General features: G+C 40.4%; 44 protein-coding genes and 2 tRNA genes (1 of these 46 cut by a window edge). 19 read left to right on the top strand and 27 right to left on the bottom strand.

Features of this window, described 5'->3' with window-relative positions:
• Together uvrY and C2M25_RS16665 are read right to left on the bottom strand one after the other, a co-directional pair.
• Positions 1-91, bottom strand: partial view of a UvrY/SirA/GacA family response regulator transcription factor gene (gene uvrY, locus C2M25_RS16670; RefSeq protein ID WP_054553647.1) — the start only. The gene continues 560 nt to the left of window position 1, outside the view; only the first 91 of its 651 coding nucleotides appear in the window; the start codon lies at positions 89-91; its stop codon lies beyond the left edge, outside the window.
• A 108-nt stretch (positions 92-199) separates the two neighbouring features.
• Positions 200-1,351, bottom strand: coding sequence for a dicarboxylate/amino acid:cation symporter (locus tag C2M25_RS16665; protein WP_105175327.1), 1,152 nt, complete (start codon positions 1,349-1,351; stop codon positions 200-202).
• A 215-nt stretch (positions 1,352-1,566) separates the two neighbouring features.
• Between C2M25_RS16665 and C2M25_RS16660 the strand changes: the two genes are divergently transcribed.
• The 4 genes from C2M25_RS16660 to C2M25_RS16650 all read left to right on the top strand — a co-directional run bounded on the left by C2M25_RS16660 (position 1,567) and on the right by C2M25_RS16650 (position 5,650).
• Positions 1,567-3,099 carry a carbohydrate binding family 9 domain-containing protein gene (locus C2M25_RS16660; RefSeq protein ID WP_234003597.1) on the top strand — a complete coding sequence of 511 codons (1,533 nt, stop codon included), beginning with the start codon at positions 1,567-1,569 and terminating at the stop codon, positions 3,097-3,099.
• The gene (locus C2M25_RS22055; RefSeq protein ID WP_234003596.1) at positions 3,096-3,899 is read left to right on the top strand and encodes a hypothetical protein; all 804 of its coding nucleotides are present in this window, start codon (positions 3,096-3,098) and stop codon (positions 3,897-3,899) included. Before C2M25_RS16660 ends, C2M25_RS22055 begins: the two co-directional genes overlap by 4 nt.
• A gap of 193 nt (positions 3,900-4,092) precedes the next feature.
• The gene (gene cysK, locus C2M25_RS16655; protein WP_063707165.1) at positions 4,093-5,061 is read left to right on the top strand and encodes a cysteine synthase A; all 969 of its coding nucleotides are present in this window, start codon (positions 4,093-4,095) and stop codon (positions 5,059-5,061) included.
• A 148-nt stretch (positions 5,062-5,209) separates the two neighbouring features.
• Positions 5,210-5,650, top strand: coding sequence for a hypothetical protein (locus C2M25_RS16650; protein ID WP_063707163.1), 441 nt, complete (start codon positions 5,210-5,212; stop codon positions 5,648-5,650).
• A gap of 73 nt (positions 5,651-5,723) precedes the next feature.
• On the opposite strand, the gene C2M25_RS16645 is transcribed toward C2M25_RS16650, so the two are convergent.
• Entirely contained in the window at positions 5,724-6,023 is a 300-nt protein-coding gene (locus C2M25_RS16645) for a DUF6172 family protein (protein ID WP_063707161.1), read from the bottom strand.
• 161 nt (positions 6,024-6,184) lie between these two features.
• Positions 6,185-6,700 (bottom strand): VC2046/SO_2500 family protein, encoded by a 516-nt coding sequence (locus C2M25_RS16640; protein WP_063707128.1) that lies wholly within the window; start codon positions 6,698-6,700, stop codon positions 6,185-6,187.
• Positions 6,701-6,812: 112 nt separating this feature from the next.
• On the opposite strand from C2M25_RS16640, the gene C2M25_RS16635 reads away from it, so the two are divergent.
• Both C2M25_RS16635 and C2M25_RS16630 read left to right on the top strand, forming a co-directional pair.
• A tRNA-Tyr gene (locus C2M25_RS16635) sits at positions 6,813-6,897 on the top strand.
• Positions 6,898-6,946: 49 nt separating this feature from the next.
• Positions 6,947-7,031, top strand: a tRNA-Tyr gene (locus tag C2M25_RS16630).
• A gap of 158 nt (positions 7,032-7,189) precedes the next feature.
• Here the strand turns inward: C2M25_RS16630 and C2M25_RS16625 are convergent.
• Positions 7,190-7,870, bottom strand: coding sequence for a M48 family metallopeptidase (locus C2M25_RS16625; protein ID WP_105175108.1), 681 nt, complete (start codon positions 7,868-7,870; stop codon positions 7,190-7,192).
• Between the two features lie 102 nt (positions 7,871-7,972).
• Between C2M25_RS16625 and C2M25_RS16620 the strand changes: the two genes are divergently transcribed.
• The gene (locus C2M25_RS16620; protein ID WP_105181608.1) at positions 7,973-8,953 is read left to right on the top strand and encodes an ion channel; all 981 of its coding nucleotides are present in this window, start codon (positions 7,973-7,975) and stop codon (positions 8,951-8,953) included.
• On the opposite strand, the gene C2M25_RS16615 is transcribed toward C2M25_RS16620, so the two are convergent.
• Positions 8,950-10,020 (bottom strand): GGDEF domain-containing protein, encoded by a 1,071-nt coding sequence (locus tag C2M25_RS16615; RefSeq protein WP_063707124.1) that lies wholly within the window; start codon positions 10,018-10,020, stop codon positions 8,950-8,952. The genes C2M25_RS16620 and C2M25_RS16615 overlap by 4 nt on opposite strands.
• Before the next feature lie 137 nt (positions 10,021-10,157).
• On the opposite strand from C2M25_RS16615, the gene C2M25_RS16610 reads away from it, so the two are divergent.
• Together C2M25_RS16610 and C2M25_RS16605 are read left to right on the top strand one after the other, a co-directional pair.
• Positions 10,158-13,487, top strand: coding sequence for a PAS domain S-box protein (locus tag C2M25_RS16610; RefSeq protein ID WP_105175328.1), 3,330 nt, complete (start codon positions 10,158-10,160; stop codon positions 13,485-13,487).
• The gene (locus C2M25_RS16605; protein WP_105181607.1) at positions 13,484-14,473 is read left to right on the top strand and encodes a response regulator; all 990 of its coding nucleotides are present in this window, start codon (positions 13,484-13,486) and stop codon (positions 14,471-14,473) included. The genes C2M25_RS16610 and C2M25_RS16605 overlap by 4 nt, the downstream gene beginning before the upstream one ends.
• 16 nt (positions 14,474-14,489) lie before the next feature.
• Here the strand turns inward: C2M25_RS16605 and C2M25_RS16600 are convergent, their stop codons facing one another.
• Positions 14,490-14,891, bottom strand: a complete 402-nt coding sequence (locus tag C2M25_RS16600) for a VOC family protein (RefSeq protein WP_171038313.1) — start codon at positions 14,889-14,891, stop codon at positions 14,490-14,492.
• The gene (locus C2M25_RS16595) at positions 14,884-15,531 is read right to left on the bottom strand and encodes an HD domain-containing protein (protein WP_063707118.1); all 648 of its coding nucleotides are present in this window, start codon (positions 15,529-15,531) and stop codon (positions 14,884-14,886) included. The genes C2M25_RS16600 and C2M25_RS16595 overlap by 8 nt, the downstream gene beginning before the upstream one ends.
• A gap of 135 nt (positions 15,532-15,666) precedes the next feature.
• On the opposite strand from C2M25_RS16595, the gene C2M25_RS16590 reads away from it, so the two are divergent.
• A complete protein-coding gene (locus C2M25_RS16590) occupies positions 15,667-16,857 on the top strand; it encodes a class I SAM-dependent methyltransferase (RefSeq protein ID WP_063707115.1) in 1,191 nt (396 codons plus the stop codon).
• Here the strand turns inward: C2M25_RS16590 and C2M25_RS16585 are convergent.
• The 6 genes from C2M25_RS16585 to C2M25_RS16560 all read right to left on the bottom strand — a co-directional run bounded on the left by C2M25_RS16585 (position 16,854) and on the right by C2M25_RS16560 (position 27,983).
• Positions 16,854-17,150 carry a PilZ domain-containing protein gene (locus C2M25_RS16585; protein WP_063707113.1) on the bottom strand — a complete coding sequence of 99 codons (297 nt, stop codon included), beginning with the start codon at positions 17,148-17,150 and terminating at the stop codon, positions 16,854-16,856. The genes C2M25_RS16590 and C2M25_RS16585 overlap by 4 nt on opposite strands.
• A gap of 8 nt (positions 17,151-17,158) precedes the next feature.
• A complete protein-coding gene (locus C2M25_RS16580) occupies positions 17,159-17,572 on the bottom strand; it encodes a response regulator (protein ID WP_267894693.1) in 414 nt (137 codons plus the stop codon).
• A gap of 73 nt (positions 17,573-17,645) precedes the next feature.
• Positions 17,646-21,536 carry an ATP-dependent RNA helicase HrpA gene (hrpA, locus tag C2M25_RS16575; RefSeq protein ID WP_105181606.1) on the bottom strand — a complete coding sequence of 1,297 codons (3,891 nt, stop codon included), beginning with the start codon at positions 21,534-21,536 and terminating at the stop codon, positions 17,646-17,648.
• A 69-nt stretch (positions 21,537-21,605) separates the two neighbouring features.
• The gene (locus tag C2M25_RS16570; protein WP_105181605.1) at positions 21,606-22,478 is read right to left on the bottom strand and encodes a peptidylprolyl isomerase; all 873 of its coding nucleotides are present in this window, start codon (positions 22,476-22,478) and stop codon (positions 21,606-21,608) included.
• 91 nt (positions 22,479-22,569) lie between these two features.
• Complete coding sequence (tamB, locus tag C2M25_RS16565) at positions 22,570-26,256, bottom strand: autotransporter assembly complex protein TamB (protein WP_105181604.1); 3,687 nt, start codon at positions 26,254-26,256, stop codon at positions 22,570-22,572.
• The gene (locus C2M25_RS16560; protein ID WP_234003595.1) at positions 26,256-27,983 is read right to left on the bottom strand and encodes an autotransporter assembly complex protein TamA; all 1,728 of its coding nucleotides are present in this window, start codon (positions 27,981-27,983) and stop codon (positions 26,256-26,258) included. The genes tamB and C2M25_RS16560 overlap by 1 nt, the downstream gene beginning before the upstream one ends.
• A 171-nt stretch (positions 27,984-28,154) precedes the next feature.
• Between C2M25_RS16560 and C2M25_RS16555 the strand changes: the two genes are divergently transcribed.
• Positions 28,155-28,487, top strand: a complete 333-nt coding sequence (locus tag C2M25_RS16555; protein WP_105181603.1) for a ribonuclease E inhibitor RraB — start codon at positions 28,155-28,157, stop codon at positions 28,485-28,487.
• Positions 28,488-28,513: 26 nt separating this feature from the next.
• Here the strand turns inward: C2M25_RS16555 and C2M25_RS16550 are convergent, their stop codons facing one another.
• The 8 genes from C2M25_RS16550 to C2M25_RS16515 form a co-directional block, all read right to left on the bottom strand.
• On the bottom strand, positions 28,514-30,259 hold the full coding sequence (locus C2M25_RS16550; protein ID WP_105181602.1) for a DEAD/DEAH box helicase: 1,746 nt from the start codon (positions 30,257-30,259) through the stop codon (positions 28,514-28,516).
• Positions 30,260-30,327: 68 nt separating this feature from the next.
• The gene (locus tag C2M25_RS16545) at positions 30,328-30,633 is read right to left on the bottom strand and encodes an H-NS histone family protein (RefSeq protein WP_063707100.1); all 306 of its coding nucleotides are present in this window, start codon (positions 30,631-30,633) and stop codon (positions 30,328-30,330) included.
• 110 nt (positions 30,634-30,743) lie between these two features.
• Entirely contained in the window at positions 30,744-34,943 is a 4,200-nt protein-coding gene (locus tag C2M25_RS16540; protein ID WP_105181601.1) for an ATP-binding protein, read from the bottom strand.
• A 98-nt stretch (positions 34,944-35,041) separates the two neighbouring features.
• Positions 35,042-35,845 carry a class I SAM-dependent methyltransferase gene (locus C2M25_RS16535; RefSeq protein ID WP_105181600.1) on the bottom strand — a complete coding sequence of 268 codons (804 nt, stop codon included), beginning with the start codon at positions 35,843-35,845 and terminating at the stop codon, positions 35,042-35,044.
• A gap of 155 nt (positions 35,846-36,000) precedes the next feature.
• On the bottom strand, positions 36,001-38,643 hold the full coding sequence (locus C2M25_RS16530) for a TonB-dependent receptor domain-containing protein (protein ID WP_105181599.1): 2,643 nt from the start codon (positions 38,641-38,643) through the stop codon (positions 36,001-36,003).
• A 387-nt stretch (positions 38,644-39,030) separates the two neighbouring features.
• On the bottom strand, positions 39,031-39,912 hold the full coding sequence (locus C2M25_RS16525; protein WP_105181598.1) for a class I SAM-dependent methyltransferase: 882 nt from the start codon (positions 39,910-39,912) through the stop codon (positions 39,031-39,033).
• A 62-nt stretch (positions 39,913-39,974) separates the two neighbouring features.
• Positions 39,975-42,596: a TonB-dependent receptor domain-containing protein gene (locus tag C2M25_RS16520; protein ID WP_105181597.1), complete on the bottom strand. Its 2,622-nt coding sequence runs from the start codon at positions 42,594-42,596 to the stop codon at positions 39,975-39,977.
• A gap of 255 nt (positions 42,597-42,851) precedes the next feature.
• Positions 42,852-45,200: a DNA polymerase II gene (locus C2M25_RS16515; protein ID WP_105181596.1), complete on the bottom strand. Its 2,349-nt coding sequence runs from the start codon at positions 45,198-45,200 to the stop codon at positions 42,852-42,854.
• A 150-nt stretch (positions 45,201-45,350) separates the two neighbouring features.
• On the opposite strand from C2M25_RS16515, the gene dinG reads away from it, so the two are divergent.
• The 8 genes from dinG to C2M25_RS16475 all read left to right on the top strand — a co-directional run bounded on the left by dinG (position 45,351) and on the right by C2M25_RS16475 (position 51,609).
• Positions 45,351-47,426: an ATP-dependent DNA helicase DinG gene (gene dinG, locus C2M25_RS16510; RefSeq protein ID WP_063707072.1), complete on the top strand. Its 2,076-nt coding sequence runs from the start codon at positions 45,351-45,353 to the stop codon at positions 47,424-47,426.
• Positions 47,426-48,202, top strand: a complete 777-nt coding sequence (locus C2M25_RS16505) for a TSUP family transporter (RefSeq protein ID WP_105175119.1) — start codon at positions 47,426-47,428, stop codon at positions 48,200-48,202. Before dinG ends, C2M25_RS16505 begins: the two co-directional genes overlap by 1 nt.
• Positions 48,203-48,811: a primosomal replication protein gene (locus C2M25_RS16500; RefSeq protein WP_105181595.1), complete on the top strand. Its 609-nt coding sequence runs from the start codon at positions 48,203-48,205 to the stop codon at positions 48,809-48,811. It abuts the gene before it with no gap.
• Positions 48,808-49,701, top strand: coding sequence for a histone deacetylase family protein (locus C2M25_RS16495; protein WP_171038314.1), 894 nt, complete (start codon positions 48,808-48,810; stop codon positions 49,699-49,701). The genes C2M25_RS16500 and C2M25_RS16495 overlap by 4 nt, the downstream gene beginning before the upstream one ends.
• A 46-nt stretch (positions 49,702-49,747) precedes the next feature.
• Complete coding sequence (locus C2M25_RS16490) at positions 49,748-50,020, top strand: late competence development ComFB family protein (protein ID WP_063707060.1); 273 nt, start codon at positions 49,748-49,750, stop codon at positions 50,018-50,020.
• The gene (locus C2M25_RS16485) at positions 50,017-50,175 is read left to right on the top strand and encodes a YbaM family protein (protein WP_082874113.1); all 159 of its coding nucleotides are present in this window, start codon (positions 50,017-50,019) and stop codon (positions 50,173-50,175) included. Before C2M25_RS16490 ends, C2M25_RS16485 begins: the two co-directional genes overlap by 4 nt.
• A 72-nt stretch (positions 50,176-50,247) precedes the next feature.
• The gene (locus C2M25_RS16480) at positions 50,248-51,135 is read left to right on the top strand and encodes a DMT family transporter (RefSeq protein WP_105181593.1); all 888 of its coding nucleotides are present in this window, start codon (positions 50,248-50,250) and stop codon (positions 51,133-51,135) included.
• Between the two features lie 231 nt (positions 51,136-51,366).
• Positions 51,367-51,609 (top strand): hypothetical protein, encoded by a 243-nt coding sequence (locus C2M25_RS16475; protein ID WP_058583760.1) that lies wholly within the window; start codon positions 51,367-51,369, stop codon positions 51,607-51,609.
• Between the two features lie 25 nt (positions 51,610-51,634).
• Here C2M25_RS16475 and C2M25_RS16470 read toward each other — a convergent pair whose 3' ends face one another.
• The 5 genes from C2M25_RS16470 to C2M25_RS22050 all read right to left on the bottom strand — a co-directional run.
• Positions 51,635-52,291, bottom strand: coding sequence for a tRNA (adenine(22)-N(1))-methyltransferase (locus C2M25_RS16470; protein ID WP_105181592.1), 657 nt, complete (start codon positions 52,289-52,291; stop codon positions 51,635-51,637).
• Positions 52,291-53,220, bottom strand: a complete 930-nt coding sequence (locus C2M25_RS16465) for a class I SAM-dependent methyltransferase (RefSeq protein ID WP_105181591.1) — start codon at positions 53,218-53,220, stop codon at positions 52,291-52,293. The genes C2M25_RS16470 and C2M25_RS16465 overlap by 1 nt, the downstream gene beginning before the upstream one ends.
• Before the next feature lie 5 nt (positions 53,221-53,225).
• On the bottom strand, positions 53,226-55,220 hold the full coding sequence (gene uvrB / locus C2M25_RS16460; protein ID WP_063707054.1) for an excinuclease ABC subunit UvrB: 1,995 nt from the start codon (positions 55,218-55,220) through the stop codon (positions 53,226-53,228).
• Positions 55,217-56,596: an MATE family efflux transporter gene (locus tag C2M25_RS16455; protein WP_105175128.1), complete on the bottom strand. Its 1,380-nt coding sequence runs from the start codon at positions 56,594-56,596 to the stop codon at positions 55,217-55,219. Before C2M25_RS16455 ends, uvrB begins: the two co-directional genes overlap by 4 nt.
• 747 nt (positions 56,597-57,343) lie before the next feature.
• On the bottom strand, positions 57,344-57,671 hold a 328-nt coding region (locus tag C2M25_RS22050), incomplete at its 5' end, for a hypothetical protein (RefSeq protein ID WP_234003594.1).

Raw genomic sequence — 57,671 nt, 5'->3', positions numbered from 1 at the left:
CCACCACTTTAAAACCACGAACATCATCAAGTATACGTCTGATCCCTGTCCGTACAAGCTCATGGTCATCAACTAAAAGTACATTAATCAATGGAACACCCTCAAAAAACCCAAATAGCTGCTTTCGCACAATTTAATGTGCCACATTAGCACAGAAAAAGTGAAACGATAAATCAAAATATCGTTTCACTAATTAATTTTATGCCGAGGCTTTCTCGCTAAAACGATCAACCCATAAAGCAATAATACCATCACCCGTTACATTACACGCGGTACCAAAGCTATCTTGTGCTAAATAAAGTGCAATCATCAGTGCAACAGCACCTTCATTAAAGCCAAGCATACTTGTTAGTAGGCCCAGTGCTGACATAACAGCGCCGCCTGGTGCACCAGGTGCAGCAATCATTACAACACCTAACATCATAATAAACGGCAACATACCAAATAGTGATGGTACATCCATATTCGGTGATAAGAACATCACAGCCATTGCACATGTCACAATCGTGATTGTTGAACCAGACAAGTGAATGGTTGCACATAAAGGCACGGTAAAGTTAGCAACGTCTTCTTTTACGTTATTTGCTTTGCTTGAACGAAGTGAAACAGGAATTGTTGCAGCACTCGACATTGTACCTAAAGCAGTAAAATAAGCTGGCAGCATGTTTTTTACAAGCTCTAATGGATTACGCTTTAGTAGTAGTCCCGTTGAAACGTATAAAAATGTTAACCACAACCAATGCATAATTAATGCAGCTAATAAAACAATGCCAAAGGTTTGTAAGGTATCAACCACTGTGCCTGCGACTGTCATTTCAGCAAATACACCGGCGATGTAAAAAGGTAACGCTGGGATAATCACTTTTGCTAATAAAGCATCGATAACATCACGGCCTTGATCAGACACTTTTTTCAGTGTTTCAAGTTGTAATTGACTCATGCCAATGCCAAACACAAATGCGGTCACTAATGCCGTCATCACACTCATTAAAGGCGGGATTTCTAAATCAATAAAGCTGCCTACTTCTGTTGCTACTTCGGCTTCAAACGTTAAACCCCCATCAAATAATGGGATCATGGCACTTACCAGTAGAAACGCTAAAGTACCCGCGATTATTGTTGACCCATAAGCAAACCCAACTGTTTTGCCTAACAAGTGGCCTGAACCTTTTGGTAAGCCAGCAATACCTGATGCAATAAAAAATAAAATAATCAGGGGAATGGTAAAGGTGATCAACTGACCTATTATTTCTTTTACTGTGTAAAGGAGTTCAACACCTGTTAGTGGCACATATAAGCCCACTAAGATACCAGCAACAATACCGGCAATTAATTTTAGAATTAACTTCATAACGATCACTTCAATTTTTAGGTGGTAATCTTTTACCACGTTTTAGTTTACTTTTGTTATAAAACAGCCAAATTAACGTTTAACTGCGCAAATTACCACCACAGCTTGTCGGAATCTAATTTGAACGTAAATATATGCGCCCTGTCGCGTTGCATTTGTTAACAATGTTGCAAATTAATAACATGCTCGCAGTTTTGAATACCCGTATAGTGCTTATGTATAAATCAATATTAAGTGCCGCTCTATTGAGTGTGCCTTTTACTACCTTGGCCACCAGCCAACCTGTCACCCTCCCTTTTATTGCAGAGCAAGCAACAATTGATGGCAAGCTAAATGAGCCAAGTTGGCAACGTGCAAAAAAAATCACCATAGACAACGTCACTTGGCCTTATGAGAACAGTAAAAGCCCAGTCACCACCCACGCCTATGTTTATGAAGATGGCGAAACACTTTTTATTGGCTTTGAAGCAAACGACCCTAACCCGGAACTTATTCGTGCTTTTTACCGTGACCGAGATGCGGCATGGGATGATGACTTAGTTGGTCTAAAAATTGATTCATACAATAATTCTCAATTAGCGTATCAATTTTTTATCAATCCACTTGGTGTACAGCAAGATTCAATAGAAAACGAACTGACTAAACATGAGAGCTCATCATGGGATGGTATTTGGGATAGTGTGGGTGTTATTCACGAAAACGGATACACCGTTGAAGTTGCAATCCCCTTACGCGTACTAAATTTTGACGACAGCGTGGCAAGTAAAACCATGGCAATGGAGTTTTTACGTTTTTTACCGCGCAGTGAACGTTTACGTATCTCAAGTATGCAGATTGACCATGGTAACAACTGTTGGATTTGCCAAATGCCAAGTTACCAAGGCTTTGAACAAGCGAAGCAAGGCAACAACGTGGCAATTATTCCATCTGTGGTGCTTGGCAAAAATGAGACCCGTGATATTGATGGCTCAGAAGTGGCAGATTGGCAGTCAGAAAACAATACTGAAGCCAGTCTCGATGTAAAATGGGGGATCACCCCAGACATTACTTTAAATGCGACCATTAATCCTGATTTTTCTCAGGTCGAAGCGGATGTCGCACAATTGAGCGTGAACAATAATTTCAGTTTGTTCTTCCCTGAAAAGCGCGCCTTCTTTTTAGATAACGCTGACTACTTTGCCTCAACACTTAACCTTATTCATACCCGTAATATTGCCCAACCAGATTACGGCACGAAAATCACCGGCAGCAAAAATGGCCATACATTTGCCGGTTTCATTGCCAATGACACACGAACAAATGTGTTGATCCCGGGCAATTTAGGTTCATCGCTTGTCGCCCTCGACGAAAAAGGTGAAAACGGTGCCCTGCGTTATCGATACGATTTTGAATCAGGGTTATCACTTGGCTCAACGGCAACACACAGACAAAGTGATGACTACAAGAACACGGTTTACAGTATTGATAGTAAATACAAACCAACAGTCAACGATGTTTTTTTAGTGCAAGTATTAAAGTCACAAACGCAATACAGCCAAGACTTCATAGATGAGTTATGTGATGGAGATAACTGCTCACAGCCAGAGCAAGTAAGCTGTGAATTAAATAGTGACTGCGACTACAACGAAGGCGTACTGCGTGTTTTAAGTAAAGAACAGCAATCAGGCACTGGTTACTATGTAAAGTATCAGCACGACGAGAAATATTGGCGCGCATTTGCCGATTATAATTATGCGATGCCGATTTGAGAGCAGACTTAGGTTTTATCTCACAAGTTGATTTTAAGAAGTTTACGACTGGGGGTGAATACCGTTGGTATGGTGATAAAGGTAATTGGTGGAATCGCGCAAACCTTTATGCCGATTGGGATATTACTCATAACGAAAATAACGAACTTCTTGAAAAAGAAGCACAGACTAGCTTTTCTGTGAGTGGTCCATTACAAAGCTTTTTTGAGCTGTCTGTTGAACACAGAAACCGAACCGGCCTTCGTCATGATAAATCACGTTTAGATATTGATGGCAACACAGATATGTTTAGCGAAAATGGCGTTGGCTTTTATAGTGACTTTAAGCCAACCGCTGGGGTATTTGCTTCTTTATTTATGTATACAGGTAATGCTGTCGACTTAGCGAATAACCGCGTTGGTGATAAATTCCATATTCGCCCAGTACTGAATATGAATCTTGGTAAACATTTTGAAGTACGTTTACGTCATACTTATGAGCAGCTTGAGGCTGATGGCAGTGAAGTATTTACCGCTAATTTAAGTGATGTGCGTTTAACTTATCAATTCAACGTAAATAGCTTTGTACGCCTTGCAGTCATTTATACTGACTTAGAGCGTAATCAAGCTAATTACATAGATGATGTAGATAGCCAATATAAAAACCTCGCCACTCAACTATTGTATTCTTACAAGTTGAATCCGCAAACGGTATTCTTTGCTGGCTACTCTGATAATGGCTACCAAGATGATGAGCTTTCATCCATCACCAAAGAGCAGCGCACCTTATTTGCTAAATTTAGCTACGCTTGGTTACTCTAACCTGACTTTGCGCACCTTTGGGTGCGCGCCCTTCTTTTCCCACCTTATTACTAAATGCTATAAGCCTATTCGCTATATGTTATAGCCAAACTTTACTTTCGTTTTTTATTCACCACAGTAAAGTGTGACTATTACAGATCGGTAGCCTAAGCTATTTGGTCACGATTGAATAAATTGCTTCCAAGGGAACACTATGTCTAACATTTTTGAAGATAATTCATTAACGATTGGTAATACACCAATTGTAAAGCTTAACCGCGTAACCTCAGGTAATGTTTTTGCTAAAGTAGAATCACGTAACCCAAGCTTTAGTGTTAAATGCCGTATTGGCGCTTCAATGATCTGGGAAGCAGAAAAGTCAGGCGTATTAACCAAAGACAAAGAGCTAATCGAGCCTACATCTGGTAACACAGGTATTGCGCTTGCATTCGTTGCTGCATCACGTGGTTATAAATTAACACTGACTATGCCTAATACAATGAGCTTAGAGCGTCGTAAACTATTAAAAGCGTTAGGTGCCAACCTAGTATTGACTGATGGCGCTAAAGGCATGAATGGCGCAATCGAAAAAGCAAAAGAAATTCAAGCAAGTGAGCCTGAAAAGTACATTCTTTTACAGCAATTCGAAAACCCAGCAAACCCGAAAATTCACTTCGAAACAACGGGTCCTGAAATCTATGAAGCAATGGACGGTAAAATCGACATCTTCGTAGCAGGTGTTGGTACAGGTGGTACTATTACAGGTGTTAGCCGTTACCTTAAACTAGAAAAAGGCCTAAACGTGCAATCTGTTGCTGTTGAGCCAACTAACTCACCTGTTATTAGCCAAACTTTAGCTGGCGAAGAAATTAAACCGGGTCCTCATAAAATTCAAGGTATCGGTGCAGGCTTCATCCCTGGCAACCTTGATTTAGAAGTGATTGATGCCGCAGAGCAAGTATCAAATGAAGATGCTATTGCAATGGCTCACGAACTGATGAAAAACGAAGGTATTTTAGTGGGTATTTCATCGGGTGCTGCAGTCGTTGCTGCAAAACGCCTTGCTGAAAAACCTGAAAACGCAGACAAAAATATCGTGGTAATTTTACCAAGTGCAACTGAGCGTTACTTATCTAGTCCATTATTTGCTGAAGAATTCAGCGACAAAGAGCTTGTTCAGTAATAACAACTAAGTTGTCAAAAAAGGATGCAGAGATGCATCCTTTTTTATTACCCAAAATAAATAAAACCAATAATTTTACCGAGTTAACTTTACATCAAGCTGATTTAGTCACACACTTAATCTCAAGTTAACTCGTAAAACAACAACAATGAAAAATATACTCTTAATTTTTGTTCTATTAAGTAGCTGCTTTCTTTTCGGTTGCGGTTCTGAAGATGCGCCTAAAGGCGAAAAAAACACCCCTGGTAATGTGGCGACTCTGTATTTCGATGCCTTATATAACCAAAACGATTTGAACCTTGCTATGGAATACGCCACCCCAAAAATGGCGCGTATTATGAAATCTTACGGTACCGCTGGGCAGTTCGCTCGCAACCTAGTCAATATGCAATACGACGAGGTGGTAATTGAAGTCGATATGACCAATATGAGTCTACGCGAACAATACGGTGATAAAGCCAATATCAATTTAATCTTCACAGGCTACTTTAACGGTAAAAAAGTTGATGATATGCGCAGTGTGAAAATGATGCGTAAAAAAGGCAATTGGTACATAGAAAAAATCAATGCCGATCCATTTGCACGTTGATTAATTACTAAAACTAAAAAAGGGCCTGAAGGCCCTTTTTTGGTAAGAGTATAACTGCAGAACAGTATGGATATTACTCTTCGTCAAACTCTTGCTGTTGACGCTGTGCAGGACGCGCTAAGATCTCAACGTAGAACGATGTAAGCCCTTTAGCTTCAATATCGCTGATACATTTATTAATCTCTGCCACGTGAACGACATTGGCCTCATCCGCTGATTCACCAAACTTACAGTCAAACGCCCAATAATCGGCATCTGCTGGGAGTGTTTTATTACGCTCACGTTTTAAGTATTTTTTTACTTCGTGCTTGGCTGCATCAACCATACGAGGGTATTTAATTTTCTCGTGGTTTAGCGTGAATGTTTTCTTCATTATAGTCCTAGTAACTTGGTTCAATGACAATGGCAAAAGCCATAGACTGCTATTATAACAAGCACATCTTAATTTAGCTGTACTTTTTGCAGTTTTACTTAAATATAAGTGTATTCTTAGTTTATTCGTAGTCTATGACAGTTCGATTAAGCCACTTATACTTAAGCTGTAGCTAAATGTAGGGGTTGATGTATCGCCTCGTCGGTAAGGCTATCATAAAATGCAGCAGCGTCGATTTGTGGGCGCTCCACAGGTTTATTTTTTTCATAAAAACGTTTTCTAACTGCTGGCTCACAGTTATCAATCACTTCAAGTGGCACATGCAGCTTGTCATCACGGACATTCAGCGGTTCTGGGTTTAAGCAATGATGTAACCTAATATCCGACAAACCACCTTGCAGTAATTTAAATGCATTGTCTTGGCCTATCAACATATCGAATTGTTCAGGAGCTAATGGTTGTGATGGACCAGCACCGAGTTCTTTACGCAGAACCGATTCAGATACATCAGGACTGGTTAATTCTGTTTTTGGCAGGTGAAACTGGCTAAAATCGAGCGCATCATGAGAAAGCATTGCTAGTAATAAAGCAAACTCTCCAGAGCGGTGCTCGTGTACACTTTTATTTAGACGATTATCGAGTTGACTCTCAGTGAGCAACAAACCATCAATCTGCATAGTCTTTAGCCAAATAGTTTCTTGATTAACCAGTTATCGGCATTTATGCATTTTTCTTTAGTTTTTTTCTTTACTTAAATAATCAGTTTGCTATTATCAGCGCCGTTGCATTGGAGGGGTTCCCGAGCGGCCAAAGGGATCAGACTGTAAATCTGACGGCTCAGCCTTCGCTGGTTCGAATCCAGCTCCCTCCACCACTTTCCTTCTTAGAAAAGTGGGGCCAAATGCAATAGTAAAAATCTGTGTGGAGGGGTTCCCGAGCGGCCAAAGGGATCAGACTGTAAATCTGACGGCTCAGCCTTCGCTGGTTCGAATCCAGCTCCCTCCACCACTCTTTACTCTTTCTACCTTTACTCTTTCTACCTTTGCTCTTTCTACCTTTGCTCTTTCTAACTTTACTCTTTCTAACTTTACTCTTTCTAACTTTACTCTTTCTAACTTTACTCTTTCTAACTTTACTCTTTCTAACTTTACTCTCGCTAACTTAAGCTACCAACTCAAACTACTTCCATTTGCTTTAAGCCATTGCTCTGCTTTTTTATAATTTGGATAAAACTGGCTCACACGTTGCCAAAACTTAGCGCTATGGTTCATATGCAAAAGATGCGCAAGTTCGTGTACAACCACATAATCAATCACCCAGGTTGGCGCACTTGCTAAATGTAGATTAAAAGTCAGCTCGCGGCGCTTATTACAACTGCCCCAACGACGTTTATAATGTTGAATTTTAAGCTTTGTAGGGAGTGCTTCAGACATCTGTACACAATAATCATGAACACGCATTTCAATATAGCTCTCAAGCTTTTCATGTAAAAACTGCTCAAGCAATGCTAGGTAGTTAGCTTCTTGATGTTTGACGCGCGATGAAATAGATAAGGTAAGCCTAGCGTGTGCATCTTGTTGCCACATGCTTTTAGTGCCTTTTGCAAATACTATCGGAACATCTTGCCCAAACAACTTAATTGTCGCGTTTGCAAGAGGAAGTTGACGGCGTTCAGCATGAATGGATTGTTTGGCAATTTGTTCAGCGACCCAATCTTGCTTGGTCTTAAGCCAGGCATCAATCTCAGTTTGTGGAACATAAAAAGGTGCATAAACAGTGAGTTTCTGCTGGGCAACTTTAATTGCCACTGTGGTTCTGCGTTTACTGCGCTTTAAGGTGTAATCCAACAAAGATAAGCCAATTCAATTAATAAATATGAGAGATTCCATTTTACCCTGTCAAATAGCTGCTAATCTATAAAGATGACTCACAAATAAGTTTTCATCTTTATGCCTGACAAACCATGTTGTAGTTATATTTCCCCAACAGGTAACAAGTGCCAAGAAACAGATATGGGCTCTGGATTTTGCTTTTGGCATGATAGTAAATTTGATAAATCAGGGCTAGATCTAACCCAAAAATTAGAGCGCTATGCAAAAAAAGGTGGCTTATTAGAAGGCCTGCAATTGCAAAGAGCGAACCTTTCAGGGTTAGACCTGATCAAGCAGGATGACGAAGAAGGTTATGATCTCTCCTATTGTAATTTTTATCGTGCGAATTTAACGGGCGCTCATTTATTTAATAATAAAATAGCCAACGCTTCATTAATGAAAGCCAATTTACATAGTGCGAGTTTACATTACTGTGATTTAAAAAATACCAACTTATTGGGCATCAAACTCAACGACAGCAGAATTGATAATATCGAGTTGGGTAACCAATTATTACAAGAAGCGGCTGCATTTAAAGCACGTAAAAATAAACAGCATGATGAAGCACGAGACTTATTTGAGCAATCTGAAGAAATATATCGCAATTTAAGAAAAGCCTCTGAACATCAAGGGCTTTTTGAGCTCGCCGGTAACTTCACCTACAAAGAATTAAGAATGCGTCATGCGCAATACCGAAAAGGCTCAACCAAGCAAATTACTTCCAGCTTTATAGATATGCTCTGTGGTTATGGCGAAAAGCCCGAAAATGTCATTCGCTTTAGTCTGTCACTCATTATTTGCTGTGCATTTTGTTATTTCCTATTTGGGGTAAGTTACCAAGATTCTGTCATGCAACTGAGCTTTGAAAATTCATTTCAAAGCAATTTGTCGGCATTGTTGAATAGTTTTTACTTCAGCGTGGTGACTTTTACAACCCTTGGCTATGGTGACATTACGCCAATAGGTTTTTCGAGGTTAATCGCAGCCATAGAAGCATTTTGTGGTAGCTTTTCGCTTGCTTTATTCGTCGTTGTTTTTGTAAAGCGTATGACTCGCTAACGCATAATGTATGAACCCTTATGCTCTTTTGCCTGATACATTTTTTTGTCGGCTCGATTAATTAACTCTTCAGCATCTACCGTGCTATCAAGTGGCGCTGCAATAAGACCAAAACTTAGATGAAGCTCAGGGTATTGTTGTTCAAATGCGGCTATAAGTTTTTCACAAATAGTAAAGGCGCTATCTAACTCGCAATCGGGTAAGATGATGCAAAATTCATCGCCGCCATAACGGCACGGTATATCAATCTCGCGAATATTATCAAGTAAGTATTGGCCTATATATTTAAGGACTTCGTCGCCTTTTAAATGCCCTTGTGTATCATTTACTGACTTAAAGTCATCGAGATCAAAATAAACAACCGTTAATGGCGATTTGTGACGTCTGGCTCTGGCAAGGTCGCGTTGTAATAGCTCTTGCATGACACGCCGGTTGTAGAGGTTAGTAAGTGGGTCAAGCTTAGCTAGCTTCTCAAGTTCTTGAGTACGCTGAGCGACTTTTTCTTCAAGGCCTTTCGCATAGACTTCGGTGCGGCGTTTCGCATTTTCAATTTCGCCCACTAAGCTGTCGATATAAGTATCAAAGACCAAAGTCGTATCAAAGTAAATCAATTTATCAATGATGTTAAGGGTATGATTTAACTCATCTTGATTGCTTATTGTGGTGCGAAGCACATTAAAAATGAGTTCTTTTAAAGTACACACCGCCGATAAGTAAAGCTTAGGTTCAACACCAATACGCTTATGCACCATACCAATACGTAGACGGTTGTTAACATATTCATGCTCGTAACGACCACAAAATAAATCGATTATATACTGCCTTTGTGCATCTCTGAGCCGTGTTAAAGTATCCGCATCACCAATTAATAACGAAATTTCATCTACTTCGGTTTGCTTTTTATAAAACTCATTAACCACATTTTCAATGGCTGATTCTATAATGGGCTTGTAGTTTAATAATGATGAGAGACTGTTTGAAGTCAGCCCTAATAAACTCATTCTGTGCTGAATTTCTACATCATTAATTTGCATTTGTTCAACTAAAGTTTGCTCGGTTCTTCTCATCTACCCACCTCGAACTACTCCTTTTTAATTAAATATAGCCAAGGTTTTGAATCCTACGTACTTAAGTGATAGGTTTTTCTCTAAATTCAGAACAATTTGTATTAGACTGCTATTACAAGCCGTTTCAAAAAAATATTATGCTCGCGAAATTTTTTATAACCGATCAAGACCCCAGCTTCATAGTAAGTGGTGTCTATGATTCAAGCTTAGTTGCTCTTTCTATTGCTACGGCTATTTTTGCTGCTTATTTTTCACTCCATATCATTGATTTAGCAAATAGAACTCAATTTGATTCGTACCGTAAATTAGGCAGTGCAACAGGTGCCTTGGTGATGTCAGGTGGGATTTGGAGTATGCACTTTATCGGCATGCTGGCTTTTTCATTGTGCACCACCGTGGAGTACGACCCTACACTGACATTTTTTTCATTTATTCCTGCATTTTTAGCCTGCTATACCGCATTTTCATTTTTGAAACGCAAAGATTTAAAGCAAATACCAACAACAATAAAGCTACTCATTGGCTCTGTATTACTTGGCTCTGGCATTGGTGCGATGCACTACTCGGGCATGGCCGCCATGCAAATGAGTCCGCTGCTTCGCTACGACCCGGCTTGGTTTGCAGCATCAATTGTGGTGGCAGTTGCATTATCTTTTGTCGGCTTATATGCGCGATTTCACTTAGGCGAGCACTTTAAAAAACTCACTGTGTTACAAACCCGAATCATTTGCGCCATTATATTTGGCTTTGCTGTAGCGGGTATGCACTATATGGGAATGGCCGCCACCCGCTTTGTTGCAACCTCACCTTTGTTATCTGAAAACGTTCAAACGTCGCAACTTACTTTTATCGCCATTAGCGTTTCATTTGCTACCGTATTATTGACTGCTCTGGTTGGGATTATTAACGGCATGGTGCGTTTTCGCTTATTACTTGCTGAAAAATCGGCAGAAGAGTCGCGCTTAGATGCCATTTTAGGCACCGCAATAGATGGTATCGTAACAATTAATATTCATGGCATTATTTTAAGCTTTAATAAATCAGCAGAAACTATTTTTGGTTGGCGCCAAGACGAAGTACTGGGCAAAAACGTAAAACTATTAATGAACGACGATATAGCCGCGCAACATGATGGTTACTTAGCTGATAGTAGCAGGCATGAAGTTAAAAAAGTGATTGGCGTTAACCGTAATGTGTTTGCGAAGCACAAAGATGGTCATTTATTTCCTATTCGACTTGGCCTTGGTGAAGTAAAACAGCCTAACGCAGAAACACTGTTTGTTGGCTTTATAACCGATTTAACAGAGCAACGTGCACTACAGCAAAGTCTCGAAGAAAAAGAGAAACAATATCGTACCTTAATGAACAATACCCCAGGCGCTGTATTTCGTTGTTTGTTAGATGAACACTGGACGATGAAGTTTATAAGCCCCAGTGTTTCTGACTTAACAGGTTACAGCCCTCAAGAATTTACTGATGGTAAAATTACATTTGCTCAAATCATTAATAACGATGATGTAGCGCATATTGATGAAGTTATGGAAAAAGCCATAGCTGAAAGAAACCAATATGCGGTTGAGTACCGCATTCGCCATCGAAATGGCAAAGTTGTGTGGGTTTTAGACCAAGGAACAATTAACGAAAATAGTGATTCTAAACAAAAGTGGATCGATGGTGTACTGATTGATATCACCGCTCGTCACGAATATGAAGAATCACTCAAAAAGGCTAAGCAAGAAGCTGAAGCCGCAGCACAAGCAAAACAATCATTTATGGCAAATATGAGCCATGAAATTCGCACGCCAATGAATGCGATAATCGGCTTTAGCGACATATTAATGGATAGTCCTCTTAGTAAAGAGCAACAAAAACATATTATTACCGTCAATAAATCAGCTCGCTCACTGCTGCATTTGCTCAATGAAGTACTAGATTCTGCAAAGTTAGAAAAAGGCAAACTCGATATTCATGCTGAGCACTTTAACTTACAAGCCTTGCTCGACAATATCGTCTCGACTTTTTGGCTTGAGGCGAAGCGTAAAGATATTCTGCTTGATTTGATTATCGCTGATAATGTTGCGCCTATTTATATTGGCGATGAATCCCGTATTCGCCAAGTGATGAATAACCTCATCGGTAATGCGATTAAATTTACAGAGCAAGGGTCTGTCACAATTACGGTGAGTCAAACTCAAAATAAACAATTGTTTTTCGAAGTACAAGACAGCGGGATAGGCATAGCCAAGCACCGCTTAGACGCTATTTTCCAGCCATTTGAACAAGCCGATGGTACCATGACACGCCGATTTGGTGGCACAGGCCTTGGTACGACTATCAGTAAGCAGCTTGTTGAATTAATGGGTGGTTCAATTGGTGCTATTAGTGAAGAAGGTAAAGGCAGCTGCTTCTACTTTAGCCTTCCTTTACAAGAAGGTGATATCAGCCAAGTCGATACCCTAACTTGTAATCAATTAAACTTACCAAAACTTCGCATATTAGTGGTTGATGACATTGAGCAAAATGTTGAGCTACTGAACATTTTATTATCGCAAGCTGGGCACACCATCAGTACGGCTCACAATGGTCTTGAAGCCATTGCAGCATTTGAACAGCAAAGCTTTGATGTGATTTTGATGGATATACATATGCCGGAATGTGACGGCATTACGGCCTGTAAAGAAATCCGCGAAATAGAGAAAATCAGATGCTTAAAAATTACACCTATCATCGCGTTGACGGCGAGTGTTTTACAACAAGATAAAATTACTACAAAGCAGGCCGGTATGAATGGCTTTGCGAATAAACCCGTTGATATTAACCAGCTGAACCATGAAATTGCGAAAGTGCTTGGTTTAGAAGTAAATAAAATCACTAACAATAAAGTCGGTGATGAGAAAAAGCACATCAACTACGACAAAGGTGTTTTGATGTGGGGAAGCAAAGAGAAATTAAATACGGAAATTGGCTTATTCCTAAGCAATCATCAACAGAGTATTCTACGACTGACGGAACCAATGCTCAGTGAAGAAGAACAAAAAGCAATTTTGCATACTCTTAAAGGAGTCGCGGGTAATTTAGCCCTCGCAAAATTATTATACTTGTTATCAAACGCTGAGAAAGAACGTGAAAAGGAAAGCTTCCCTACACTCATTGCAGAGTGCGAACAGGAATGGCAAACGCTGATTGCATTGCTTGCAGATCAGCCGCAGTCTAGTTCACAACAGCAACCCATACACGAAACGTCGTTGGGCGCATTTATTAGCCAAATTGAGGCACTGCAAGCGCAAGCTGAGCATGCAGAAATAGACGATGATTTATTAAGCCTGGTGCAATCCCAAGCACCGGCAACCTACCAAGATCAGGTTGTTGAAATTTGTGCGCATTTTGAAAACTTTGACTTTGATGCAGCAAGCACTGCTTTATCAGCTTTAAAGCATACTCTCCAAGCTGCTAAGGAACACGTATGACGCAAATCTCAGAACGTGCAAGAATTTTGGTCGTCGATGATGAACCAGCCAATTTAAAAGTGATCCGTGAAGTACTCGCTAAAGATTATCGCTTATCGTTTGCAAAATCTGGCGAGCTTGCTCTTCAGCTTATTGAGAATGAACCTCCTAAATTGATTTTGCTCGATATAATGATGCCCGACATGAGCGGCTTTGAAGTTTGTAAAGTATTGAAAGCAAATCCTAAAACTGCTCATATCCCTGTTATCTTTGTTACCGCACTTTCTCATGAGCAGGATGAGTCTGAAGGCTTTGCTCTAGGTGCAGTCGATTATATTACCAAACCAATTAGCCCTGCGATTGTCAGGGCGCGTGTTAAAAATCATTTATCTTTAGTGCAAGCTGAACAACTACAATTAGCCCACATTGATTTGATCCAACGTTTAGGCCGCGCTGCAGAATATAAAGACACCGACACCGGTGAGCACATTGCAAGAATGAGCCGCTACAGTAAAGTACTCGCCCTTGCCTATGGCATGAGCGAGTACGAGGCAGAGCAGCTTAAACAGGCAGCGCCTATGCATGATGTCGGTAAGATAGGCATTCCTGATTCAGTGCTATTAAAACCTGGACGCTTGAACGAAAACGAATACGAACACATGAAACAACATGCCTTAATCGGTGCGAAAATTTTAGAGAACTCAACTTCGCCGTTATTGCAACTTGCTCATAAGCTTGCCCTTGAACACCATGAAAAATGGGATGGTACGGGTTATCCGTATGGCCTGAAAGGCGAAGAAATTAGTATTGAAGGCCGTATTGTCACCATTGCAGATGTGTTTGATGCTTTAACCTCAAAACGCCCTTATAAAAAAGCCTGGTCGGTTGAAGAAGCGCTCGACTTATTGAAAGACGAAGCTGGTAAGCATTTTGACCCGCAACTAGTTGATTTATTTATCGGCCAAATAGATAGCATCATAGAAATCAAAAACACTTATACCCGCTAATAGCGTATTAAAGGCCTCATTTGAGGCCTTGTTTAATTGCATCGTAATCATGCGAAGTAATTTCATGGCTGTTTCCAGCACAATCTTTAAAATACATTGAAAAAGTAACACCATGGTCAGCAACAAGGGTTTTAACATCAAATTGAGCGAGATGCTCAAGCCATGCTAAAAACTGTGCTGCATTTGCGCCAAAGGCAATTCCTTTGCTTCTACCGTCTGCTTCAAAGAGTGCTAAACGAATCGTCTTTGCTTGATCTTCTAAGGTTAAAGGCCCTTGTCCTTCATCCCAAAATGCGAGTTCTGGTACCACATTAAAACCAAGTACTTGCTGATACCACTTTAGCGCAGCCGATAAATCATCAACATTTAAGTGGCAATGATCAACACCACATAAAGATGGAATAGCCATGTTACTCACCAATTTCGGTTTTTAACTGCTCTAAAAATTCGAGCATGTAAGCTGTGCGTCGTTTAGCTTCATCTTTTGCCGATGGCGTGTTCATACTCTCGCTAATGTGTAACAGCTTAATGAAAAAATGATCGAGGGTGTATTTTGTATCGTCAGGTTCACGGTTTAAGCAAAATGGATCGTCTTTATGATACAGATAACGACCAATTGAGCCCCCTACTTTCATGCAGCGACTCACACCAATTGCACCTAAAGCATCCATTCGATCCGCGTCTTGCACAATTTGCGCTTCGACACTTTGGACTTTGATATTGGCACTAAAGCTATGTGCCGCAATAGCATGATGAATAGCACTAAAATACTGCTCAGGATAATTAATTGAAGCTAAAAAACTTAACGCCTTATCTGCAGCCATGGTCGATGCTTTTGCCCTGTCTGGGTGGTTTTTTGCAACCGCAACACAATCATGTAACCAAGCTGCGGGTAACACCACAGTCATTTCTGCCTGCTCGGCAATACATAATTGTTTTGCAACCCTCACTACTCGCTCAATATGACTAATATCGTGTGCGACATCGGCATGGAGTAAAGACAAAATAAAGTCTCGACACTGAGTTTCTAAAGCTGCAAAGTCTATTTCTGGCTGCATATACTGGCTATCACCATTAACTGATTGAAATTATGCTTACTTTAGCGTGCTTACTGGATTTGTTCAAAACATTCATTGTATGTTTGCCAGTGCTTCATTAAACTATGCCCCCTTTTGTTTGACGCGAGAATCCCTATGTCATCTGCTATTTACCTGCAAGCTGGACGAGAAAAATCATTAAAAAGAAAACACCCATGGGTGTTCTCAAAAGCCATTAAAAAAGTAAAAGGTAAGCCAGGACTAGGTGACACTGTCACTATCTATGACAATGACGGTAAGTTTTTAGCGATTGCAGCTTACAGCCCGCAATCGCAAATTCGCGCTCGCGTATGGAGCTTCGATCAAAACGAAGTTATTGACCAAGCATTTTTTGAAAAACGTTTGCGCCGTGCCTATGCTGCGCGCGAACAGGTGATCAGCGAAGGCGGCTTAACAGGTTTTCGTTTAAGCGCTGCAGAATCTGACTACTTGCCAGGCATCACTATCGATAAATTTGATAATGTATTGGTGTGCCAACTGCTTAGTGCCGGTGCAGAGCGCCATAAAGGTGAAATTGTTGCTGCACTAATGACGATTTTCCCAGGCTGCGATATTTATGAACGTTCGGACGTTGATGTTCGCACCAAAGAAGGCCTTGAGCCAATCAAGGGCCTACTTTGGGGCAAGGAACCAACTGAGCCAGTCATCATTGAAGAAAATGGCTTAAAACTCGAGGTAGACATTCTTGAAGGCCACAAAACTGGCTTTTACTTAGACCAACGTGATAGCCGTGCAGCCCTTGAGCGCTTTGTTAAAGACAAAACAGTATTAAACTGCTTTAGCTACACAGGTACTTTCTCGCTCTATGCTTTGCGTGGCGGTTGTAAACACGTTACTAACGTCGATGTATCGCAGCCAGCGCTCGATACGGCTAAGCGTAACGTTGAGCATAACAACCTTGATTTATCGAAAGTTGATTTCGTGAAACAAGATGTCTTTAAGTTATTGCGCCAATACCGCGATGAAGGTGTGCAATTTGATACTATCGTTATGGATCCACCAAAATTTGCTGACAACAAAGCGCAGTTAACCGGTGCTTGCCGTGGTTATAAAGATATTAATATGATTGCGATGCAAATCTTAAAACCAGGTGGCACTTTACTTACCTTCTCGTGCTCTGGATTAATGGAACAAAATTTATTTCAAAAAGTGGTTGCGGATGCAGCCCTTGATGCAGGTAAAGACTTATTAATTATGGAACGACTGAACCAAGCTGCCGACCACCCAATTGCTGGCAGCTACCCAGAAGGCTTTTATCTTAAAGGCCTGATCTGTAAGGTTTACTAGTTAAAATTTACAATTTCTAAACCGGCACTCAAGGAGCCATCTTGCTCCTTGGTTGCTCGCACAACTTTAGCTGTGGCATCAAACGAAGTAATTGCTGTACTTGTAGAAGCAATTAACACCCGATAAAGACTGCCTATTTCTAAAACTTCATCAAGGTGAATTGCCAGCCCTGTTGCACTTAAATCAGTGCACGTCACCTGAATTTCTTCGCCATTAACTGCATCTAATGGGATTAGTTTTGCAGGGGTATGAATTTGCATGCGGCGAAAATCGCGTTTCTCCTCATGAAACATATGGCCTCCTATACCAGTGTTTTTATTTTCTCTATTAATGTTTTAACAGAAAAAGGCTTCACTACATAGGCGTCGCAACCGGCATCAAACCCCGCTTTTTGTTCAAGCTCGGTTTCAAGACCAGACACCATGACAACAGGAATTTGCTCTGTTTCTGGGGTGTTTTTTAGTAATCGGCAGGTATCATAACCATCTAAGCCCGGCATACACACATCGAGTAGTATAGCATCCGGCGGCTCAGCAATAGCCGATGTTAAGCACGATGTGCCTGAGTTTGCATAGCTTAACGAAAACTCATTCCCAAGGCTTGCTTTGAGCATTTCAAAATTAAAATATTCATCATCGACGACCAAAATGGTTGGTCGCGGTCGATTTACCGTACGCTCAGGAACTGAGATCGGTCTTTCCTTTTCTATGCCCACATAATCTCCTTTTAGCATCTGTGTTCTTAACTAAAAGCAAGGAGGCGCCAACCTCATTACTCATTCCTTAGTATTATAACTCACATTCTTTGATTGCGTTTAAAACACGTTTAGCAGATACAGGATAAGGCGTCCCTAGTGTTTGTGCAAATAAAGAAACACGTAACTCCTGCTGCATCCAAAATATCGCACTGATCTCTTCAGGAATTGGCATTCCCTTAGGGATTTTGTTCGCTAATTTTTGATATTGCTCAGCTACTTTTTCAAGCTCAAGCACACACAACCTATCACGATTAGGATCAACAGGTAGCTTTTCTAAGCGGCGTTCAATGGCTTTTAAGTAACGAATTAAATCCGTCATCTTTGCTGCACCATGCTGGCTAACAAAGCCTTTGAACACTAAGCTTTGTAACTGTGATTTAATATCGCCGTGCGCTGTTATCATGGTTAAATCAACACGCCCTTTCATACGTTTATTTAAACCATGAGCAATACTCAACACTTGCTCTACTTGGGTAGCGATCTCAACAACCGTGTCACCGAGCTCGCCGCGAATTTGCTCTTTCGCCTTTTCAAACGCATCTGCAGTGCGAATGTTGCCATATTTAGTTAATAAGCTATCAACGGCTGCAGCGATACAGTCATCAATTAAGTCATTGACCTTACCAAACGGATTAAAGTACAAACCTAATTTAGATTTGTTCGGTAAATTTTGCTGTAAATACTTAATCGGTGATGGCACGTTTAATAACACTAAGCGACGTAAACCTTGTTGGTGCGCCTGTTGTGCTTTGTGTTCATTATCAAATAACTCAACCGCTGCTGAGTCTTTTTTATCCACCAGCGCTGGAAACGCTTTGATTTCGTATTGACCTTGCTTTTTCACGTAAGAGCTTGGTAACTCACCAAAGCTCCACTCAGTCAAATCAGCTTTTTCTATACCCTTGTCGGCTACTTTCGATAAGGTATCCGTTACCTTACCTTGTAACTGGGCTTTTAGTTTAGATAAATTTAAACCGCGAGCGAGTAACTTATCGTGTTCATCGCGTACCTCAAACTGTAAGCGTAAATGCGGAGCAAGGGTTGATAAATCCCATGCATCTGGCTCAACACGTACACCTGTCATACGTAATAAGCGCGTGCTAATTGCATCAATTAAGTTGCCTTGCATCGGCTCGATTGCAGCAAGTACCGCATCGGCGTAGTTTGGCGCAGGCACAAAGTTGCGACGAATCGTTTTTGGTAGCGACTTGATAAGCGCACAAATTAACTCATGCCTAAATGCAGGAATATGCCAATCAAAACCGGTTTCTTGTACTTGGTTTAACAATGCAACTGGAATTTGTACCGCAACACCATCAACGGCTTGCCCTGGATCAAAATGATAAGCCAGTGGTAATAATAAGTTCTCTTGCTGCCAAGTATCTGGGTAATCAAACTCGGTAACATGATCAGCACCATGCTGCATTAATTCTTCTCGAGACATGTGCAAAAAGCGCTTATCTTTTTGCTTTTGTCCCTTCCACCACTTATTAAACGCGGCACGGTTATTTACATCTTGCGGAATTTTCTTGTCGTAGAATTCAAATAAGGTTTGTTCATCAACCAAGATATCACGGCGGCGAGATTTATTTTCGAGTACCTGAATATCTTCAATTAGCTCTTGGTTAAATTGTAAAAAGCCTTCATTTTGACCCAGCTCTTGCTCTACCAATGCTGTGCGAATAAATAACTCGCGACTTACTTTCGGGTCAATATTGCTGTATACACAGCGGCGCTTATTTACAATTAATAGGCCATACAAGGTTTGCTGTTCAAACGCGATAACTGCACCCGGCTTTTTCTCCCAATGCGGTTCGCTATAGCTGCGTTTCACTAAATGCTGCGCAAAGCCTTCAACCCATTTCAAGTCTATGCGCGCATTGATGCGAGCATAAAGCTTACTGGTCTCAACAAGCTCAGCTGCCATGATCCATTTTGGGCTCTTTTTAAATAATCCTGAGCCAGGGAAAATATGGAACTGGCTGTTGCGTGCGCCTTTATAGATTTGTTTTTCATCTTTAAAACCAATATGACTTAACATACCGCTTAATAAAGATTGATGGATTCTCTCGCTATCAGCAACATTGGTAGTAGCCTTCATGCCCATTTCATTACAGACCGTTGATAACTGATAAACAATATCTTGCCATTCACGGATACGCATATAGGCTAAAAAGTCCTTTTGGCATAACTTTCTAAATTGGCTATTGCTCAATTCAGATTGCTGCTCTTCAAGGTAATTCCAAAGATTTAAAAAGGCGATAAAATCTGAATCAGGGTCGTCAAAACGGCCGTGCTTTTCATCCGCTGCACCGCGTTTTTCTTGGGGTCGCTCTCTTGGGTCTTGAATAGACAATGCCGCAACAATAATGATCACTTCACGCAGCGCACCTAAGCCATCAGCAGTTAGTACCATTTTCGCTAAACGCGGATCAACCGGTAAACGGCTTAAGCTTCTGCCTGAATTGGTAAGTTCAGTCTTCTTATGACGTTTAGCCGGCTTAATGGCTTCGAGTTCTTCAAGTAGCGTTAAACCATCATTGATATTGCGGCTATCTGGCGCTTGCACAAACGGGAACTGCTGCATGTCGCCAAGCCCCAAACCGAGCATTTGCAAAATAACAGAGGCTAAGTTAGTGCGTAAAATTTCAGGGTCGGTAAACTCTGGGCGCGAATTAAAGTCTTCTTCACTGTATAAGCGAATACAGATACCCGCTTCGATACGACCACAGCGACCTTTACGCTGATTGGCACTGGCTTGTGAAATTGGCTCAATCGGTAATCGTTGTACCTTAGTACGGTAGCTATAACGGCTAATTCGCGCAGTACCTGGGTCAATAACATAACGAATACCCGGTACCGTTAGTGACGTTTCAGCCACGTTGGTGGCTAAAATAATATGACGACGGCTGTGCGGCGCAAAAATTCGGTTCTGTTCAGCGTTTGATAAACGCGAATATAGCGGTAAAACATCCGTGCCTTTGAGGTTTCGCTTTGATAACGCATCAGCGGTATCGCGAATTTCTCGTTCACCGTTCATAAAAATCAGAATATCGCCGGGGCCTTCATCGCACAGCTCATCAACGGCATCAAATATCCCCTGTAATTGGTCACCATCCGCTTCCATCTCGTCTTTGTTGATATCAGTGGTTGGTCTATAACGAACCTCTACTGGGAAAGTACGACCGGATACTTCGATGATGGGGGCATCGTCAAAATGTTTAGAAAAACGCTCAGGATCAATTGTTGCTGAGGTAATAATAACTTTTAAGTCGGGACGCTTTGGCAGTAAGTTTTTTAAATAGCCTAAGATGAAATCGATATTTAAGCTGCGTTCGTGGGCCTCATCGATGATGATGGTATCGTACTGATTTAGGTATCTGTCTTGTTGAATTTCAGCCAGCAAAATACCGTCTGTCATCAATTTAATGTAGCTATTGTCAGAGACTTGGTCACTAAAACGAATTTTAAAACCCACTTGTTGACCCAGCTCGCATTGCATTTCTTCTGCAATACGATTTGCGACACTTCGAGCCGCGAGTCGACGAGGCTGAGTGTGACCAATGTATCCATCAACACCCCGGCCAAGCTCTAAACACATTTTTGGGATCTGCGTCGTTTTACCAGAACCTGTTTCACCGGCAATGATCACCACTTGGTTATTGGCAATCGCCTGTTTAATATCATCTTTCTTTTGGCTAACAGGAAGTTGTTCTGGATAGGTCACTTTAGGCAAGGCAGCCAAACGATGCTCGCGTAATTGCTGCGAACGGCTAATATCTTCAGCTATTTTTTGCGCTATGCTCGCTTGCTTAGTTTCATCGTTGATTTTTTTGATGCCATGAAGGCGTTTTTTGAAGATGAATTGATCTTTGCGTAAACACGTTTTTAATTCGCCGAACAGCGGACCTAGGTTAACCACCCGATACCCTTATATTTCTTAACCAATAGACTGATATTGTATCAAATAATCTATCAGGTGGTCATGGCTTTATTTAATCCTCTCGGTTGGAATTGGCATTGCACAAACATCGATGTGATCAGGGCTTTCGACAAACCATGCTTCTACTCGGTTTTTACGTGCTTCGATGAGGTTCTTAAAGGCATTTGAGTCTGTTTTCATCACCCTAAATTCACTGTTATCAGTGTCTTTAATATCTGCTAATACTTGCATATCTGTGATGGGGTTGAATGCCTCACCTTCAGTGGCTTTACGCTGCAATAGATTAAAGTGCTCCATGCCTTCTAAAACACGACCAAACACGGTGATATTTCGGTCTAAATAGCGCTGGCTATTGCCGATGGTGACATAAAATTCAGTACCGCCGGAATTAATATCATTATCGCGGGCCATGGCAAAAATCCCAGGGCAATGTACTTGCCATGTTTCGGTTTGGCTTTGGTTTTGTGCCACTGCAAAGCCGTTTAAAAAGCCCGTTTTAGCGGCATAGCCGTCAGGTCCTTTAAGCTCAGTAATCGCTAAGGGAGTCTCAGTGCGAAGATAAAACTCAGCGGGTAACCCTTTTTTGGCATTTTTGACGGGTTTATTTTCACTCACATCCCCGCCCTGCGCGACAAACCCTTCAACAAAGCGATACACACTTAGGCCTTGATAGAACCCTTCTTTGGCAAGCTGTCGCATGTTATTTGCGTGAATGGGCGCTAGTTTATCGTTTAGTTCAATATAAGCAGCACCCGTAGGTAAGGTTAATTTAATGACGTTTTCGGCACTGATGGCTCGCCACTCACTGCTACTTGCGGTTTTAATGATTTCGCCAGCGGAACGTTTTTGACTTGTTTCTTTTGCAGCAATTGGTGCAGCTAATACTACGCCAAGGCACAGAGTTAATAGACTTAATTTCATTGTTATTATCTTTTAAGTAATTGACAATTCAGCCTATTAACATATGCCCTAATAAGCAAGTAAAAGCGATGTTTGGTCACAAGTAGAGGTATTAGTCCCAATCAAATTTATAAAGAATATCAACATTTCGATTCAAGCCACTGGTGACCTCGATATACAATTGCGACAACAATTGATAACGTACCGCCACTTCACTTAATGAATCAAAAATACCGACACTGTATTTTACTTGAATACCCGGTGTAACATAGCCAGATATTTCAACTTTGGTGTCATCCCCACTACCGCTTGAGCTTAAACTTACATCTGATAAGCCAAAGCTTTCACCGATTTTAGACACCATACCTTCACTGCGATTAACACCTTGAGCAAGCAGTAATTGAGTCAGCATTGCATCGGTTGAGCTATCTCCTTCATCAAGAGGTTGCCCATTTAATAAGTAAGCCAATGCTTGGGCTTGATCCATCGCAGGCTCTGAAAATACTTTTAATGACGGTTGTTCAACATTACCCGTTAACGTAATACCTGCAATCACGCCATTTGAGGTGTTGTCTGGATTACGAATTGCCTTAATGTTCAAGTACGGTTTATCAATTGAGCCGCTAAAGCCCACCTGACCGGTACGAATTTGCAAGTCTTGACCAAAAGCACGATAGGTACCTTGAACTAGGTTCAACTCACCCGTTGCTATCATCGGCGTAACTTGGTCCATGCTGATATTAATGTCGCCTTCAACTTTCGATTGTAAGCCAAACGAATCAACGCGCACATCATTTTCCGCCAACACCTTTAAGTTAATAGCATAATCAAAGGGGACTTTTTCTGATTGTTGCTGCTCAATATCAACAATGACTTCATCATCACTGACTTGCACAGCTCCCTCTGGTAGCTCTTCAATCGCAATTCTTCCCCATGGCACTACAACTTGGCCATCAAGATTAAACGCATTATTTTTTAATGACATAGTTAAATCTGGAGACACTTTAAAGGTGACATCTTGTTGAGCACGTACAAAAAACTCTTTACCGTTTAACTTCACGTCAACGTCCGGTAAATCTTGCTGCCAGTCAACACCGCCAGATAAATTAAGCGCGCCACCTTCGGTGTCTTTAAGCTCACCCGTGAGCTTCGCACTTTGGTTATTAAAGGCAATGTTCACATAAGAGTTTTGCAGCGATATAGGCAAGGTTGCCCCTTCTAGATTGATTTTTTCGACATCAAAATCACCATTGAGTAATGGCTCTTTTAAAGTACCTGCAATTGCTAACCGGCCTTTTATGTCGCCTGTTAATTGCTCAAGTGAAGCAATAAAAGGACGTAGGTTTGTTAACTCAATTTTCTCAATAACCAAGTCGCCCGCTAAGGTCTGTTGATTTTGAATATCATCAATGTTGAGCTCTGACGTTACTTTACCTAACACTGATGAATCAATAGTGGCATTGAGTTTACCGACTTGTGCATCGCTCATTGCCGATACTTCAAAAACCTCGACGGGTAACTTGTAGACATTTGCCCCATCAATTAAGGATGCTTCAAGCTGCTGAGTTTTGATATTGGCACGAATCGTTTTCAATGCGCCATTATTCCAATTAGCAACAAACTCCCCGTTTGCATCGCCAGTTACTTTCAAGTTATCGGGAAAGAAGTGTTTAAATTCAGCAATAGAGAGTGCTGCAAGCTGTGCATTTAACTGACCTAATTGCTTCGTTTGCTGCAAGGTATCAAAACATAGTTTTGAGTTATCACTTTGCCAGCAATGCGCAGCGACATTAAAGTCAAAGGTTTTGGTATTTAATTGAATATTAACCGGTTTATTAGTGCCAAAGCGCACCTGATTATCGGTAATAAGAATTTGGCTTAGAGCACCTTGCCAGGTTTCTTTATTAAATTTACCGTCTACATCAAATGATGCCTTGCCTTGATCTGCATCGAGTAAAAAAGTTACATGGTGATCTGTTTTATCACCACTGGCATCTAACTCAATTTGGTTAATTTTGTGTTCGCTAATCGATGCAGAATCAAGCACCAGTGACAAATCTGTTTGCCAATCGGCTGCGTAATCAAATTGCCCTTTTAATGTTAAACCATCAACCTGAATATCTTGATAACTCAATGTATTAAGGACTAGATTCAAATCAACAGTTGGCGCAAGGCGTTCACCACGCAAGCGAAGGTCAGCAAAGCCCTTACCTTGCATCGGCAAGATTTCTTGACCACTTGCATCTAAACGTAATTTACCGTCGACACGCCATACATCATCCACTTGTCCGGATAACGCAATTTCATTTTTACCGCTTTTCACTTCAAGTTTGTTAAAACTCGCATGCCAGCTGCTATCAAGTTCAAAATCCGACAACAAGGTCACTGGCACGTCATTTACAGAGCCATTTAATTGTGTGTTATCCAGCGCAAGCTGCCACTCACCTGCCTGTAAATTGAATGATCCATTAAACTCACCAGATAAATCACTACTTAGTGCATCCGTTAAATATTGGGCTTTTAAGTGGCTTAAAATTCCTTTGAATTCACTTTTCACCCCATTTGACCAATCAACGGATGCATTAATGTCTGCTTTACTGTCGTTGGCATTAAGGTTTAACTGCTCAAGTTTTGCATTTGTTAAACTACCTTGTAATTGCGATTTCACGGTCATTGCTGGTAATGCATCTAACTGCGTGACTAAGCTCAAATCGACAGCATAAGCATCGGCATGGCCTTTCGCTTTTAAATCAAAGTCTGATAATTGCAACTGTTGTGTGTCTGTCGCAATTTGCCACTTTGCTATCTGGCCTGTTAAATCAAACGGGTAATTTGTTTGTTTTAAATTCACTGATCCTTTTAGCTCTGCTGGGTATGTCCCCTGTGTCACTAAATCTAACTTTAAATTCGCAAGCGGGCCTGAAACCGATAACTTCGCTTGATGCTCAGTGCTTTTTACAGAAACTGCCCCCTCAATTGAATTTTCACCCGAAAGCTCTGTCATTAAGTTAGAGTGCAATTGCCATTGCTGATAACCTGCTGCAAACTTTTCAAGATTAATATCGCTTCCTTTGGCTGACGCAATCAACTCGATATTTTCAATAAGCTGAGCCTCTTCTGCGCCATAAGGAGTAACGGCAACTTTACTGATTTGAAATTGCTTTAGCTCAACATTAATTGGGAGCGTAATATCAATTGCGGGTAATGCTGGCAACTCAGTTAATGGGGCTGATTTAGGCTGCTCTTTTGCTTCATGCAGCATAACAGCAACATCAGCAATGGTCAGTGAATCCACTGTAAGATCCGATGCTTCGCCGCGACCATTTAAGTTTAATTTGTTGACTGTTACATCGGCACTCGGGTGCGCGAGATTAAAGCGATTAATGGCAATACGCTTTACACTCACTTTCATTGGCAAGCTAATTTGTGCAGCTTTTTCAATTTCGGGCTCTGCTTGAGTGCTCTGCTCGGTTGATGCCGCTTGGCCTTTAATACTTAGATCAATCGATTGGGCGCTTAAATTATCAAGGCAGATACCATCACAGCGCCACCAGAACAAATCAATTTTTAGCTGCTTTGCATCAAGCTTGATGCCTTGGTTTTCAAAATAAACATCAAACGCATCGTTATATAAAAACCGCCCTGATGGCAGCTTAATTGTTAAGCCATCGACTAACTTATTAGCTGAGTACGCAATAAAGTGATTACCGGGTGCGGTGAATAACAAACAAAACACAATGATTAGCAAACTTGCCAACGTGATTGATAGAACCTTGGTTATCTTTTTTAACATCTTCATTAGATTTCAGGCCCTATGGTAATACTTAATCGGGTACTTTTGCTTTCTTTTGTTAAACCCCAAGCATGATCGATACGTACAGGGCCAACCGGTGTTAAATACCGAAAACCAAAACCGGCACCGACTTCGACGCGATCACTAAAATCATTTGTCGCGGTACCACTATCGACAAATAAAGCCGCGCGCCAATGCTCAGCAAATTGATAGTTATATTCAACGGTGCCGCTCATTAAATATTTACCACCAATTAAACGCCCTTCCTCATCTTCAGGGGAGATAGATTCATAAGCAAAACCACGCACACTTTGATCCCCCCCCGCGTAGAAACGAAGCGATAGCGGTACGTTGTTGATGTTATCGACTAGCATGGCGCCAAGATTAGCTCTTAAAAACAGCATATGGCGGTCTGCAAAGGTGGTTAACCACGCATTTTGCAGTTGCAATCGCAAAATATTGGTTGAAGACATCATGTCTTTTAAACCAAATTCGGCCGATACCATCCATTGATAACCTTCATAAGGTGTTGTGCCTCCTTCGGTATCCTTTTTCGCATAACTGATACCAGGCATTAGCATTTTTGCGCTTTGCTCTTCATCCCCTATTCGATAGGTCTCGTAGTCACGTCTTAAAAAAGCCGTGCGTACCCAATCGTCTTCGGTTAGCCACTGTCGCTGTAATTGCCCCGTGAATATTTTGCTATACAAATCATTAGTTACTTCATCTTCGAGTTTGTATCCTACAGAAAAGCGCCATAGATCATCGTTAGGGTCATCTACAGGAACTGTGTAACTCATCGATATATCTTGCTGTTTTTCCGATACATTTAGGTTACTTTCTAAGTAGTGGCCATCTTCAGTGATCCAAGGTTTAGTCCATTTAAAGCGAACTTTTGGGCCAAAATCAGTATTAAAGCCACCACCCACTTCATAGCTATTGGCAGGCTTATGTAACACATCAACATTCACAGGCACTTGATTATTTTTACGTTTTGCAATGTCGGCATAAACACGCACACTCGTGAAATAGGGTGTACTCGATAAAGCTAAGTTGTAATCCGAAACTTCGGTAGATTTATAAGGCTGCCCTTGCTTAAATTCAGCCAGAGAACGAATGTATTTTTCAGCAGGTGTCTCACTACCGATGGTGATAACACCAAACTGATAGCGAGGCCCGGTATCAACATTAAAAATAATCTTTGCGCTATTATTTTTTAGCGATACCGCCAATTTATGCTCATGCCATTTCGCATCAAAATAACCTAACTCTAATAATTGGCTTTCAATACGTTTTCTTGCAGCCTCATATTTACCGTGATTTAAAAAATCACCTTGTTTGATTTTGATGCTGTTAACAGCAGACATGAATTCAGCGTCATCTTTACCGGCGCCTGTGATAGTCACATTAATATCTGCAATTCGCGTAACAGGGCCGCGTTCAACATCAACAATCAACAACTGCTGTGCGTTATCGAAGCTAATTTTGATTGTCGGCTTATAATAACCAAGTGCTTTTAAGCTCATTTCTACTTGGCTTTTTGCGTGACGCCTCAATGCCTTAGAAGTTTTTTCATCGACCAGTTGCTTAATGTAAAGCTCAACGTTTTTTTCGAGCTCATCACTGATCCCTTGAATTTTATAATCTTTAATAACCGTTGCCGCACTCAATGCATGCTGGCTGTATGAAAGGCAGATAAACACAAAGACAAAAAAGAAATGCCGAGTATACAAAAAATATCCTTACTTTTTTGGAAGAGTCATAATCTAAAATGAGTACAAAAAGATACTAGCACAGTGCAATAGCCACTGACATAATTGAAATGTTAAAATTAGTACGCGTTAAACAATTATTTTCGCTACAATAGCGGATAATACCTAGATTTATAATGAATGAGCGACTAAATGCACTTCCCTGATGACGAAAACGGTCAATTATTAGCTGAAATTGCTGACGCTGGTGTTGATTTAACCAGTATGCAAACTATCGATTTCTATATTCTTTTTGAGCAAAAGCCTGAAGCAGAAAAATTTGCTAAAGCCATTGCAAATGATGAGCTAGCCCCTTCAACAGAGTTAACCAAATGCCCAGATACTGGGGTGTGGGAAGTAATTACTCGCGTGAAGATGGTGCCAGATCACACGTTACTTAGCCAAACTGAACAATACTTAGAAAGCATCGCTAATGGCCATAATGGTTATGGTGATGGCTGGGGTTTAATGGCCGAAGAAGAATAAGCCATTCCCACAATCTCGTAAGGGGATCAATGTAGTTGATTCGCCTTACGAAAATTGCCTTGATAATCAAATAGCTTTTCTGCCACTTTCCAACCATATTTTTTATTTTTTCGCGCAATCACAAAATCGGGTGCCAGTAATTGCTGCTGTAAATCGACAACCTGCTCAGCACTTTGCCAATCAATCGGAGTAAAACCTGGTGCTGCTCGTTTTCCAAACTGCTTATTAAAAATAAACCGCCCGGTGTCAGTTGCTAAGTTAAACACCTCATCACAACTGGCTCCATCTTCATCATAGTAACTAATTTTAAGTAAACCTTTTGCGAGCAACTGTGCCGACAAACCACTACATCTTAATACCAAGGCATCTTTGAGATTAAGCGCCTCTCGCAGTTTATCATCAGGGTCTGCCATCATTGCACCACAAGACTGACACTGCCTTGCAGCAATATCATTTTGTTCTCCACACTGCTCACATTCTTTAAAACGAAAACGGTAATCACACTGCACTTGCTCTTCACCATCGTCCAGCAAGCCTTGGCAACGCCTACCAAAATGCTCAACCACTTTGCCTTCGCTGTCTGTTTTGCCCCAAAAAATATTCGCAAATCCACAGCCTGGGCACAGCACTTGAACTGGTTCATTATCACTTTGCGCTTTTTTACTGCCTACTTCAGGGTAAAATAAATCAAAGCCGTTACCAGCATAATCAATAACTAAGCAGTCTTTTTTCCCTTCGCTTAAACGCAGGCCTCGACCCACAATCTGTTGGTATAAACTGACCGACTCGGTGGGGCGTAAAATCGCAATGTAATCAACGTGAGGTGCATCAAAACCCGTCGTGAGTACGGACACATTAACTAAATACTTTATTTTTTTGGCTTTAAATTGATTAATAATCCGGTCACGTTCGTTATTATCCGTATCACCCGTGATAAGTGCCGTACTATCCTCAGGTAAGTAACTGGTAATTTCTTTGGCATGCATCACAGTTGCGGCGAAGATCATTACGCCATGACGCTGTTCACTGTATTCTATTACTTGATTGATAATGGCTTTTGTTGCACGTGTATTATCTTTTAATAACGCATTCATATTCTCAATGCTGTACCGGCCAAATGAATCACTCGGCAATGATGAAAAGTCATAATGGCTAATAGCTGCATCAACTTCATGGGGTGGCGTTAAATAGCCGTTTTTGATCATATAGCGCAGTGGTAACTCAAAAATACACTTCTTAAATGGTGCCTCTTTATCCCCTCTAACAAAACCATGATAGTGATGATGATAAACCCAGCCCATCCCCATACGAAATGGTGTCGCGGTTAAGCCAAGCACTTTAAGGTTGGGGTTTTGTTTTTTTAGACTCGCTATGACCTGCCCGTATTGACTGTTGTCATCACCGCTTACACGGTGGCATTCATCAATGATCAACAAAGAGTACGCATCGGTAAGCTGCTCTGTATTGCGAGCCAATGATTGCACACTTGCAAAGGTGACTTGCTCTGTTAAAGACTTTTGTTTTAACCCTGCAGAAAAAATACTCGCCTTAAAGCCAAAGCTAATATATTTCTCAGCGTTTTGTTCTACCAGCTCTTTAACATGCGCAAGCACCATAATTTTTTGTTTGGCAATACGTGCAAGTTCAGCAATAACCAGGCTTTTTCCTGCTCCTGTTGGTAATACAATCAGGGCCGCGTCGTCTGTTTGTCGAAAGTGAGCAACCGTGCGAGCCACGGCCTCTTGTTGATAGGGTCTGAGTACGTACTTCATGTTATCGGACTATAATCGACATAAAAAAGGGAAGCATACGCTTCCCTTGATATTCTTTAAAGCAAAAATTAAGCGAGGTGTTTTGTTAAATCAACACCTTGGAATGCTTTAGGACGTTTACCACGGCCTGTCCATTCAACGATTTCGCCATTAAATTCGATGCGGTACTTTGGTTTTACTTTTGTACGCTTATCCGTTGTTGCTACATCCTGTAGATCTTCTAATGTAAGTCCTTTTTCTTTTAGTAGATCGAGTACTTCTTTTTTAGCTTCTTGCTGTTGAGTATATTTCTCGATTGCTGTGTCGATTAGCTGTTTTGCTTTTTCTAATTCAGATAATGACGCAGATTTAACAAAAGATCGGATTTCTTTCATTGAGAGCTCTCTTAAATATTAAAAGTTAGGTTAAATGTTCAACACGACCTAGTATATGTTGAAATCATAAAATAATCTATTCTATGTTTATTTTTCATCCTATCTTTTTATTATAGCCATAGCTTAATTTTATCTATGACATCGCTTAGCTCTGTAATTAACTTTTCGACAATTAATGTATCTTGCTGTTGGTTAAAGGTATTTTCTGTTGTCACGATTAGTTCAGACAAAGGTGGATATTGCAACATCACAATAGCGCCTTTAAGCTTATGTATTGCTGCAGAAACCTTTTCTAAATTTTGAGATTTCAAGTGCTCTTGCAAGGTATTTAAGTCACTTTGCAAACTGCTTATAAACACGTCAGCGAGCATTTTTGCGTCATTCTCATTTCCAAAAATAGTTAACCAGTGTTGTTTATCTTTTATACCCTGTAGACTGATATCACTCCCTTCGTTACCGTTAGGCAAATCATCTGTTTTTAAATCGATAAACTCGACTAAACGATTATATAATTCATTGAGTTTATATGGTTTAAATAGCACACAATTCATGCCTGATTTGAGTGCTTTATTTAAACACTCTTTTGAATCATCTGCAGTAAAGCCAATTATTGGTAAACGTTTAAACTTTTCTTGGCTGCGTAATTGCTCTGTTAATTTAAACCCATCTAAATCGGGCATATGACAGTCTGTTAATAATAAATCAAAATGCCCTGTTTCAAGCACCCTAAGTGCAGCAATGCCGTCATCAACCATCACGGCTCTGATACCGAGCTTCTGACATTGCTTTTCAAGTAATAGCTGATTTGTTTTATTATCTTCAGCGATTAATATTTGCCCATGTATCTGTGTATTATGCGTAGGTATGCCCTCATCATCACTGGTGTGTACGCTGTTTATAAGCTCACGTAAGGTATCTGGGTATAATGGTTCTACAGGGAGAATATGACAGCTACAATTTGCTGGTCTATGCGCTTTTTTAGCACTTGCTACTAAAATATAGTTATTGTTTGCGGCACTAATAGACTGCTGCCACTGCTCTCCCCACAACACTTTAATATAGCTCTCATCAATTAGAATATTGTCAGCTTGTTCAAATGCCTCTTTATCAATTGGCGCACTTAACGGGTGGTGCTTAACGCCCATACTTGCAAGGTTATTTAATAACTGATGATCTTGACTACACACAGCCCAATTGATTGAAACAGCCTGTAGTTTTTGTTTGCTGACGTTTTTAAGTGGCACAGCAATATACACATTAGTGCCTTTACCATAGGTACTTGAAAGGGAGATTTCACCCTGCATGGCTTCAACCAGTTGCTTTGCCAAGCTCAAACCTAATCCGGTACCGCCATGTCGACGTTGAATAGAGTTATCAGCTTGCTCGAAAGGAGTAAATGTATGTGCCAGCTGTTCGGCTGTCATGCCTTTACCTGTATCTGATATTTCAATTTTTAGAGATTGCTTATCAAATAACACATCACAACTTATTGAGCCTTTTTCTGTAAATTTTACGGCGTTGTTTAACACATTTGAAAGGACTTGCATCAGGTGACTTATATCGACCGATGCGAGCGTGTACGCCGCAGTGCGCCATATCAGATTGAACCCAAGCCCTTTTTGCTTAGCAAGGTATTCATGGGCACGCATTACACGGCATAAATGTGCTTCTAAATCGACTTCGCGTAATTCAACTTCGATATTACCCGTACTGGTGTTAGCAAAATATAAAATATCATCCACTAATGTACGAAGCTTGGTTACTGAGCTGTCGATATGATCCACCAGATAATGCTGCTCTTCATCAAGTGGTGATGATTTTAGAAGCTCTATAAAGCCATTCACCCCTGACATAGGTGTTCTTAATTCATGGCTCATGGTGGCAATAAAACGGCTTTTTGCTAAATCAGCTTGATGTGCAAGCTGAGTGGCTTTACTTAAGTCTGCTTGTTGGCGTTTAAGTAAGCTAATATCTAGCAAGATACCATTCCACCTCACCCCTTGCCTATCGTCACGTTTATTAATTTCTGCATTGGCAATATAACGACACCAAATTTGCTGGCCGAGATTATTTATCCGAAACTCAATATCGATCATTTTGTTGAGTTTACTGGCAGCTTTAAAGCTCTTCGCGATGTGTACCCGATCTTCATCAACAATAAAAGGCGAAATACAACCTGTCATACCGCGCTGGTTAATCATTCTCGACGTAATTCCTAATAAGCTCTGTGCGCCTTTACTTATATAGGTATAACATCCCTCACCGTTGTCATAGTATTCATACTGGAACACGCCTCCAGGTATGGTATCTGTAATAGTTTGCAATAACTGCTGAACTGACTGATTCTCACGCTGCAAATGACGATGCTCTGTCACGTCTGTAAGTACGGTCATAATACCAGCCAGCTCACCATCTAAACCCACATAAGGCTTTTTGGTATATAGCAGCTCCAGTTCTTTGCCAGCTTTGTTGATGTAATTAATATGCTGATTAATGACTTTACCTGAACTTAAACTTTGCTCATTTTGTGAAATCAGTTTTTTTACGACTTTAATATCGCCACGCAGGTATTGGTTATTTTCATCCCATAGGTGTGCAAAATTCTCTTTGTAGGCCCTGTTCCACATAATGCGTTTTTGGTGCTGATCTTGAATCACCACCATTGTCGGTAAGTCATCTATCAATTTTTGCGTGAAGTTAAGCTTACTGAGGGCCACTTCTTCAGCCTCTTTACGCTTTGCAATTTCACGGTTAATGGTTAAACGCCAACTAATAAAATAGATCACCGATACAGCAATCAGAATTAAAATGAGAATAGCCGTGGTATTTACCGTTTTTCTATCATAACCACGCTCAATACTAAAAATACCATGGCGATTAACAACATGGCTAAAATCATTGCTGGTCAATGTTTTGAACAGACTATCTAGCAACGTCGCAAATTCTGAAAAATGTTTATTCACTAAAAAATAAATAGGCTGGGTATATCGGTATTTCGGATTGATATAAAACTCACCAATATAGAATTGGTTTAATTGGTAGGCTGCAATACTTTGCGGCAGGATCACCGCGTCAATATTGTCATTCCTGAGTGCAAAAAATAGCGTTTTGATAGAGTCGAATGAAACCGTCTCGACTAACTCATTCGTTAAAAGCTTTTGTTTCGGATCGGCAAATACCTCTAAATAACCTATTCGCTTGGTGTTACTCGCTCGCTTAGAGATCAACACCATTTCTAAACTGTAATGTGATGGCAGCGCAATTAATACTCCTTCATCAATTTTGGTGGGAGTCATTGTTGGGATCAGATCGATTTTATTGGCTAAAAATAACCTTTCGAGTTCTTTACTGTTTGCTGCTGGAATATATTTGAATTGAAAACCACTACGTTGTGCTAATAGCTCAAGGGTATCATTTAGGTAACCACTGGCTTCACCTACATTGCTGGTTGCATGAATTGGATAGAGACCATCCACAAATGAAAAAGTCAGTAAGTAATTATTTTCTTCTTTTTTATCAATACGATTAAAATCTCGCTTGAATTGACTATACGCTTTAGCTGCTAAATATTCTTCGCTGGCAGAGCTTTCCCACAGTTGTTTCGTGGTCGGTGAAATCGCAGCAAGTACTGAGTTAACCTGATTGCGTAATGCTGTTTTATTTTTATTAAACATAACATGCAAGGTTTCACTCGATAGCCAAATTGGACTCACAACTTTAAGGTTTTCTTGAGAGCGGTTTTTTAGTTGATGAGATAAAACTGAGTAATCGCCCATAAAGGCGTCGAACGTGCCATCGGCAACTTTTTTAAAAGCATCGTCGGGTTTTATAAAACGATTAATAAATAGCGCGCCATTTTCAACTAGGTATTCACAATGTGAACTCCCTGTAATACATACCCATCGCAGACTCGCCAAGTTTTTTAGTGCGTCATTCGCGATAGATTGATTTGCGACAATACCTCTAGGCGCTTCCATGAAGGGGGTAGAAAATAAGAAATGCTTTTTACGTTGCGCCGTTTTATTTAAACCCACCGCAAAATCAATTTCACCGGCTTTAAGCGCATCTAAAAGTTCATCTAAGCTATCAAAGACACGATATTCAAGATCCGCTTCAGCCAAACGTGCAATTTCATTACTGTAACCAACAATAACTCCAGAAAATTGCCCATCAGCATCCCGGGTATGGTAAGGAAAAAAGTTATAGCTAACGATACCCGCTTTGAGAGTTACGCTGGTTGGTTGAGCACTCGTGCTAAATGATACGAGTAATGAAAGTACTATAAGGGTAAATACAGTAATCTTACTCAACTAAAAGCCTTAACTAAATGTTAATCGAAAAATTCTAGTATAAGAGATTAATTTAGTTGGTACAAATAACTAATTTTTATTCCAAAGGTTATCTGTTTTCATGATTCAATTGTACACTTATGTTGAGCTGTTTTTGCGTACATAAAACAAGCTAACAAAGCTGCACTTTTGTCTTCTCTTATATGGCCAAGCTCGAGTTCAATCTCACTTTCCTTCAACTTATTCACAATCACTGACAAATTATCTGCAGCATTTATCAGCTCTTGTAATCTTAGTATCAATAATTCAAGTTCCTTTTTAAATAACTCGAGTGCTTTAACGAAATTTACTTCCTTCCCTTGGTTTCTTTTAAGAAAATCAACAAAAGCAAGTAAGTTACTACCCTTTAAGCCATTAAGGTTTCCCCAGTTTTCAAAAATGAAGGCATCAATAAACTCAAAGTTATTCTTAATCAAATCATTTCTACCTTCCACTAATGCTTTTGCAACATTGTCCAAGTGAGCGATGAGTTTGCTTTTAATTTTAATGGAAGTATCCAGTATTTCTTGATTCGACTTAATAATCACAGATTCAGGGTGATGACAAATAAAAACAAAATTATTTTTAGACTTAAGTACTCTATATACCTCTTCTATGCTTTTATTGACATTTGTATATTCTATTGCGAACTGTGAAATGACATGGTCAAACTGACCGTTTTTGAATGGTAACTGTTCCGCAGAAACACCAGATAAAATTTCTCCATTGACCGAGTTTATATAATCCTTATTGATTAGAGCCTTATCAACACCTATACATTTAAAATTATGGTTTGTTTGTAATATTTCAATTAACGCCCCATTACCCGTACCTATATCAAGTATAGTTGAATGCTCTTCAATGTTATCCGCAAACCTTTGCAAAAATGTTTAAGCTCTCCCTCGTAGTTAGTTTTGAACCCTCCACCAAATGACGTCAGATGTCCCTGTTGCCAGTAATTTGTCCAATGCTCGCTCATCACAGCTCCACAAACAAAAAAGGCTGAATAAATTCAGCCTTTGCTTTGAATAAAACTCAATTAGAAGCTAATTGAATAGCTTACACGATAATCACGACCAAAGTTGTTATATAAGTCTTGATCATCCCACGTTCCATTTGATGATAATACAGGGTCTTCATCTGTTAAGTTATTAACAGTGAATGTAAGTGCACCATATGCACCTGCATTATAAGTATATGTTAAGTTGTGGACTAACCAGCTATCAAGTCTACCTGAAACATCATATTTAGCGCCAGGAATTGGGTTACCGTCTCCATCAAGAGGTGCTTTTTCAAACTCACTTGTACTGTCAGTAAATGTTGCATTCCATGCTAACGAGTGATCTTCATAAGACCAAGCAATTGTAGCAACTGACTTAAGTTCAGGTTGACCTGACCAACCAGATGTATCTTGAACTCGACCACCAACTTCTTCTTCATAAGAAAGTACGAAGCTGTTTACATTTTGGAAACGGAAGTCACCAAAACCTGTCTCAAGGTTTGCAGCAATTGTAAAGTCGATACCTTCAACTTCAAAACCTGCACCGTTGAAGTAAGATGTTCCAGCTTCAATTAGCGTTCCTGAAGCGGCACGCTTCAAGTAGAAAGTTTCATTTGAAGTATCTGTGTCTACTGATACCGCAGAGATTAGACCTGCTGCTTCATCAGATAAAAGAGCCTGTAATGTCTTTTGTTGAATTACATTATCGATTTGCAATTGGAAATAATCTAATTTGAATGTAAGGTTGTCGTTTACATCCCAAGCGATACCAAGGTTAGTGTAATCAGACTCTTCCGCATCTAACTCTGAATTTTGCGTATAATAAGTATTGTATTGACGCTCTGTAGTAGATCCATTCTTATAATCGATCGCATCTTCTGCAGAGAATGAACGAGCAGCATTCAAACGGTCAAGACCAGGAGCACGGAAAGATTCTGAGTATGAACCACGAATAACAATGTTATCAGCCACTTGCCAACGTGCAGAAATCGCAGGTGCAATATTATCGCCAAAATCAGAATAGTCATCGTAACGAGCTTTTAAGTTTAGCTCTACAGTTTCTGTTACAGGAAGTACCGATTCGAAGAAAAATGCTGTTACATCACGCTTACCTTCAGAAGAGTTACCTGCTGAACCACCGATTCGACCAGCTTCTGACTGACCATCATAGATGTCTGCATAAGTTTGCTCGAAGTATTCCATACCTACGTAGTGAGCTACTGAACCACCAGGTAATTCAAAAAGATCAAACCCTAAACCTGCAAAATATTGGTCAAATGTTGAAGAAGACTGCTGAAGTGTCGTTGCTTTCATATTAGCAATACCTTCTTCAGAACCTAAATCGATATCATTTTCTTGGTTGTATGCTAGACCTGCATAAGAAAGGTAGTATTCACCAACTGACTTATTGTCTGCTTTGTTACGGTGATAATAAACTTCCCAAGATGCATTGTTCCAGTCAAATTCACCACGAAGACCTGTAGTTAAATCGATATTGTAGTCGTCTACGTTACCGTCACGAGTACCGATACCAACCCAACGGAATAGACCGTATGCGCCGTCTACACCATAAGGGTTATGAGGATTATCAGCCGACATATTTTCCCACTCAGCTGCAGGTGGAGCATAACGACCGAATGATGAGTTTTGAACAAACATTGTTTGACCAAACCACTCTACGTTCTCAGCAATTTCATAGTTTGAGCTGATGTATAGCGTGTTACGGTCAATAGACGCTGTATTGTAAGATACATTACCAAACGCATACATACAGTATTCAGAACCTGGGCCCCAGTCTTCGTTTGCATCTACACGACGGAATGTGTCTTCGCCGTATTGAGAAATTAAGTCGTCACATAATAGAGACGCTTTTGCTTCTGAAAAGTCTGGAGATAAAACAGTTGCACCAAAATAAGACCAACCAACTGTATCTGCAGTGTAAGCTTCGATATCACCATCACCATCTAAATCACCGATTTGTGCTTTAGTGTAGTCACGAGCACCATCACTGATACCTTGGCGCTTTTGGTAATCGTAAGCAAACGTAATATTGCCTTTATCGTTTGAGATACCACCTACAACAGAAAACTCTGAAGATGTAGTACCTTCGTCTTGGTCACGATGGCCAGCACCCACGTTGAAGCTTAAACCTTCGTAGTTATCTTTTAATACAACGTTAACAACACCTGCCATTGCATCAGAACCATAAATAGATGATGCACCTTCAGTCATAATATCGATACGCTCAACCGCAGCCATTGGAATAGCATTTAAGTTAGCTGACGCGCCACCTAGGGTTGGCGAACCAGGGAAACGACGACCATTTAATAGTACAAGTGTACGACGTGAGCCTGCGCCACGTAAGTTAATTGTTGCTTGAGACTGAGCAGAACTACCTGAACGCTCTGAGAATGAGCCGAATGAGTTCAGTGAGCTTGAACGAAGAGCGTCAGCTACAGTGAAGTCACCTTCCATTTTGATATCAGCAGATGTGATGCTGATTACAGGTGATGCACCTTCAAGGTCGGTACGTTTGATACGTGAACCAGTTACCTGAATACGCTCAACTTTTTCAGCGCTATCGTCTTCAGCAGCAACTGTCGATGCAGAAAATGCTGCTGTTGAAGCTGCACCAAAAGCAATCGCTAAGCGAACTGCTTTTGAAACTTGATTATTTAACATTTGATTCTCCCTGGTCATATCCATGTTATGACTTTATTAATTTATTTAACCCTAAAGAGCCAAGTACCCCTTAGAGGTATCAAATACTAATATCAGGTACAACTTTTGGTCAACTTTTTTTTAACCTTTGTTTTTAAAGGGGAAATATATAATAAACACATAATCAACAATCAGCTCAACATGTTAATTTTAAGTGCAAGATAATTGCCAATATTAGAAATAAACACCAACTTCAACCTAATTATTCTGTTATTTCATTGACGAAAAGTGCAATTGTGTAAATTCAAAATTGAGATAGGAGAAATTATCTGAAATATAAAAAAGGATCTGAATACAAAAAAGTAACACTCCAATTTAAAATGCTACTTTTTAGGATAGAAAGGTACTCTAAGGAACGGATTTGCCAATAATATAAGTTGCTAACAGCCCATCATACTTGTTATCAAAAATTGTTCCTTCTTCATAACTCATAGAAATAGCCTTGACTTTTTTAAGTAAAGTTGCCGATTGATCCGCAGCGTTTACTAGCTCAGTAAGCCTGAGGATAAGTAAATCTAATTCATTCAAAAACAGAGATAATGCTTTTCTGAAATCTATATTGTTGTTTTTATTTTTCCGTAAAAAACTTAGAAAAGCAGGTAAATTAGTCCCAAGCATAGCATCAGAGCCATTTTTAAAATTATTTTTAATTTCAGTTTCTATTTCATCAAAGTAACCTTCAATAGAATCAAGCTCCTTCTTATCAAGGCAACTAACCAAAACAGTTAATGTTGATGTAGTATTCTTTTTAACAAAATTAGCCGCAGCTAAAATAAGGGTGTTTGGCTTAACGATTATTGATTCAGGGTGGTGACATACAAACGCAAATACCCCTTCCCCTTTTAATACACGAAATACTTCTTCAATGCTTTTATTGATTAAACTGTATTCTAAAGAAAACTGGGCTACTACACATGAAAAATCACCATCATTAAATGGCAAATTCTCAGCGGCAGTGTTTGATAGAAAGGTTCCACCTATACTTTTTGAAACTTCAGGATGAACTTTTGCTTGATCTATACCAAAGCAGTTTAATTGTTTATCTTTTTGGATTAATTGAATTAAAGCTCCATTCCCTGTTCCAACATCTAGAACAGCAGAATTTTCTTCTAGCTTATCTGCGAAACGATACCAAAACTGTTGAAGTGAACCTTTATAATTATTTTTAAAACCATTACCAAAAGAGGTTAAATGCCCTTGCTGCCAATAATTTGTCCAATGGTCGCTCATAACATCTCCATAAATAAAAAAGGCTGAATAAATTCAGCCTTTTTTGCATTCAAAAAACTTAATTAGAAGCTGATTGAATAGCTTACACGGTAATCACGACCAAAGTTATTATAAAGGTCTTGGTTATCCCAAGTACCGTTAGATGATAACACTGGATCTTCGTCTGTTAAGTTATTAACAGTGAAAGTTAGTGCACCGTATGCACCAGCGTTGTAAGTGTAAGTTAAGTTGTGAACTAACCAGCTATCAAGCTTACCTGATTGCTCATAGTAACCGTCACCATCTTCATCTTTTTCAGTTTCAGTTGTGCTATCTGTATAAGTTGCATTCCATGCTAACGAGTGATCTTCATAAGACCAAGCAATTGTAGCAACAGACTTAAGTTCAGGTTGACCTGACCAGCCAGATGTATCTTGTACAACACCACCAACTTCTTGGTCGTATGAAAGAACGAAGCTATTTACGTTTTGGAAACGGAAATCACCGAAGCCAGTCTCAATGTTTGCAGCAATTGTAAAGTCGATACCTTCAATTTCGAAACCTGCACCGTTGAAGTAAGACGTACCTGCTTCAACAAGTGTACCTGATGCAGCACGCTTCAAGTAGAAAGTTTCATTTGAAGTATCTGTGTCTACTGATACCGCAGAGATTAGACCTGCAGCTTCATCAGAAAGTAAAGACTGAAGAGACTTAGATTGAATAACATTGTCGATTGCTAATTGGAAGTAATCAACTTTAAAAGTAAGGTTGTCGTTAACATCCCAAGCAATACCTAAGTTAGTGTAATCAGAAGTTTCTGCATCTAACTCAGAGTTTTGTGTGTAATAAGTATCGTATTGACGAGATGTAGTTGAACCATTCGCATAATCGATAGCTGATTCAGCTGAGAATGTACGTGCAGCGTTAAGTAGGTCAAGACCTGGAGCACGGAAAGACTCTGAATATGAACCACGAATAACGATATTATCAGCTACTTGCCAACGTGCAGAAACTGCAGGAGCAATGTTATCACCGAAATCAGAATAGTCATCGTAACGAGCTTTTAAGTTAACTTCCACAGTGTCAGTAATTGGAAGTACTGATTCGAAGAAGAATGCAGTTACATCACGCTCACCTTCAGAAGAGTTACCTGCTGAACCACCGATAAGACCAGCTGCAGATTGACCATCGTAGATGTCTGCATAAGTTTGCTCGAAGTATTCCATACCTACGTAGTGAGCTACTGAACCGCCTGGAAGTTCGAATAGATCAAAACCTAAACCAGCAAAGTATTGGTCAAATGTTGAAGAAGATTCTTGAAGAGTCGTTGCTTTCATATTAGCAGTACCTTCTTCTGAACCTAGGTCGATATCATTTGCTTGGTTGTAAGCTAAACCAGAGTAAGAAAGGTAGTATTGACCAACTGACTTATTGTCTGCTTTGTTACGGTGATAGTAAACTTCCCAAGACGCATTGTTCCAATCAAGAGAACCGCGTAGACCAGTTGTTAAATCGATATTGTAGTCGTCTACGTTACCGTCACGAGTACCGATACCAACCCAACGGAATAAACCGTATGCACCATCTTCGCCATATGGGTTGTGCTCATTGTCTGCAGACATATTTGTCCAAGGAGCAGCTGGTGGAGCATAACGACCAAATGACGAGTTTTGAACAAACATTGTTTGACCAAACCACTCTACGTTGTCAGCAATTTCATAGTTAGAGCTGATGTAAAGCGTGTTACGGTCAATAGATGCTGTGTTATAAGATACGTTTGCGTAAGCATACATACAGTATTCAGAACCAGGACCCCAGTCTTCGTTTGCATCTACACGACGGAATGTATTTTCACCGTACTCTGCAATTAAGTCATCACAAAGTAGTGATGCTTGTGCTTGTGAGAAATCAGGTGAAAGTACTGTTGCACCATAGTAAGACCAACCAACAGTATCTGCAGTGTATGCTTCGATATCACCATCACCATCTAAATCACCGATTTTAGCTTTAGTGTAGTCACGTGCGCCATCACTGATACCTTCACGCTTTTGGTAATCGTATGCAAATGTGATGTTACCTTTATCGTTTGAGATACCACCTACAACAGAAAACTCAGAAGATGTAGTACCTTCGTCTTGGTCACGATGGCCAGCACCGATGTTGAAGCTTAAACCTTCGTAGTTATCTTTTAAGATAACGTTAACAACACCTGCCATTGCATCAGAACCATAAATAGAAGATGCACCTTCAGTCATGATATCGATACGCTCAACAGCAGCCATTGGAATAGCATTTAAGTTAGCTGACGCGCCACCTAGTGTTGGCGAGCCAGGGAAACGACGACCATTTAATAGTACAAGTGTACGACGTGAGCCTGCACCACGTAAGTTAATTGTTGCTTGAGACTGAGCAGAGCTACCTGAACGCTCTGAGAATGAGCCGAATGAGTTCAGTGAGCTTGAACGAAGCGCGTCAGCTACAGTGAAGTCACCTTCCATTTTGATATCAGCAGATGTGATGCTGATTACAGGTGATGCACCTTCAAGGTCGGTACGTTTGATACGTGAACCAGTTACCTGAATACGCTCAACTTTTTCTGCGCTATCATCTTCAGCCGCAACAGTCGATGCAGAAAATGCAGCTGTTGATGCAGCACCAAAAGCAATCGCTAAACGAACTGCTTTAGAAACTTGATTATTTAACATTTGATTCTCCCTGGACCACTCTATTGTGGTTATATTTAGCATAAGCTTGTTTATTATTTGTTATCGCATCAGGACTGCGACCAACAAATAATAAACAAATTAAACAAAATATCCAGACATTTGTTTATAAAAAATTAATAAAAAACCGTAAATGAAACTAATATTTAATGTATTGCGCAAAATTCATACAAACCAATTCACCCTCAAAACATCTATAAAACCCATAAAAAAGGGACAACCGATTAATTATCAGCTTTAAAATAGTTGAATTTGCTTGTTTTTTACCGAGGGAACTAAAGTACCTAATTTCACAACTATCATCTCAGCAATTGGCAATAATTGCTTATTAACATAAATGCCATAATCATAGTTATGTTGACCTGTGTAGTACTCAGCGCCGTTAGCGGTGTAAACATATTCAATTATTTGACCACGTTGAAACGCTAGGTGGGGATTGTCAGCTAAATACTGTTTAGCAGCTTTTACATGGGGAGGGATATTTTTTTGATAATCAATTAAATGCTGACCTAAGCGTTTTCGGTAAACTAACATGGCGTCGAATTCACCTGCATAGAGTTTTTCAACATATTTATCAAAGGTTTGAATTATTAATTCTTGGCTATAATTTTCGCCGAATAAAATCTCAAATAATTCTGTTTGAAACTTATGGGCAAGCTCAGTCCAATCACTTCGAACAGTTTCCATGCCTTTGAAGACTAATTTTGAAGCGCCATTTTTTTCAACTTTTCCTACATAGCGCTTTTTTGAACCCATTGTTTTACCTCTAATTGTGGGCATAAAAAATGGGCTGTAGTGGGTTTCGTACTCAATTTCTAAGAAACTGTCTATTTTATAGTCTTGCTGCAAAACGAGCTGCCAGCGTTTGTTAATTTTTCCTGCCAGTTTCGTACCGATTTCATTACAGTTTAGTGGATTTAGATCATCATCAAGTTTAACAAACGTCGAATCCGTATCGCCATAAATGACTTCATAACCCCACTCTTCTATCCATTGCTTAGTTGTTTGCATTATTTCATGGCCACGCAAAGTAATTGAGCTCGACAATCTCGGGTCATAAAAACGACAACCTTTAGAGCCAAGTACACCGTATAAACTATTCATGATGATTTTAATTGCCTGCGAGAGCATAGGCTGGTTTTTATCTTTGGCTATTTGTCTTGTTGCTGACAGTTCACGAATAAGCTCTGGCAGATGGTGCTCAGTACGTGAAAACTGTGCTTGGTTAAAACCTTCGATTGCGTCATCTGGCTTTTTTAAACCTTCAATTAGACCAAGAGGGTCTATACAAAATGTGCGCATTATTGATGGATAGAGGCTTTTGTAATCAAGCACCAAGATATTCTTATATAGGCCAGGCTGCGATGACATGACATAACCACCTGGGCTGTCAAAACTTAACCCATGATCGCCTAAATTAGGGGCTACATAGCCACTTCTATGTAGTAGCGGCAAATAAAGGTTAGTGAAGGCGGCAACTGAGCCGCCCATTCGTTCTAATTCAAGTCCGGTGAGTTGGCTTCTCACAACAGCAAAATCGAGTAATTTAAGTTTCTCAAAAATTCGCAGCACTAACATGCAATCTTGTCTGTTGTAATTTGCAAGAGACAGTTTGTCTTCATTAAACTGGCGAATAATTTCTTCTAGGCGATTATCCGTACTGATCAGTTTTTCTTCGCCAAGCTCAATACTTGCTACATTAGCAAGGCTAAAACTGTCGTAGTGATAGGTGGCGTTTTTTAGGGTATCAATCCCATCTACAACTACACGGCCAGGTATTGTAATACGGGTAAAATTTCCTTGCCGCAGCTTCATTTTTTCTTTATTGCGGCCAAGCGGTAATTCGACACCGAGTGCTTCAGCACGGGCATGTAAAACACTAAAGTCAAATTCAATCACGTTCCAACCAATGATCACATCTGGGTCGACAGTTTCAATGTGCATACAAAGCTGATTGAGTAAATCAATTTCATCCACACACCAATGAAGGTTAAATTCAAGTTCACTGGTATCTTGTGGCTGGCCTATCATCAATACTGTATCGATGTTTGCCCCAACTAGACCTATTGAAAATAGCACTCCTTCACCATTACATTCTATATCGAGTGACAAACTTGAAAACTGGGGCGTAAAATCGTTATTTTTTTTGAACTTAGTATCTGTTAAAACTGGATATGGGTAACTTTTTATTTGTCTTCCTTGAGCCCAAACTGACCCTTTAATGAAACGTTCCATTAAAAATCTATCAATAGGACGAATATCATCTTCATATACTTTTATATGCTGCGCTTTGAGTCGTTTCGCTGCATTGTAATAGTGCTTTAATGAGGAAAAGTTACAAGAAACAACTTGTTGTTGCATAAAGCTCTTCAGTGCCACAGGTTTAATTTCACAAAAAATACCATGCTCTGAGAACACTCTATTCGCAGCGTCTATTTGAGATTCATTAATAAAGAACACAGCTCTTTGTGGTGTGCTTATTAGTTTTACAGGCCCTTGTTTAGACAAAATCCACACCACAATCGAAATGCCCTTAGCGCTATCATAGCATTGAGTGGAAAGAATAAAGCCAGAGGCTAACCGCATGTAATTAAACCTTTTTTCGATGATTTAGGCATGTTAGTTAAGCAAAACTAAGTTGATTAACTAATTAAAGTAACAAGTCGCTTGTAGTTGCCCAGTTAAATCTCTAAAATTCATTACTGTAATTATATACATACTTTAGGTTTTCTGGGCATGCTTTCTGACTCTTTAAAAAAAACAATTCGGCAAATTCATAAGCATGTTGCTGATAACCTCACCGATTACCGCCCTCGAAGCAGCCAGAACTATTTAGTTGCCGAAATTGCAAAAACGCTGGCTGGCGAATATCACAAGAGCCAACGAATTTGTGTTATTGAAGCAGGCACCGGCACCGGCAAGTCGCTGGCGTATTGTCTAGGGGCATTGCCTTTGGCGATGGCCAAGAAAAAGAAATTAGTGATTTCGACGGCAACCGTTGCCCTTCAAGAGCAGTTAATTAGTAAGGAGCTGCCTTTTTTTAAAGAGCACTCTGGCCTCGACATTAAGTTTGATTTAGTGAAAGGTCGACAGCGTTATATCTGCGCACAAAAACTCAGTGCTGCTGTAAATGGCGACAGTCAAACGCAAATGGAGTTTATGCCGACCCTATCATCGCCGCTTTCAGATATGGAAACCAAATGCTTAAAGCAACTTTATGATGCTTATTCAAAAAAGCAATGGCAAGGCGACCGCGATAGCTGGGCTGATACTATTCCTGATAAAGTGTGGAATTTAATTGCCTGTGATAAGCACTCATGCCAACGACAAATGCGCGCTCATCAGCTCTGCCCTTTTCATATGGCGCGTCAGCGTCTGATGCAAATGGATGTGCTAGTGATCAACCATTCTCTATTACTGGCTGATCTTGATTTGGGTGGCGGTAAAATTCTACCTGAACCTGACGATACGATTTATGTAATCGATGAAGCGCACCATTTAGCGCACATCACCCGCGATTTTTCTTCTGCTGCAGCAACCATTAAAGGCACCATAGATTGGCTCGACAAGCTGGTTAAATTTGCTGGTAAAATGGCTAATGTGCTCGTAGGTCAAAAAGCGATTGGGCAAAATTTTAAGCTCAGTGACAGTATCAATGATGCTGGTAAAAACTTAAAAGTGGTGCGTGATATTCTTGATAACGCAGACTTTAATTATAACAGTGATGACACCTATCGTTTTGAACATGGTGAAATCCCTGCTTCTTTACATGCCAAAGCAAAAGATATTAGCGATGCCACCCTTGATGCCCTAAGAGCACTCAACAAGATGCATGACACCTTAGTTCAAGACGTAAGTGATGGCGATATAAAACCTTATGTGGCTGATCCAATCTTGGCTGAAAGTGGTCAGTACATTAATCGCTTAGAGTTATTGAACAAGCTGTGGTTTAGCTACGCCACAAAAGGCGAAGGTATTCCCCATGCGCGATGGATAAAACGCTTGGAATATAAGAACCATCACGACCATTTACTCAGTGATTGCCCTATTGAAGTTGGCTATTACCTAAAAGATAAATTATGGAATCAATGTGCGGGTGCCGTACTTTGTTCAGCCACCTTAACTGCATTGGGTTCATTTGATCACTTTGCCTATGAATGCGGTCTTGCCAAAGAAGAAGGAGTAAAATACATAAAAGTCCCTTCTCCGTTTGATTACCCAAAACAAGCGACGTTGCATATTCCTGCAAGTCATATTGAGCCGACCGATAAAGCGTTTAGCGACCACTTGGCTGAGCAATTACCTAAGTTCCTTGATGATAAAAAAGCTAATTTAGTGTTGTTTGCCTCTTATTGGCAAATGGATCATGTTGTTAAAGCGCTGCGTAGCAAAGGAATTGAGATCTTAGTGCAAGGTGAAATGTCTCGTGAAACACTGTTGAAAAAACATAAAGCCAATGTAGATTTAGGCCGTGCTAGCTATTTATTTGGCACTCAAAGTTTATCTGAAGGTCTTGATTTACCAGGTAAGTACTTAGAAAACCTGGTAATAACAAAAATTCCATTTGCGGTGCCTACCTCACCAATAGAAGAAGCTCAGGCTGAGTTTGTGCAAAGTAAAGGTGGCAACCCGTTTCTTTCGATAACCGTACCTGATGCGGCAAAGAAATTAGTACAAAGCTGTGGTAGACTGCTGCGCAAAGAAAATGATCAGGGTCGCATTACTATCCTTGATCGCCGACTAGTGACCAAGCGATATGGCAAAGCCATGCTCGATACCTTGCCACCTTTTAAAAGACAAATTGATTATTAATGTTTGAATTAGCTTTAGACCCAACAACCTGGGCACTATTATGCGCAGTCGCACTAGCAGCGGGCTTTATCGATGCAATTGCAGGCGGTGGTGGCATGTTAACAGTACCCGCGCTATTAACCGCAGGCTTACCGCCCCACCTCACCTTAGGGACCAATAAACTTGCAGCAAGTTTTGGTTCATTGACGGCCAGCGTAACGTATTTTCGTAAAAAGTTGTTCAACCCACGGTTTTGGGCTGCTTCCATTGTTGCAACAGCCATTGGTGCACTCATAGGTACTTTAGTGGTTGATTACTTAAGTATTGAATTTTTAAATAAATTACTACCGGTGGTGATTATTTTAGTCGCTTGTTACAGTTTATTTGGCAGTTTAAGTACAACTGAGCATAACGAGTTACCTGAGCTTGATGGTAAAACTAAAGTTAAACAATGGCTGCAAGGTCTAGGACTTGGTTTTTTTGATGGCTTAGCAGGCCCAGGTACTGGTACCTTTTGGACCGCATCAAATAGCCTATTATATAAAATGAGCTTATTGCTTAACTGTGGCCTTGCCCGTTCAATGAATTTTGTTTCAAACTTTATTTCATTGATCACCTTCGTCGCGCTTGGTCATGTGAACTTTTTACTTGGCATCACAATGGGCTTTTTCTTAATGCTAGGTGCATGGCTAGGTGCACATTCAGCAATTAAGTTTGGTGGTAAAATGATCCGCCCAGTGTTTAACACTGTGGTTATAGTGTTAGCATTAAAGTTAATCTATGAGGCATATTTATAAATGCAATCAACTGCTTTTGATAAACTACGGTCACAAATTGAACGGCTAAAACAGTTAGCCGTGCAATTTGATAAGGGTAATTTATTTGCAAAAAATCGCTACATGCAAGCCCAACCAAGTTTGTTTGATAAAGCCGTGTTTAGCACAAAAAGTATGAAGTTAGCCGACTATGTAACCGAAATTGAAGATGAGCTTAACAGCCTGCCGCCAGCTGAGCATCGCCATGCCTATCAATATGCGCTTGAGCGTATTACCCTTCAGGTAGAAGCGGTGTTTAATGTGATCAAATCAACCCCGGTTTGGGCTAAAGAAAATAAATACAGCTTTAAGCCAAAAGCAAAGCCACAGGTTTACAAGCAAGCCGTGCAAAAAATCATTCAGTCATCTCATGAATTGTATGACGAACTCAAGCAAAACCATGAGTTTGAACGCCGCTTAGTTTTGATGATCGAAGAGCGAAAGCTTAAGCTCGACGCAGCAAATTCACAGCAAGCAACCGAAATTAATAAAGAAATATTAGCTTTACATGCAAGACTTGGTCGTTGTCGTAAAGCCATTTCTGCCACTGAAGACAAAATTCAACAGGTCGAGAAACAGCAGCTGAGATAATGTTTTACTATCATCCAAGTTATTCAGCGTTAGCTTTACCAGAGCGTCACCGCTTTCCCATTGATAAATATCGCTTGTTAAAACAGCTTGTCAGCAACTTTATTGATGAGCAGCACTTCATTACCCCACAACAAGCCACTAAAGCGCAGCTTACTCTGTGCCATAACCCCGACTATGTCGACGCTTTTTTAACTGGCAGTCTTGATAGCAAAGCAATTAAAAAAATGGGCTTTCCTTGGTCCACTCAATTGGTTGAACGAACACTTTACTCTGTTGGCGCGAGTATTCAAGGCGCTGAGTTTGCTTTGCAACAGGGTGCGGCTTTTAATCTAAGTGGTGGTTATCATCATGCTTTTACAAGCTATGGTAGTGGTTTTTGTATATTCAATGACTTGGCGATAGCCGCAGCACACTTAATTGATACAGAGCAAGCCGACACCGTATTAATCTTTGACTGTGACGTTCACCAAGGTGATGGCACAGCCGAAGTTACACAAGTACATCCCCAGATCATTAGCTGCTCTATTCATTGTCAGCAAAACTTCCCGCGAATTAAACAGCAATCAAACTACGATTTTGCTTTAGAGCATGGCACTTCAGATACTGAATACCTTGAAACAGTAAAACAAGCTTTAGCCCTAACAATTAGACTCCACCAGCCAGACATCATTTTGTATAACGCTGGCGCAGACATCGCTTCGGATGACGAATTAGGACACTTTCAAGTGAGTTTAGAAGGCGTGTACCAGCGTGACCATTTTGTATTAAGCCAAGCAAAGCAAGCAGAAATCCCAGTCTTTGCAGCCATGGGCGGTGGCTATCAACGAAATGTAAGCCGTTTGGTTGATGTTCATGGTCAGCTTTTTAGGGCGGCTGTCGATTTATTTTAAAGCTTGGTATACACTAAAAGTGACTGTTTAATTAGGCTTATTTTGTATGAAAATGCATGACGACATTCACAACTACTATGAAAAATTAGTTGTCGAAGACATCACTAAACGCAACTTAGAATCGACTTACAGTGATGATATTATGGCAGATTTATGCTGCACCGTATTAAACCAACTGCCTGCCCGTTACATCCGTTACGATGTCGACATGGAATTTTATTTACCGCAAACAGAACGTATTAGAATGGAGCAACAAGTGCAAACGGCCATCGATGTAGCGATCAGCCAAGTTGCTAAGAAAAAGGAACTGCAAAAATGAGTAATGAGTTAGATAGCGCGCCTAACTACATCAAAATTGCTGTTGATCTTATTATGCTCTTAGAACAAAACGACGTACCTGCCGAAGACGTATTAGCCGCTCTAGAAATCGTTAAATCTGACTTTGAAAAGAAACTTCCCCAATCAACTGATTAATAGTCCGAAAATGGCGAGTATTGGGGCATAAATTTGTTATGCTCAGGTTTTATAATTTAAGAATGTAAAACCATGTCATTGCCAAGTTTATTACGCCTGTTCATCCTTGCTGCTATTTGGGGCGCTTCCTTCTTATTTATGCGCATGGCAGCGAATAGCTTAGGCCCTGCAGTATTAATAGAGTTAAGAGTCGGCTTTGCAGCAATAACACTGTTTATTTTTGCGCTGTACTTACGCAAGAAACTGGCTTTCACGACCCACAAAAAGCATTTTTTCATTATTGGCGCGCTTAATTCCGCCATTCCCTTTTTATTGTTTGCCTTTGCAGCACAAACAATTAATGCATCTACCTTATCCATATTAAACTCAACAACGCCAATTTGGGGCGCCATCGTAGGTATTGTATGGACTAAAACGAAGCCCACTAAAAGTATGTTGCTTGGCTTACTGTTAGGTTTAACGGGCGTGGCCATTTTGGTAGGACAAAATAGCCTGACTATCGACAGCCAAGCCATCACGGCCATTGTTGCAGCACTGTGTGCTTCACTAAGCTATGCCATCGCATCTCATTACACCAAACATGCCCCAAAGTTATCAGCTTTTGATAATGCCCATGGCAGTATGTGGGCGGCGAGTATTATGGTACTGCCGCTTATTTTTGTTATTCCTGCCAGAGAAATGCCAAGTAACGAGGTTATGCTTGGGGTACTCGCACTCGGTGTACTGTGTACAGCGATAGCGTATATCTTGTTCTTTCGTTTGATTGATGACATTGGCCCAACCTCAGCGCTGACTGTTACTTTTTTGATTCCACTTTTTGGCATAGTATGGGGTAATCTAATTTTAGATGAGCAAATTGGTCCCAATACCTTAGTTGGCGCACTGTGTGTTATCGCAGGTACCATGTTGGTCACGGGCTTTATTCGCATCAAGCCGTTTCTAAAACGAAACACCTTGTAACAGAATGCAAATTGCATTTTTAAATACAATCTATACTCTATTATACCAATTCGCTTAATTAAGTAGTCTATTTTGAGGCAATAAAACCTCGTTGATAACAAGGCAAAAATTTCGTTATTTAGTTGTTCTAAATGAGAAATTTTTAACGCAGTTAACGACAGGTTTAATCCCTCAAAATGATTAAGTATTATAGTGAATTGGTATTGGGTACTAAAAAGGAAGGAGAAGTGTATGTCAGGTACTACCATGGTGGTGTTAATCGTGCTGATATCAGTTGGCTCTGGGGTAATTTATGATATGTATAAAAAACACCTTGAGTTTAAATCACGAACTTTAAAAAATTCAAAAGAAGCCAACGAACATGTAGCCGAAGTAACAAAAGAGCTGCAAGAGTTAAGAGAGCGTGTGCAAACGCTCGAAGCCATTGTCACCGATTCAAGCTACAACGTAAAACAAGAGATTAATAAACTTTAATTAACTCTAATTAAGTTAGCTCTAATTAAGATAATAATGCACTGTATTGTTCAAGCACAGGCTGATAATAATCGGCGTCTTGATTTAACATACGTTGGTAATGAGCACATAACTGCTTTAAATACGTTTGGTGCTCTTTACTTGTCAGCTGCCACATTTGCTGCCCGACTCGCGTGATCGGCTGCGAAGATGACGCACTCATTACGATGATTTCATAAAAGCGTTTGTTTTCACACACCAACTGCTCAGAGATGAGCCCCAATGGCAGTGTTTGTAAATAGCTGCGAACTTGATAACTGTGATGCACCGGGCAAACAATAAAGTCGATATGCGTATTTGGCTGTTGACTGACAATCTTCGCTAAGAACTGCACTAACAACTCTCCGCCCACCCCAGCAATAATAACTAGGTGGCGTTTTTGTGGGTCTGGTGTAATCATTGCCACATCTTGGCAATGTACCTGCCAACGACCGCGTTGCTCACTTGTAGCAAAACGTTCGAGTTTATCACTTAGTGCCTGCATCAACTCAGGCACAATATCGACAAAATGTATAAGCGGTGCTTTATCTTGCTGTAAAAGCTCAATCCCTAACAAACCGTGATCGCAGCAACAATCCCAGATCTCATCATAATCTGAATCAACCACATCAACGATGGCTGAAAGCCGTTTACTCAGTGCCATTAGTTTGCTGTTTTATAAACTAACGCTTTTAAGCTGCGATCACTGTCTACCTCAACAAAGCCATCTGTAGGAGCTAGTCGCTCAACAAAACTAATTGCACCTTGTGTATGCTCGGTAATGAGATCTTTAAACGCCTGCTCTGAAAGCTCAGGGCTATTGGCACACAGTAATAACTGGGTGTTTTCATTCAACAGCTCAGGTAAACGACGTAGAATTTTTTGATAATCCTTAGTCAATATAAAGCTGCCCTTTTGGAAGCTAGGTGGATCAACGATGATCAATTCATAGGGCGCTGATTTTTTTAGTTTACCAAATGATTTTAAAATATCGTGCGGGAAATAACTCACACCTTGCTCAAAACCATTTAGCTGATGATTTTGTTTACCCGTGCGCAGCACACCTTTATTCATGTCCATATTAATAACTTGGTCTGCCCCACCCTGCATTGCTGCAACAGAGAAGCCACATGTATATGAAAATAGGTTGAGCACTTTTGCATTTTTACTATTGGCTTGAACAAACTCACGGCCACGGCGCATATCAGGGAAAATCCCGGTATTTTGGCGACTCAATAAATCGACTTTAAACTTAATGCCGTTTTCACTCACTAAATGCTCTTGCGGTAATTCACCAAACATAAGGGCATTACGGGTGTTAATGCCGCTGCGTTGCTGGTAAACCAATGCACTCACAAGCTCTGGGGCATTCTCTTGTGCCCATTGCCACAGGGTATCCGTTAACTGTGCAAGTATCTGATCATCTATTTCTTCGTACGAAACTAAAAAGAGTGCTGGCGGATAAAAGTCTACGTTAATGTGACTCAGCTCAGCCACTGAGTGGCCACGGCCATGAAATACACGACATAGTTCATTTGCAGCAAGAGGAGCCTCTGATAAGGCATTTAAAATGGCAGAATAATCGTTTGTCATCATCTTTAATTAATTAACTGTTGTTGTAATTCGTGAATTTCATCACGCACAGACGCCGCTTTTTCAAATTCAAGATCGCTTGCATAGGCATGCATTTTCGCTTCAAGGGCTTTGATTTGGCTGGCAATATCTTTTGCACTGAGCACTTTCTTAGACTCTTTACGCACCACTTTAAGGTTGTCTTTAGGACTTGCTTCTTCGCCGACATCCATAATGTCGGTGATGCTTTTCACCAGTGCTTGTGGCTCTATACCATGTTCAAGGTTATAAGCTTGTTGTTTTTCACGGCGGCGGTCTGTTTCATCAATGGCTTGTCGCATTGAATTAGTGATGCGGTCGCCATACAGAATTGCTTTACCATTTAAGTGACGAGCGGCACGTCCTATTGTTTGTATAAGCGAACGAGTCGAACGTAAGAAACCTTCTTTATCGGCATCAAGTATCGCCACCAGTGACACTTCTGGCATGTCGAGACCTTCTCGCAATAAGTTAATGCCCACTAACACATCAAACACACCAGCACGTAAATCACGGATAATTTCAACCCGTTCAACAGTGTCGATGTCTGAGTGCAAATAGCGCACTTTTACGTCATGGTCGTTGAGATAGTCGGTTAAATCCTCGGCCATACGCTTAGTTAAAGTGGTCACAAGTACCCGCTCGTTCACTTCAACTCGTTTATAGATCTCAGAAAGTAAGTCATCAACTTGGCTGCCCACAGGGCGCACTTCGATTTCAGGATCAATAAGTCCGGTTGGACGAATAACCTGCTCTGCAACCTCCCCTGATGAGCGCTCAAGCTCAAAGTCACCAGGTGTTGCCGACACATAAATAGTTTGCGGTGCGATGGCTTCAAATTCTTCAAAGCGTAATGGACGGTTATCTAATGCCGATGGCAAGCGAAAGCCATACTCAACAAGGTTTTCTTTACGGCTTCTATCGCCTTTATACATAGCACCAATTTGCGACACAGTAACGTGTGATTCATCAATAATCATCAATGCATCATCGGGTAAGTAATCAAGCAATGTCGGCGGCGGATCGCCCGGTGTTCTACCCGATAAGTAACGCGAATAGTTTTCGATGCCTGAGCAATAACCAAGCTCGGTCATCATTTCAATATCGTATTGGGTGCGCTGAGCAATACGTTGCTCTTCTACAAGTTTGTTGGCACTGAGTAACTGAGCTCGGCGGTCTTTAAGCTCATCTTTAATTTTATCAATGGCATCGAGAATTTTTTCACGGGGTGTTACATAGTGCGTTTTCGGATAAATAGTCGCGCGTACAATGTGCTTTTCAACGGCTCCTGTAAGCGGGTCAAAAATACTTAAGCGTTCAATTTCATCGTCAAACATCTCGACACGAACTGCGTAAGTATCCGATTCAGCAGGAAATATATCGACCACTTCGCCACGTACACGGTATGTACCGCGGCTAAATTCAATATCGTTGCGTGTATATTGCAGCTCAGCAAGACGACGCAGCATATCGCGCTGATTAACGGTTTCACCCACTTTCAGCAATAGCATCATCTTCATATATGAGTCAGGGTCACCCAAACCATAAATAGCAGACACCGATGCCACAATAATGGTATCACGTCGTTCAAGTAGCGCTTTGGTGGCACTTAAACGCATTTGTTCAATGTGTTCATTGATAGAGGCGTCTTTTTCAATGAAGGTGTCGCTGGCTACAACATAAGCTTCTGGCTGATAATAATCATAATAAGATACAAAATACTCAACCGCATTATGAGGAAAAAATTCCTTCATCTCACCATAAAGCTGTGCAGCGAGTGTTTTGTTGTGCGCCATGATAATGGTTGGTCGATTCAAATCATTAATGATATTCGCCATGGTGAAGGTTTTACCCGTTCCCGTAGCCCCTAATAATGTTTGATGCGCAAGGCCGGCCTCTAGACCCTCTTTTAATTGTGCAATGGCCGTTGGCTGGTCGCCATTTGGCTGAAATTTTGAAACTAGCTGGAAATGGTCGCTCATGAATGGCACTCCTTCATATATGACTCGCTTAATCCATCAACTTCTTTAATAAACCACTTATAAGCCAAGGTTGCAGTAAATAAGTTACCAATCGCAGCACCAATAAATAAACCACTCAAGCCCGCAAATTCACTGCCTATATAAGCAAAAGGAACATAAAAAACAAACAGGCGTACCACACTTAAAATCAGTGCATTCATTGGTTTATGCAGGGCATTAAATGAAGAATTAGATAAAATAATCACCCCTTGTAAGCCATAGCTTAGCGGTAAGATATAGATGAACAACTTAATCACATCCATTACCGCTTGCTCTTTACCAAACACATCAGCAATAAAGCCTGAGGCTAATAGCAACACTATATAAATAGCGAACTGCCAAATCATCACGAATTTCAGGGTTTTTGTGTAGGCTTCTTTCACTCGTTCAAACTTACCTGCCCCAAAGTTTTGACTCACAAATGGCGGTAAGGTCATTGATAACGCAAGCACCACAAGGCTTGCGATAGATTCAATGCGACTACCTACACCAAACGCCGCAACCGCTTCAGGACCATGTTTAGCCACTAATGCTGTCATAACCGCCATGGCAATAGGTGTCAGCATATTTGCACCAGCCGCAGGCAAACCAATTTTAAGAATTTTACGAATCGAACTAAGCGGTGTTTGCATACCAGAATGCAGGCTTAATAAGCCATTTTTTACCGCAAGAATGTATAAAATAATAACCACCGCAACTGACCATGCAATAACACTGGCAATCGCAGCACCTTGAATACCTAGGGCAGGAATAGGCCCAAATCCAAAAATAAGCATAGGGTCTAAGATGGCATTAATGAGCCCCGCTCCCCCCATGACAATACTCGGTGTTTTGGTATCACCACTGGCTCTGAGCACTGAGTTGCCAACCATAGGGGTAATTAAAAATACACTCCCTAAGAACCACACACTCATATAGTCGTGGATAAGCGGCAAGACTTGTTCACCTGCACCTAATAACTTAAAGATAGGCTCTATTAATAGATAGCCCACCACAGAAAGACTAAACACCATCACCACCGACACCAGTAACGACATGCTAGCATCAAAGCGTGCTTCATCTAATTTATCGCTACCGAGAGCTCTGGCTATCACGGCTGAAGTGCCTATCCCTAAGCCGATTGCAAGGCTAATTACAGTAAAGGTTACAGGAAAGGTAAAACTGACAGCAGCAAGAGGTTCGGTGCCTAATAAACTAATGAAGAAGGTATCAACCAAATTAAACATCATCAGAGTGATCATTCCGAAGATCATAGGAATGGTCATTTTTTTCAAGGTTGGCAGAATGGGTGAGTTTAAAAGATCAGGTTTAGTTTTGCTCTGCGGTTTCACGCTCATGGGAATACTTTGCCTCTTTTTCTGAACCTGTAAGTTTAAAGCATCCTTCCCTTGCAAGCTATGCTTTATTAACAGAATCAAAATTCATACACAAAACTATTACTTTTGACGCTTTGACATAAAAATAACGGCCAACCCCTATAAAAAACAATATAAAAACAAGTTTAATAGCTTTGTTACAATTAAAAGGCAGCTATCGCTGTTTTTTTACACAATAAATAGCGCCATTTCATCGTCACGAATAAATTTACTCATCAATTCAGCAAGGCTTCAGATAAAAACAATAACCCTCTGATTTTTAAATAATTAAAAAAAATGAATTAAATACTTGAAATTGCTGTAGCCCTCGAAAATCCTAGCACCATAGCTGTTCTTAAAGTTTAATAAACAGAGTTATCCACAGAAACCGTGGATAACTCTCTAGAAGCCGCAAATATAAAGGCTTTTAAGGCGGGTGTTTATCACTTAATACTAAGAATACCAAAGCCTGTTGTTTTAACCCTTTTATAAGTTTCTCGAAAAGAACGCGCAAAAATTGTTCTACCGCTATGCAAAGTTAACTATGACAAGAAAAGATTAGAACGGCTTAGGATACTAACCCATTGATATAAATTATTAAAAATAAAATTCCAGCAATGCCGTGAAGGCTATATTTCACTTTTCCTAAAAAATTACACGGACTTTTGCATGCCCAATAAAGTCAATTGTTCGAAAAAAACGGCGACTGTTGATCCCTAATAAAAAGAATTAGATTTGATTTTGACGATGAGAAAAAAACATTGCATTAATAGTAATTTCCTCGATTTGGTAAAGAATATCTATGCAAAGAAACTTTTTTATATTTTTAAAAAACGTACCGCTGCTCAAAAAGCATGCAAAAAAGCCAAGCTTTCGACATAGATCCCCCGCTGCTAAGCAAAAAATGTTGAGCTTTTCAGCTACATTTTGCTCAGATCGAACATAAAAACATCGAATAAGCTTCTTTTTTGAATTTATGAAGTTTTTATGTTGACACTTTGCAATGCTGTCATTAATATTTCGCCCCGTTGAAAGGCATGACGCTTCCCCCTTAGCT

The sequence above is a fragment of the Pseudoalteromonas sp. T1lg21 genome, assembly GCF_002964625.1.
Taxonomy (GTDB): Bacteria; Pseudomonadota; Gammaproteobacteria; order Enterobacterales; family Alteromonadaceae; genus Pseudoalteromonas; species Pseudoalteromonas gelatinilytica.
This window is presented reverse-complemented; position numbering and strand designations above follow the sequence as displayed.

What these genes read in the sequence shown, in the direction of transcription:
- C2M25_RS16665 (WP_105175327.1), bottom strand. Translation starts at nt 1,351, where the DNA reads ATGAAGTTAATTCTAAAATTAATTGCCGGTATTGTTGCTGGTATCTTA.
- C2M25_RS16660 (WP_234003597.1), top strand. Translation starts at nt 1,567, where the DNA reads ATGTATAAATCAATATTAAGTGCCGCTCTATTGAGTGTGCCTTTTACT.
- cysK (WP_063707165.1), top strand. Translation starts at nt 4,093, where the DNA reads ATGTCTAACATTTTTGAAGATAATTCATTAACGATTGGTAATACACCA.
- C2M25_RS16650 (WP_063707163.1), top strand. Translation starts at nt 5,210, where the DNA reads ATGAAAAATATACTCTTAATTTTTGTTCTATTAAGTAGCTGCTTTCTT.
- C2M25_RS16645 (WP_063707161.1), bottom strand. Translation starts at nt 6,023, where the DNA reads ATGAAGAAAACATTCACGCTAAACCACGAGAAAATTAAATACCCTCGT.
- C2M25_RS16640 (WP_063707128.1), bottom strand. Translation starts at nt 6,700, where the DNA reads ATGCAGATTGATGGTTTGTTGCTCACTGAGAGTCAACTCGATAATCGT.
- C2M25_RS16620 (WP_105181608.1), top strand. Translation starts at nt 7,973, where the DNA reads ATGCCTGACAAACCATGTTGTAGTTATATTTCCCCAACAGGTAACAAG.
- C2M25_RS16615 (WP_063707124.1), bottom strand. Translation starts at nt 10,020, where the DNA reads ATGAGAAGAACCGAGCAAACTTTAGTTGAACAAATGCAAATTAATGAT.
- C2M25_RS16610 (WP_105175328.1), top strand. Translation starts at nt 10,158, where the DNA reads ATGCTCGCGAAATTTTTTATAACCGATCAAGACCCCAGCTTCATAGTA.
- C2M25_RS16605 (WP_105181607.1), top strand. Translation starts at nt 13,484, where the DNA reads ATGACGCAAATCTCAGAACGTGCAAGAATTTTGGTCGTCGATGATGAA.
- C2M25_RS16595 (WP_063707118.1), bottom strand. Translation starts at nt 15,531, where the DNA reads ATGCAGCCAGAAATAGACTTTGCAGCTTTAGAAACTCAGTGTCGAGAC.
- C2M25_RS16590 (WP_063707115.1), top strand. Translation starts at nt 15,667, where the DNA reads ATGTCATCTGCTATTTACCTGCAAGCTGGACGAGAAAAATCATTAAAA.
- C2M25_RS16585 (WP_063707113.1), bottom strand. Translation starts at nt 17,150, where the DNA reads ATGTTTCATGAGGAGAAACGCGATTTTCGCCGCATGCAAATTCATACC.
- C2M25_RS16570 (WP_105181605.1), bottom strand. Translation starts at nt 22,478, where the DNA reads ATGAAATTAAGTCTATTAACTCTGTGCCTTGGCGTAGTATTAGCTGCA.
- tamB (WP_105181604.1), bottom strand. Translation starts at nt 26,256, where the DNA reads ATGAAGATGTTAAAAAAGATAACCAAGGTTCTATCAATCACGTTGGCA.
- C2M25_RS16555 (WP_105181603.1), top strand. Translation starts at nt 28,155, where the DNA reads ATGCACTTCCCTGATGACGAAAACGGTCAATTATTAGCTGAAATTGCT.
- C2M25_RS16550 (WP_105181602.1), bottom strand. Translation starts at nt 30,259, where the DNA reads ATGAAGTACGTACTCAGACCCTATCAACAAGAGGCCGTGGCTCGCACG.
- C2M25_RS16545 (WP_063707100.1), bottom strand. Translation starts at nt 30,633, where the DNA reads ATGAAAGAAATCCGATCTTTTGTTAAATCTGCGTCATTATCTGAATTA.
- C2M25_RS16530 (WP_105181599.1), bottom strand. Translation starts at nt 38,643, where the DNA reads ATGTTAAATAATCAAGTTTCAAAAGCAGTTCGCTTAGCGATTGCTTTT.
- C2M25_RS16525 (WP_105181598.1), bottom strand. Translation starts at nt 39,912, where the DNA reads ATGAGCGACCATTGGACAAATTATTGGCAGCAAGGGCATTTAACCTCT.
- C2M25_RS16520 (WP_105181597.1), bottom strand. Translation starts at nt 42,596, where the DNA reads ATGTTAAATAATCAAGTTTCTAAAGCAGTTCGTTTAGCGATTGCTTTT.
- C2M25_RS16515 (WP_105181596.1), bottom strand. Translation starts at nt 45,200, where the DNA reads ATGCGGTTAGCCTCTGGCTTTATTCTTTCCACTCAATGCTATGATAGC.
- dinG (WP_063707072.1), top strand. Translation starts at nt 45,351, where the DNA reads ATGCTTTCTGACTCTTTAAAAAAAACAATTCGGCAAATTCATAAGCAT.
- C2M25_RS16505 (WP_105175119.1), top strand. Translation starts at nt 47,426, where the DNA reads ATGTTTGAATTAGCTTTAGACCCAACAACCTGGGCACTATTATGCGCA.
- C2M25_RS16500 (WP_105181595.1), top strand. Translation starts at nt 48,203, where the DNA reads ATGCAATCAACTGCTTTTGATAAACTACGGTCACAAATTGAACGGCTA.
- C2M25_RS16490 (WP_063707060.1), top strand. Translation starts at nt 49,748, where the DNA reads ATGAAAATGCATGACGACATTCACAACTACTATGAAAAATTAGTTGTC.
- C2M25_RS16485 (WP_082874113.1), top strand. Translation starts at nt 50,017, where the DNA reads ATGAGTAATGAGTTAGATAGCGCGCCTAACTACATCAAAATTGCTGTT.
- C2M25_RS16480 (WP_105181593.1), top strand. Translation starts at nt 50,248, where the DNA reads ATGTCATTGCCAAGTTTATTACGCCTGTTCATCCTTGCTGCTATTTGG.
- C2M25_RS16475 (WP_058583760.1), top strand. Translation starts at nt 51,367, where the DNA reads ATGTCAGGTACTACCATGGTGGTGTTAATCGTGCTGATATCAGTTGGC.
- C2M25_RS16470 (WP_105181592.1), bottom strand. Translation starts at nt 52,291, where the DNA reads ATGGCACTGAGTAAACGGCTTTCAGCCATCGTTGATGTGGTTGATTCA.
- C2M25_RS16465 (WP_105181591.1), bottom strand. Translation starts at nt 53,220, where the DNA reads ATGACAAACGATTATTCTGCCATTTTAAATGCCTTATCAGAGGCTCCT.
- uvrB (WP_063707054.1), bottom strand. Translation starts at nt 55,220, where the DNA reads ATGAGCGACCATTTCCAGCTAGTTTCAAAATTTCAGCCAAATGGCGAC.
- C2M25_RS16455 (WP_105175128.1), bottom strand. Translation starts at nt 56,596, where the DNA reads ATGAGCGTGAAACCGCAGAGCAAAACTAAACCTGATCTTTTAAACTCA.